General features: G+C 43.3%; 58 protein-coding genes (1 of these 58 running past the window's edge). 13 read left to right on the top strand and 45 right to left on the bottom strand.

Features of this window, described 5'->3' with window-relative positions; translation table 11 throughout:
- From ACI882_RS13295 to ACI882_RS13280, 4 genes are all read right to left on the bottom strand, one after another.
- Positions 1–658 carry the 5' portion of a quaternary amine ABC transporter ATP-binding protein gene (locus ACI882_RS13295; protein WP_411743828.1) on the bottom strand. It extends 533 nt beyond the left edge of the window, so the window shows 658 of its 1191 coding nt (coding positions 1–658); its start codon is at positions 656–658; the stop codon falls past the left edge of the window.
- Positions 651–1538 (bottom strand): ABC transporter permease, encoded by an 888-nt coding sequence (locus ACI882_RS13290; RefSeq protein WP_411743829.1) that lies wholly within the window; start codon positions 1536–1538, stop codon positions 651–653. The genes ACI882_RS13295 and ACI882_RS13290 overlap by 8 nt, the downstream gene beginning before the upstream one ends.
- A gap of 132 nt (positions 1539–1670) precedes the next feature.
- A complete protein-coding gene (locus ACI882_RS13285; RefSeq protein WP_411743830.1) occupies positions 1671–2672 on the bottom strand; it encodes a glycine betaine ABC transporter substrate-binding protein in 1002 nt (333 codons plus the stop codon).
- Positions 2673–3016: 344 nt separating this feature from the next.
- Positions 3017–3340, bottom strand: a complete 324-nt coding sequence (locus tag ACI882_RS13280; RefSeq protein WP_411743831.1) for a DUF6172 family protein — start codon at positions 3338–3340, stop codon at positions 3017–3019.
- A gap of 220 nt (positions 3341–3560) precedes the next feature.
- Between ACI882_RS13280 and ACI882_RS13275 the strand changes: the two genes are divergently transcribed.
- Together ACI882_RS13275 and ACI882_RS13270 are read left to right on the top strand one after the other, a co-directional pair.
- Positions 3561–4685, top strand: a complete 1125-nt coding sequence (locus ACI882_RS13275) for a succinylglutamate desuccinylase/aspartoacylase family protein (RefSeq protein ID WP_411743832.1) — start codon at positions 3561–3563, stop codon at positions 4683–4685.
- A gap of 119 nt (positions 4686–4804) precedes the next feature.
- A complete protein-coding gene (locus tag ACI882_RS13270) occupies positions 4805–5182 on the top strand; it encodes a GlcG/HbpS family heme-binding protein (RefSeq protein WP_411743833.1) in 378 nt (125 codons plus the stop codon).
- Here ACI882_RS13270 and ACI882_RS13265 read toward each other — a convergent pair whose 3' ends face one another.
- Positions 5183–5617 (bottom strand): GNAT family acetyltransferase, encoded by a 435-nt coding sequence (locus tag ACI882_RS13265; protein WP_411746275.1) that lies wholly within the window; start codon positions 5615–5617, stop codon positions 5183–5185. It lies immediately after the preceding gene.
- A gap of 317 nt (positions 5618–5934) precedes the next feature.
- On the opposite strand from ACI882_RS13265, the gene ACI882_RS13260 reads away from it, so the two are divergent.
- Positions 5935–6336, top strand: a complete 402-nt coding sequence (locus tag ACI882_RS13260; RefSeq protein ID WP_411746276.1) for a GreA/GreB family elongation factor — start codon at positions 5935–5937, stop codon at positions 6334–6336.
- A 223-nt stretch (positions 6337–6559) separates the two neighbouring features.
- Here the strand turns inward: ACI882_RS13260 and gdhA are convergent, their stop codons facing one another.
- The 8 genes from gdhA to ACI882_RS13220 all read right to left on the bottom strand — a co-directional run bounded on the left by gdhA (position 6560) and on the right by ACI882_RS13220 (position 16652).
- Complete coding sequence (gene gdhA, locus ACI882_RS13255; RefSeq protein ID WP_411743836.1) at positions 6560–7912, bottom strand: NADP-specific glutamate dehydrogenase; 1353 nt, start codon at positions 7910–7912, stop codon at positions 6560–6562.
- A gap of 359 nt (positions 7913–8271) precedes the next feature.
- Entirely contained in the window at positions 8272–9135 is an 864-nt protein-coding gene (locus tag ACI882_RS13250; RefSeq protein ID WP_411743837.1) for a phosphatase PAP2 family protein, read from the bottom strand.
- Between the two features lie 61 nt (positions 9136–9196).
- Positions 9197–10036 carry a TraB/GumN family protein gene (locus ACI882_RS13245; RefSeq protein ID WP_411743838.1) on the bottom strand — a complete coding sequence of 280 codons (840 nt, stop codon included), beginning with the start codon at positions 10034–10036 and terminating at the stop codon, positions 9197–9199.
- A gap of 123 nt (positions 10037–10159) precedes the next feature.
- The gene (locus ACI882_RS13240; protein ID WP_411746277.1) at positions 10160–11710 is read right to left on the bottom strand and encodes an FAD-dependent oxidoreductase; all 1551 of its coding nucleotides are present in this window, start codon (positions 11708–11710) and stop codon (positions 10160–10162) included.
- Between the two features lie 165 nt (positions 11711–11875).
- Positions 11876–12184 carry a c-type cytochrome gene (locus tag ACI882_RS13235; RefSeq protein WP_411745687.1) on the bottom strand — a complete coding sequence of 103 codons (309 nt, stop codon included), beginning with the start codon at positions 12182–12184 and terminating at the stop codon, positions 11876–11878.
- A 146-nt stretch (positions 12185–12330) separates the two neighbouring features.
- Positions 12331–13623: a mechanosensitive ion channel family protein gene (locus ACI882_RS13230; protein ID WP_411745688.1), complete on the bottom strand. Its 1293-nt coding sequence runs from the start codon at positions 13621–13623 to the stop codon at positions 12331–12333.
- A 36-nt stretch (positions 13624–13659) separates the two neighbouring features.
- Positions 13660–15246 carry a TldD/PmbA family protein gene (locus ACI882_RS13225; protein WP_411745689.1) on the bottom strand — a complete coding sequence of 529 codons (1587 nt, stop codon included), beginning with the start codon at positions 15244–15246 and terminating at the stop codon, positions 13660–13662.
- Positions 15243–16652, bottom strand: coding sequence for a metallopeptidase TldD-related protein (locus ACI882_RS13220; protein WP_411745690.1), 1410 nt, complete (start codon positions 16650–16652; stop codon positions 15243–15245). The genes ACI882_RS13225 and ACI882_RS13220 overlap by 4 nt, the downstream gene beginning before the upstream one ends.
- A 142-nt stretch (positions 16653–16794) precedes the next feature.
- Between ACI882_RS13220 and ACI882_RS13215 the strand changes: the two genes are divergently transcribed.
- The gene (locus ACI882_RS13215) at positions 16795–17625 is read left to right on the top strand and encodes a S1 RNA-binding domain-containing protein (RefSeq protein WP_411745691.1); all 831 of its coding nucleotides are present in this window, start codon (positions 16795–16797) and stop codon (positions 17623–17625) included.
- A 178-nt stretch (positions 17626–17803) separates the two neighbouring features.
- On the opposite strand, the gene ACI882_RS13210 is transcribed toward ACI882_RS13215, so the two are convergent.
- Positions 17804–18055 carry a hypothetical protein gene (locus ACI882_RS13210; RefSeq protein ID WP_411746278.1) on the bottom strand — a complete coding sequence of 84 codons (252 nt, stop codon included), beginning with the start codon at positions 18053–18055 and terminating at the stop codon, positions 17804–17806.
- A 165-nt stretch (positions 18056–18220) separates the two neighbouring features.
- Between ACI882_RS13210 and rep the strand changes: the two genes are divergently transcribed.
- Together rep and ACI882_RS13200 are read left to right on the top strand one after the other, a co-directional pair.
- Positions 18221–20248: a DNA helicase Rep gene (rep, locus tag ACI882_RS13205; RefSeq protein WP_411746080.1), complete on the top strand. Its 2028-nt coding sequence runs from the start codon at positions 18221–18223 to the stop codon at positions 20246–20248.
- Between the two features lie 192 nt (positions 20249–20440).
- Positions 20441–21994 carry an EAL domain-containing protein gene (locus ACI882_RS13200; protein WP_411746279.1) on the top strand — a complete coding sequence of 518 codons (1554 nt, stop codon included), beginning with the start codon at positions 20441–20443 and terminating at the stop codon, positions 21992–21994.
- A 32-nt stretch (positions 21995–22026) separates the two neighbouring features.
- On the opposite strand, the gene ACI882_RS13195 is transcribed toward ACI882_RS13200, so the two are convergent.
- The 5 genes from ACI882_RS13195 to ACI882_RS13175 all read right to left on the bottom strand — a co-directional run bounded on the left by ACI882_RS13195 (position 22027) and on the right by ACI882_RS13175 (position 25649).
- Positions 22027–22452: a GNAT family N-acetyltransferase gene (locus ACI882_RS13195; RefSeq protein WP_411743590.1), complete on the bottom strand. Its 426-nt coding sequence runs from the start codon at positions 22450–22452 to the stop codon at positions 22027–22029.
- A gap of 82 nt (positions 22453–22534) precedes the next feature.
- On the bottom strand, positions 22535–23476 hold the full coding sequence (locus ACI882_RS13190; protein WP_411743589.1) for an SPFH domain-containing protein: 942 nt from the start codon (positions 23474–23476) through the stop codon (positions 22535–22537).
- A gap of 11 nt (positions 23477–23487) precedes the next feature.
- Positions 23488–24396 carry an SPFH domain-containing protein gene (locus tag ACI882_RS13185; protein ID WP_411743588.1) on the bottom strand — a complete coding sequence of 303 codons (909 nt, stop codon included), beginning with the start codon at positions 24394–24396 and terminating at the stop codon, positions 23488–23490.
- 1 nt (position 24397) lies between these two features.
- Positions 24398–24844, bottom strand: coding sequence for an NfeD family protein (locus ACI882_RS13180; protein ID WP_411743587.1), 447 nt, complete (start codon positions 24842–24844; stop codon positions 24398–24400).
- 10 nt (positions 24845–24854) lie between these two features.
- On the bottom strand, positions 24855–25649 hold the full coding sequence (locus tag ACI882_RS13175; RefSeq protein ID WP_411743586.1) for a helix-turn-helix domain-containing protein: 795 nt from the start codon (positions 25647–25649) through the stop codon (positions 24855–24857).
- A 228-nt stretch (positions 25650–25877) separates the two neighbouring features.
- Here ACI882_RS13175 and ACI882_RS13170 point away from each other — a divergent pair, with 228 nt between their 5' ends.
- Positions 25878–27167, top strand: a complete 1290-nt coding sequence (locus ACI882_RS13170) for an NAD(P)/FAD-dependent oxidoreductase (protein ID WP_411743585.1) — start codon at positions 25878–25880, stop codon at positions 27165–27167.
- Positions 27168–27212: 45 nt separating this feature from the next.
- On the opposite strand, the gene ACI882_RS13165 is transcribed toward ACI882_RS13170, so the two are convergent.
- Positions 27213–27767, bottom strand: coding sequence for a cupin domain-containing protein (locus ACI882_RS13165; RefSeq protein WP_411743584.1), 555 nt, complete (start codon positions 27765–27767; stop codon positions 27213–27215).
- A 181-nt stretch (positions 27768–27948) separates the two neighbouring features.
- On the opposite strand from ACI882_RS13165, the gene ACI882_RS13160 reads away from it, so the two are divergent.
- Positions 27949–29244, top strand: coding sequence for an NAD(P)/FAD-dependent oxidoreductase (locus ACI882_RS13160; RefSeq protein ID WP_411743583.1), 1296 nt, complete (start codon positions 27949–27951; stop codon positions 29242–29244).
- A 6-nt stretch (positions 29245–29250) separates the two neighbouring features.
- On the opposite strand, the gene ACI882_RS13155 is transcribed toward ACI882_RS13160, so the two are convergent.
- The 10 genes from ACI882_RS13155 to ACI882_RS13110 all read right to left on the bottom strand — a co-directional run bounded on the left by ACI882_RS13155 (position 29251) and on the right by ACI882_RS13110 (position 37866).
- Positions 29251–29754 (bottom strand): DUF6942 family protein, encoded by a 504-nt coding sequence (locus tag ACI882_RS13155; protein WP_411743582.1) that lies wholly within the window; start codon positions 29752–29754, stop codon positions 29251–29253.
- Positions 29751–30074 carry a thioredoxin family protein gene (locus ACI882_RS13150; RefSeq protein ID WP_411743581.1) on the bottom strand — a complete coding sequence of 108 codons (324 nt, stop codon included), beginning with the start codon at positions 30072–30074 and terminating at the stop codon, positions 29751–29753. The genes ACI882_RS13155 and ACI882_RS13150 overlap by 4 nt, the downstream gene beginning before the upstream one ends.
- A gap of 59 nt (positions 30075–30133) precedes the next feature.
- A complete protein-coding gene (locus ACI882_RS13145) occupies positions 30134–30547 on the bottom strand; it encodes a GFA family protein (RefSeq protein WP_411743580.1) in 414 nt (137 codons plus the stop codon).
- A gap of 83 nt (positions 30548–30630) precedes the next feature.
- Positions 30631–31602, bottom strand: a complete 972-nt coding sequence (gene speB, locus ACI882_RS13140; RefSeq protein ID WP_411743579.1) for an agmatinase — start codon at positions 31600–31602, stop codon at positions 30631–30633.
- An 18-nt stretch (positions 31603–31620) separates the two neighbouring features.
- Positions 31621–32448, bottom strand: coding sequence for an ABC transporter permease subunit (locus ACI882_RS13135; RefSeq protein WP_411743578.1), 828 nt, complete (start codon positions 32446–32448; stop codon positions 31621–31623).
- A complete protein-coding gene (locus tag ACI882_RS13130) occupies positions 32445–33347 on the bottom strand; it encodes an ABC transporter permease subunit (protein ID WP_411743577.1) in 903 nt (300 codons plus the stop codon). The genes ACI882_RS13135 and ACI882_RS13130 overlap by 4 nt, the downstream gene beginning before the upstream one ends.
- Positions 33344–34474, bottom strand: coding sequence for an ABC transporter ATP-binding protein (locus ACI882_RS13125; RefSeq protein ID WP_411743576.1), 1131 nt, complete (start codon positions 34472–34474; stop codon positions 33344–33346). Before ACI882_RS13125 ends, ACI882_RS13130 begins: the two co-directional genes overlap by 4 nt.
- Positions 34475–34539: 65 nt before the next feature.
- Positions 34540–35631: a polyamine ABC transporter substrate-binding protein gene (locus tag ACI882_RS13120; protein WP_411743575.1), complete on the bottom strand. Its 1092-nt coding sequence runs from the start codon at positions 35629–35631 to the stop codon at positions 34540–34542.
- A gap of 112 nt (positions 35632–35743) precedes the next feature.
- Positions 35744–37096 (bottom strand): glutamine synthetase family protein, encoded by a 1353-nt coding sequence (locus ACI882_RS13115; RefSeq protein ID WP_411743574.1) that lies wholly within the window; start codon positions 37094–37096, stop codon positions 35744–35746.
- Entirely contained in the window at positions 37093–37866 is a 774-nt protein-coding gene (locus tag ACI882_RS13110) for a gamma-glutamyl-gamma-aminobutyrate hydrolase family protein (RefSeq protein WP_411743573.1), read from the bottom strand. The genes ACI882_RS13115 and ACI882_RS13110 overlap by 4 nt, the downstream gene beginning before the upstream one ends.
- A 387-nt stretch (positions 37867–38253) precedes the next feature.
- On the opposite strand from ACI882_RS13110, the gene ACI882_RS13105 reads away from it, so the two are divergent.
- Both ACI882_RS13105 and ACI882_RS13100 read left to right on the top strand, forming a co-directional pair.
- Positions 38254–39612, top strand: a complete 1359-nt coding sequence (locus tag ACI882_RS13105) for a glutamine synthetase family protein (protein WP_411743572.1) — start codon at positions 38254–38256, stop codon at positions 39610–39612.
- A 46-nt stretch (positions 39613–39658) separates the two neighbouring features.
- The gene (locus ACI882_RS13100) at positions 39659–40771 is read left to right on the top strand and encodes an extracellular solute-binding protein (protein WP_411743571.1); all 1113 of its coding nucleotides are present in this window, start codon (positions 39659–39661) and stop codon (positions 40769–40771) included.
- 78 nt (positions 40772–40849) lie between these two features.
- Here the strand turns inward: ACI882_RS13100 and ACI882_RS13095 are convergent, their stop codons facing one another.
- The 4 genes from ACI882_RS13095 to ACI882_RS13080 form a co-directional block, all read right to left on the bottom strand.
- Positions 40850–42136 (bottom strand): NAD(P)/FAD-dependent oxidoreductase, encoded by a 1287-nt coding sequence (locus ACI882_RS13095; protein WP_411743570.1) that lies wholly within the window; start codon positions 42134–42136, stop codon positions 40850–40852.
- Entirely contained in the window at positions 42133–42498 is a 366-nt protein-coding gene (locus ACI882_RS13090; protein ID WP_411743569.1) for a cupin domain-containing protein, read from the bottom strand. The genes ACI882_RS13095 and ACI882_RS13090 overlap by 4 nt, the downstream gene beginning before the upstream one ends.
- 202 nt (positions 42499–42700) lie before the next feature.
- Complete coding sequence (locus tag ACI882_RS13085) at positions 42701–44191, bottom strand: CoA-acylating methylmalonate-semialdehyde dehydrogenase (protein ID WP_411743568.1); 1491 nt, start codon at positions 44189–44191, stop codon at positions 42701–42703.
- A gap of 24 nt (positions 44192–44215) precedes the next feature.
- Positions 44216–45532 carry an aspartate aminotransferase family protein gene (locus tag ACI882_RS13080; RefSeq protein WP_411743567.1) on the bottom strand — a complete coding sequence of 439 codons (1317 nt, stop codon included), beginning with the start codon at positions 45530–45532 and terminating at the stop codon, positions 44216–44218.
- Positions 45533–45766: 234 nt separating this feature from the next.
- Between ACI882_RS13080 and ACI882_RS13075 the strand changes: the two genes are divergently transcribed.
- The 3 genes from ACI882_RS13075 to hemN all read left to right on the top strand — a co-directional run bounded on the left by ACI882_RS13075 (position 45767) and on the right by hemN (position 50041).
- Positions 45767–47263 carry an aldehyde dehydrogenase gene (locus ACI882_RS13075; protein WP_411743566.1) on the top strand — a complete coding sequence of 499 codons (1497 nt, stop codon included), beginning with the start codon at positions 45767–45769 and terminating at the stop codon, positions 47261–47263.
- A 246-nt stretch (positions 47264–47509) separates the two neighbouring features.
- Complete coding sequence (locus ACI882_RS13070; protein ID WP_411743565.1) at positions 47510–48634, top strand: NnrS family protein; 1125 nt, start codon at positions 47510–47512, stop codon at positions 48632–48634.
- Between the two features lie 27 nt (positions 48635–48661).
- Positions 48662–50041 (top strand): oxygen-independent coproporphyrinogen III oxidase, encoded by a 1380-nt coding sequence (gene hemN, locus ACI882_RS13065; RefSeq protein WP_411746280.1) that lies wholly within the window; start codon positions 48662–48664, stop codon positions 50039–50041.
- 120 nt (positions 50042–50161) lie between these two features.
- On the opposite strand, the gene ACI882_RS13060 is transcribed toward hemN, so the two are convergent.
- The 11 genes from ACI882_RS13060 to ACI882_RS13010 all read right to left on the bottom strand — a co-directional run bounded on the left by ACI882_RS13060 (position 50162) and on the right by ACI882_RS13010 (position 57426).
- A complete protein-coding gene (locus ACI882_RS13060; RefSeq protein WP_411746281.1) occupies positions 50162–51355 on the bottom strand; it encodes a hypothetical protein in 1194 nt (397 codons plus the stop codon).
- A gap of 211 nt (positions 51356–51566) precedes the next feature.
- Positions 51567–51866 carry a DUF6958 family protein gene (locus ACI882_RS13055; protein WP_411746282.1) on the bottom strand — a complete coding sequence of 100 codons (300 nt, stop codon included), beginning with the start codon at positions 51864–51866 and terminating at the stop codon, positions 51567–51569.
- A gap of 65 nt (positions 51867–51931) precedes the next feature.
- A complete protein-coding gene (locus ACI882_RS13050; protein WP_411746283.1) occupies positions 51932–52408 on the bottom strand; it encodes a hypothetical protein in 477 nt (158 codons plus the stop codon).
- Positions 52409–52462: 54 nt separating this feature from the next.
- On the bottom strand, positions 52463–52837 hold the full coding sequence (locus ACI882_RS13045; RefSeq protein WP_411746284.1) for a hypothetical protein: 375 nt from the start codon (positions 52835–52837) through the stop codon (positions 52463–52465).
- Between the two features lie 129 nt (positions 52838–52966).
- The gene (locus ACI882_RS13040; protein WP_411746285.1) at positions 52967–53968 is read right to left on the bottom strand and encodes a serine hydrolase domain-containing protein; all 1002 of its coding nucleotides are present in this window, start codon (positions 53966–53968) and stop codon (positions 52967–52969) included.
- Between the two features lie 427 nt (positions 53969–54395).
- Entirely contained in the window at positions 54396–55010 is a 615-nt protein-coding gene (locus ACI882_RS13035) for a hypothetical protein (protein WP_411746286.1), read from the bottom strand.
- A gap of 83 nt (positions 55011–55093) precedes the next feature.
- On the bottom strand, positions 55094–55477 hold the full coding sequence (locus tag ACI882_RS13030; protein WP_411746287.1) for an MAPEG family protein: 384 nt from the start codon (positions 55475–55477) through the stop codon (positions 55094–55096).
- A gap of 31 nt (positions 55478–55508) precedes the next feature.
- Positions 55509–56282, bottom strand: coding sequence for a class I SAM-dependent methyltransferase (locus tag ACI882_RS13025; protein WP_411746288.1), 774 nt, complete (start codon positions 56280–56282; stop codon positions 55509–55511).
- 76 nt (positions 56283–56358) lie between these two features.
- The gene (locus ACI882_RS13020) at positions 56359–56652 is read right to left on the bottom strand and encodes a HigA family addiction module antitoxin (protein ID WP_411746289.1); all 294 of its coding nucleotides are present in this window, start codon (positions 56650–56652) and stop codon (positions 56359–56361) included.
- Entirely contained in the window at positions 56652–56930 is a 279-nt protein-coding gene (locus ACI882_RS13015; protein WP_411746290.1) for a type II toxin-antitoxin system RelE/ParE family toxin, read from the bottom strand. Before ACI882_RS13015 ends, ACI882_RS13020 begins: the two co-directional genes overlap by 1 nt.
- A gap of 106 nt (positions 56931–57036) precedes the next feature.
- Complete coding sequence (locus ACI882_RS13010) at positions 57037–57426, bottom strand: ankyrin repeat domain-containing protein (protein WP_411746291.1); 390 nt, start codon at positions 57424–57426, stop codon at positions 57037–57039.
- Positions 57427–57671: the final 245 nt, after the last annotated feature.

The raw sequence follows: 57671 nt of genomic DNA, 5'->3' as shown, positions 1-57671 counted from the left end.
CAATTGTTTTGTGCAGTTTGTCTTGTAAGTTCACCAATTGATCTTGCATTTCTGATCGAATCAATGGGTCAAGGGCTGAGAAAGCTTCATCCATTAATAAAATTTCTGCATCGGTGCAAAGTGCTCGGGCAAGTCCAACTCGTTGTTGTTGACCTCCTGAAAGCTGTGAAGGGTACTGGTTTTCATAGCCTGACAAACCGACATCTTCTAACCAAACCATGGCTTTATCGTGGCGTGTTTTTTTATCTATACCCTGAGCTTGCAAGCCAAAGGCGATATTTTCGATAATCGTATAGTGTGGCATGAGACCAAAGCGCTGAAACACCATCGACATTTTTTGCTGGCGAAAACTACGCAGCTCTTTTTGATCGAGCTCCATAATATTTTGGCCTTCAACAATTATTTCGCCTTCGGTAGGGTCTATCAAGCGATTAAAATGCCGAATTAATGTAGATTTTCCTGAGCCCGATAGCCCCATGATGACAAATATTTCGCCTTTTTTTATATCTAAATCGATCGCTTTTAAGCCTAAGGTGTGACCCGTTTGAGCAAGTACATCAGACTTACTCGCGCCACTTTTTACTAGGTCCATGTGTTTTTCGGCTTTGTCACCAAACAGCTTATAGAGCCCTTTAATTTTAATAAGTGGTTCAGTCATGACGATTTCCTAAATGCTGCTGAGAACGTTGCGCATAAGCTTGTGAAACTCGATCAAAAATAACGGCGAGCACAACAATGGCTAAACCATTCAATAAACCTAAGGTAAAGTATTGGTTGGTGATCGATTTTAACACTGGCTGACCCAAACCTTTCACACCAATCATTGATGCAATGACAACCATGGCTAATGCCATCATGATAGTTTGGTTTATGCCCGCCATGATGTTTGGCATCGCCAATGGCAATTGCACTCGCCAAAGTTTTAACCAGGAAGAAGACCCAAAGGCATCAGCGGCTTCGAGTACTTCTTTATCGACTAATCGAATACCTAGGTTGGTTAGACGAATAACCGGTGGAATAGCATAAATTATGACAGCAATGAGGCCAGGAATTTTGCCAATACCCAGCAACATAACAACCGGAATAAGATAGACAAAGGCTGGCATGGTTTGCATAATATCTAGGATCGGGGTAACAAAAGATTGCACGCGATTAGAGCGCGACATGAGTATGCCGATAGGAATACCGATACCAATAGAAAGGAATGTACAGACGGTAATAATACTCAGCGTACGCATGGTATCTTCCCACATACCAAAGTAGCCAATAAGGAAAAGTGATACGCCGACGCCGATGGTGAGTTTAATTGAGCGCGCGGCACCATGGGTAATTGCCAGGAGTATTGCAATCATTATCCACCAAGGAGTGGCTAGGAGTAATTTTTCAAACCAAATTAGAAACGCTAATAGTGGATCAAAAAAGGATTCTATAAGTTCGCCATATTCGCGAGAAAAATCTCGATATGCGCCATCAAGACCTTTGCGGATATCTAATAACTGAGATCGAGTAAGCTGAGGAAAGTCGGTTAACCAAGACATGTCATTTCTCTGATTTATTTAAAGTAAAATAATACTGAAACTTCCTAAAACAGAAAGTGGTTTTATTCTTGTCTTCTATGTTGAAGCTCAACCGATTGTTCGGCTGAGCTTCAATAAAAAGCAGAGGCTAAATTACATTGCTGCTTTAATTTTACTGGCTACTTCTTTAGGTACCCATGTTGCCCACAATGATTCCTGAGTTTCTAGGAAGTATTCTGCCGCGTATTCGCCATCTGCTTGGTTATCTTCCATCCAAGCCAATAAACGGTTCATCACATCATTCTTAACTGAACGCTTAGTGATGTATTCATAGGCTGCTGGCGTCTTTGTCGCAAACGATTCAGTTGTGATACTGAATACTTCTGAAGGTGGATACATAGTTGGTTTAGGATCTAGGCAGTCTGCTTGAGTAATACAACCATAGAAATGCTCTTTATCTGTGCCTGAACCAAAATCAACTTTCACCATTTCGTATTTGCCCAAAATCGCTGTTGGCGCCCAGTAATAACCTAGCCAAGCTTCTTTACGCTCATAAGCTTTTGCCAATGCACCGGCAAGACCTGCACCTGAACCCGGATCAACTAGCTCAAAGCCAGCGTCTTCCATTTCAAGGGCAATGAATAAGTTTTCATTGTTTATTTGGCAACCCCAGCCTGCTGGGCAACCCATAAACATAGACATATCTGGGTCTTCTGGATGTTCAAATATTTTAGCATTGGCTTTAACGCCTTCAATGGTTGCTAATGAAGGGTCTTCATCAACAAGATACTTAGGCACCCACCAGCCTTCTTCGCCACCATCGGTTAGCGAACGACCGGCATAACGTAAACGCTTTTCTTCTACGCCCTTGTCAATTGCCGCGCTAAAGTTACCAATCCAAAATTCTGGGGCAATGTCGGGCTCGCCTTTTTCAATCATTGAGGTACCGGTTGGCATAGTATCGCCAGGTACAATTTCAACGTCGCAGCCGTAACCATTTTCTAAGATGAAAGCGTCGACATAAGCCAGCAAGGTGGCAGAGCTCCAGTTCATATCTGCGATAGATACATCGCCGCATTCATCGGCAGCGAAGCTCATGGTGCTGCTTAAGGCAATAGCAGATCCGGCAATTAAGCCTAGTGATATTTTTTTCATGATTTCTCCAGAATATTATCTGTTTTATTAATTGATAAGAATAAGGGGCTTCGGCGGGAGTTAGCGAATTTACTAAACGCTAAGCTATAAAAAAGCCCCATTGTTAAGCTTGTTAACAACGTTGATTTACATCGACAATAAAATTTCACTAATGTGTTAGTAAAATGGCCGATGTGATCGTTCAGGTCAGAGAGAACTTCAGTACCTGTCTTTATGAACACAACAATATTATCTTTTAAGATTGATTAACTGCGAATCAATCTTAAAAACTTGTCCTTACTAGTGATTAGCTTTAACTCTAGCAAAGGTCCCGTAAATGCGCAAATAGGCTAGCAAGCTGATTTTTATTCGTCTTCGTCTATTTCTTCTTCGTCTAAATCAACAGGCTTGTATGTCCTTTGCTTGCTCTTGGCGATAATTTCTAAGTAAAAAGATGGCAGTTGTGCTTTTTCTGCTTCGTCCATATAGGCATTAATTTCCGATACATGGATAGTTTTTGCTTCTTCTTCTGATGGACCGTATTTGCAATCAAAGTCCCAAAAATCATCACCCTTAGGCAATTGCTTACGCTGCTCCCGCTTCATATATTTTTTAGCATCGTGTTTAGCGGCTTCAATTATACGAGCTAGGTTCAGTTTTGGATGAGTCAGTAGGTAAGTTTTTTTCATAATATTCCCATATTTTTAATTTACGCCACTGTAATGATTTTCTGCCGTACAGCAACATATTCAACCGCTTTAATGATCTTTTAACTCTAGTTGATGTTTTTATCGATAGCTAAGGCATTGTTTCCTTAAAATTTGCACCTCTTTTCAATCAATCCCCTAGAATTACAAGATGCTCTGTAGGTACACTGCATACATCCTAACTATTTTGAGCATGATTATTATGGCCTTTGAATTACAGCCGTTAGCAACTAATACCCCTGGGCAACAATCTAATTTAGCAATTCATCGCTTCGGCCCAACTTCAGGGCAAAAAGTCTATATTCAGGCGGGGTTACACGCCGATGAACACCCTGGTCTGTTGGTAGCACAGCATTTAATTGAACGACTAGCTCAGCTAGAACAAGCCGATCAGTTAAAGGCTCATTTCGTCATCGTGCCTTTCGCTAATCCTATTGGCTTAAAACAACGCATTTTTGGTCATGTAAATGGTCGTTGTGATTTGGCCACCGGACAGAACTTTAACCGCGGTATGTCAATTGAACGAGCCCAAATTAGTGACTTGACTGAGCTTGCTTTCACTGCCGACCTACAAAGTAATGATGTTCTTTTTCGGCAATGGCTATTAACTCAAATCGAACAGCGTAAGCCTTCCTTCGAAATAGCAGCGCTTCATCAAGCTCTTCTTAGTCACTCTATAGATGCACACTACGTACTCGATCTACATTGCGATGACGTAGCATTGCCACACGTTTTTTATGGTTCCCATCAACATGAGGACGGGCAATTACTAGCCCACTGCATGTCTGCGAACGTAGCATTGGAAGAAGATGTCACCGGCACTGTGGCTTTTGATGGCAGCCACACGCAACCTTGGATTTTGATGCAAGCCCTACATTCTGAGTCACTGTTCAAGCAGCCTTGTTTTGCAGCTACCCTAGAACTTCGCGGCCAGGCAGATGTAAGTCCTGTATTGGCAGATCAGGACGCAGAAGGTATTTTGAACTTTTTTTTGCAAAAAGGTCTAATAAACAATCTAGAAATAGACGCAATGAAAGAACAGCCCTTGAAAACAATTGGTGTTGATCAAGTAAAATTGGTCAACGCAACGGCCCCTGGCATTGTGACCTACAACTGCGACTTAGGCGACTTTGTGAAAGCTGGCGATGTGATTGCGCAAATTGCCCTGCTCGACCAACCCACCGCCACTAAAATCAATATTGCGGCACCCTGCGATGGACTGGTATTCAGCCAAACTCAACATTTCTATGCCAACCCAGGCCAAACCATTGCAATGCTAGCGACGAATGAACGCCAGCAAGCAGCAGGGACTCAACTGGCGTTTTAAGCGCGATCAAAAGAAGGTAGCAGCGAAAAAACAACCGAGAATAAAGTACGAACACGGTTGTTTTTTAGGTCTCTAGTGCGCTTCAATAGAGATTCACTTTCATTAATTGAGGCTAATACATGAAGTTATCACTCGCACAAAGCATCGTGATCACTGCGTTACAACTCGCAGCTCATGATAATAAGAGCATTGCCGTCGCGGTCGTAGATGACCACGGCGAATTAATCGCCTTTAACAAAATGGATGGCTGTGCTTTTCATGCGGTTGTCTTAGCTCAAAACAAAGCCTACACCGCCGCGCGCGAAAATCAGCCAACCTCCAGCCTCGCACAATGGGCAAAGGCGACCGGAAAAGACATGGGTTATTGGACCGACCCTCGTTTCACTGGCATAGCTGGCGGCGTACCCATCGAATTAGATGGCGACATGATCGGTGCGATAGGGATTAGTGGGTTAAGCGAAGAGCAAGATGAAGCTTTAGCCATGAAAGCCATATAACTAACAGTCTTTTTCTAGCCGCTTTCCTAGGCCAATAACCCGATCGTCACCATAGCCTAGGGCGGCATAAAAATCGATTACAGCCGAATTACTCGAACGGACCTGCAAGTTTATTTTTGGACAGCCCAATTGAGCTATTTTTTCTTCCACAAATTGCATCAATTGTTTCGCCAATCCTTGTCGCTGCATGGCAGGTTTGACGGCTAAATAATTAATCCAACCTCGATGACCTTCATAGCCCCCCATTACCGTCGCAACTAATTCACCTTTCACACAACCAACTAAAAATAATTCAGGGTTTACCTTCATCTTGCGATTGATATCTTTGTTGGGATTATTTTGCTGGGTCGTCAAACTACACTCTTGCCATAAATCAATAACCGCTTTTCTATCGCACTCTTCAAACTGTCTAATTTCTAACTCACTAATTTTCACTTTGATTCCCATTTTAAAATGCCATAAACGTTTTATTCATAATAAAACCTTGCATCAAACACGACAAGTATCAGTTTTTTTCAATTATTTTCAAAAAAACTTGATTCCTATGTAAATATAATGCAGGAGCTTGCTTATAATATTTGTTCGAGTATCCTTAACTTCGTCCCTAACGATTGAACGGGTGTGAACATGAAAATAATTATTCGACTATTTAACAGGAGAGGCGCTCTCATCTTACCCTACTAGGGAGCGTTTTCTCGCTCACTTTTGTATCTCCTACTTTTTAATAATTTAATTTTTTTAGGTTAATTCATATGGATATTTTAGCCCCATCATTTTTTATGATAACGCTGAATCGCTTACGCGAATATTTATTAACAAGACCTTGGGGGGTGTTAATGAATCCTATTTCTTTGGCTCGCATATTTGAACTAGTTGATATTGAAAAAGCAACTAAAGCCAATACTATTCAGCGAGCAAAGATTGGCAGTGAGGTGAAACTTTTAGATAAGCAAACCTCTACTATTTCAAGAATTACACTGACCGAACCAGAAAACAGTAACCCCAATTTAGGAAAAATTTCCTACCTGTCTCTATTGGGCTCGGAACTGTTAGGTGTAGTGCCCGGCGAAAAAATCAGCGTCGGTATTTTAGGAAGAGCAGTTAACTTTCAGGTTCTGGGTATTAAAGACACCCAGTTAGATAGCAGGAGGTGATTATAAGTTTACATTATTGAAAGCTTTGAGTTCTTTGAATAACTGATAAGAGGATGTCAATGTGTCTAGAAATGTAAAGAAAAAACCGCAACGCACGTTAAAAGAAAAGCGTAACAAGAAAAAAGATAAACGTAAAAACGCGGATGAATAAGTATCAAAAAACAAGGTGCTTTAGGCACCTTGTTCGTTTCTATCATTTAATATCAGGCTACAATATTAAAATCTAGACAATCCCTTGCTCGATCATCGCATCAGCAACACGCTTAAACCCAGCAATGTTTGCACCGAAAACCAAATTCCCAGGCTGACCAAACTCAGTTGCTGTATTGTTGGCGGTATCGAAAATATTTTTCATAATTTCTTTTAACCGCTCATCGACCTTTTCAAAGGTCCAACTCTGCATACTTGCGTTCTGAGCCATTTCTAATTGACTGGTGGCAACACCACCCGCGTTAGCGGCTTTACCTGGCCCATAGGCAATTTTTGCTTCAATGAACACATCTACCGCTTTTGCCGTTGAAGGCATATTTGCACCTTCACTGACCACCACACAGCCGTTTGCTATCAATGCTTGAGCATCGGTTTCTGAAAGTTCGTTCTGTGTTGCACATGGGAATGCTGCTTCAGCGGTGAAGCGCCAGACCGCATTACCATCTTCTGGATAATCAGCAACTGGAACATATTTCGCATCAGAGTGAGTTTCTAAATATTTATCTAAACACTCCGAACACTCTTCTTTTAACTGCTTAAGCAATACTAAGTCGATCCCTTTTTCGTGGTAAAGCGCACCACGAGAATCTGAACAACTTACGGGCACCGCACCTAATTGGTAGAGTTTCTCGATCGCATAGATGGCGACATTACCTGCACCCGAAACGAGGCACTTTTTGCCTTTTAAGGAATCGCCTCTATCGGCCAACATGTAATCTGCAAAGTAGACCGCACCGTAGCCGGTCGCCTCTTTGCGCACCAGCGAGCCGCCCCACAATAGACTTTTACCCGTTAACACACCTTCATAGCGGCCCGTTAAGCGTTTGTATTGACCAAACATATAGCCAATCTCTCGTGCGCCAACACCAATATCACCTGCAGGCACGTCGGTTGTTGGGCCAATGTGTCGGTAAAGTTCACTCATAAAAGATTGGCAAAAGCGCATAATTTCTGCATCGCTGCGCCCTTTTGGATCAAAGTTTGCACCACCTTTGCCCCCACCAATGGCTAAGCCAGTTAAGGCATTTTTAAAAATTTGTTCAAAGCCGAGAAATTTAATAATGCTAGCGTTAACACTTGGGTGGAAGCGCAAACCGCCTTTATATGGGCCTAAGGCGGAGTTAAACTCAACTCGATAGCCTTTGTTTACTTGGATATTTCCATTGTCATCCATCCATGGGACTCGGAACATAATCTGACGTTCAGGCTCGACCATACGTTGGATAATGGCTTGCTGCTGATAACAAGCTGAGCTTTCAAGTATCGGTTCAAGGGAATCTAATACCTCTTCTACCGCTTGATAAAACTCTGCCTGTGCAGGACTGGAATGCTTTAAGTCAGAAATGGTTTTGTGAATGTACGTCATAAAGGTATTAGACCTTAAGTTAGCAAATTGGGTGTCGAATTAATTTGACCAACCATCAAATTAAGGAAATTCGGCAGGCTATTATAAGGTTTCTTGGGTATTTATTCAGCAAAATCGAGACGGCACGCGGACTTGGGAATAGTACGCAGACCACAAAGTGAAAACTGGGCGTAACTCCTTTTGCTGCCTAGCCTTGCGAGATAATTACTTAAAAATTGCAGTGCCGTTAATTAACGTTGAAACAACATGTTGCGAAATTAACACCAACCAAAGTTCCATTTTGGTGCACTAAAGCGGTCAAATTTAGTGCACCACCAATTGCCTCATAATCCTTCAAGTGGTTCAAAATGAGGAATTACTTAAGCTTTGGAGGATAAGAAATTTAGCCGCTGAAAAAGCCAAGGTGCCCCTGCAGAAACCCAAAAGCCAATACAACCATAGCGAATAAGATCACTGATCATCTCTGGAAATGGTAGCAAGGGCTTTAGCGCAGCTTTAATGACCACCAGCATAAGCAAACCTATTGCATAGCGCGTCAACTTTTGCCATAGCACGCCTTCTATCTTAAAGTTTAAGTATTTACGCTCTAACTGAATACCGGCAAGAAAACCAATGGATGCACCAAAAGAAACAACCAGTGGTTTGTTATCCGGGTAAAGAAAGTAGGCAATTGCAAAGGGGACAATCACCAACCACAAATAAGACATTTTATTTTCGCGTTCGCAGTAACTAAATAATCGGTCGATGAAAAAAACCCAGAGTAACCCGAAAAAGATGCCCGCAATTACATCCGTAAACCAATGTACGCCTAGGTAGAGTCGAGAAATGGCAACAAGGACAATCATGACGGATGCAAGTACCGCGATCCAACGACGACGAATACCCAGAGCAGCAGCAAACCAAAATGATGTAGCACTTTGCGCATGGCCGCTAGGGAACGAATAACCCGGAGCGGTTTCTAAGCGCATAGATTCAACACCAGTTACACCGATCGGGCGATCAATGGCAAAGATGTCTTTTAGGGTTGGGTTAAAAACAGTACTTGTTAAGAATGCAAAGCCAACGCGTTGCGCTAAGTATTTATTTTGACACCACATAAACCATGCTGCAACGGCAATAATAAATAACTCTTCTGCCGATATCGTAATCAGCAGAAAGAACTGATCTAACACAGGATTCTTAAAACTCTGCACCCAAGTTAGTATATTTAACTGCCACTCCATCACATGCTCCTACTTATTTTTATTTTAATTTCTTAGGTCAACGAATATCAAACTGAGGCATCTAGTTAAGCTTCGTAACTTGATAGCCATATTTTTCAAACTGTTTCAACAGACCGTGTGGCCCTGCCATGTGCAGCGCTCCAACCGCAACACACTGTGTTTGCATGGAGCTTTTTGCCAGCAGGGTTTTCATCCATTTATCATTGCGTTGATTCAATAAGATCCGCTCAACATCTGGATAGTCTTCAAAGTCAGCTTGTTGGTATAACGAAGCAATATCACCTTGCTGCCAGTAGCGCACTAGGTCTTCAACCAGCTTCTCAACATTTTCCATATCGTTAGTTGAAAACTCAATAAAGTCATCTGTATATTGGCTGCCAATTTCATCTAACATGGCCATTTGCCACATTAAAGATTCCAAGCCTTCCGTCGGTATGCCATCGCGCGCGGCCCAACCGGCTAGGTAGCCATCTAGTCCTTTTTCTATTTCAAATCCTTGCATTTGCATAATCGTAACGGTTAGAACATTAACCGCGGCCCATGGCTTAAGGCCTTGGAAGAGCACTAAGTCAAGACCCGCGAGTGCGGCTAATTCATTAAGTTTTTTATGGCTTGCTTTAGTCAACAGACTCTCAATACTTTGATCGGGAGGCAAGAGCATTAGCTTTTGCGCTTCAAGCAGTAGACTCGTATCTTCCATCTCTGCTTGGTCAACTTCTAGCCATAATTTTTGGCATTGAGAAAAAACTCGTTCATAAACGGGCGGCAAGGGGTAGGCATCTGGCTTGAGCACATGAATAGTGCCAAATAAATAAAAATCTTTTTCGCCACTAACGTGCCAAATGGAAGCAGCGTGAACAGTCGAACTTATAAGTAACAACATGGCAATCAGTAGGCGCATTGAATTCTCCTTAACCTTTCAATCTTGAATCAATGCGCGCTACTCTAGCACATACAAAATAGGCTTCTCTATGGCTTTGCGGTTACTTTAGCGTTATGAGCACAAACGCAACAAGTAAATAGGCTATTCAACTTTGGCAGAGAGCGCCTTTTCTATTTCTGGTCGGATTAACTGTGCTACGCGATCATCTAACATCGCTACACGCATACGACGGTTTAAGACATCATCTGCGGTAACAGCACCTTCGTAATTTAACGCCCAACTAATTTCAGCGCGGATGTAGGCTTCACCTTCAACAAGCCGCTCGACACTCCCTTGAGCGATAACATCAGGCGCTCGGTCGCCATAGGCTTGCCACAAATGTGTTTGGATATCTTCCGGCAAATGAGCCATGGCTTGTTTTGCAGCGCTGGCATCAGCTTTTGCGCCGACTAATTTTAAGTTATACGTATCGCAAGGCTTCGCTGCAATGCTGTTCACTTTCAACGCATGATCAACGCAATCTTCTGCCATTCTACGCCAAGTTGTCCACTTTCCACCGGTCAAACTAATAAGACCATTGTCATCGAGAACGACGTGATCGCGTGTTATTGAAGCGGTAGATTGTGCGTCTGGGTCTGATACCAAAGGACGTAGACCAGACCAAACCGACGTTATTTCGCTGCGTTTAATCGGTGTTTCTAACCAAGCATTGGCTGTTTCTAGTACATAATTTATTTCAGCTTCGCTAACGCCAGGCTCTAGCGATAATTCCGCTGGGTCATCCGTTGTACCCAGCAATGTTTTGCCCAACCAAGGTAAAATGAATAACACTCGGCCATCTGGTGTTTCTGGCACTAGGATGCCACGTCCTTCAGGGAGCATTGCTCGATCAATTAAGACATGAACACCGCTTGATACCGTCATCATTTTCTTGAAATCCGGGTTCGCCATTTCTCGCAAATGATCCGTCCATGGTCCGGTCGTATTGACCACGACTTTAGCCTTAATATCGAAACTCGATTGGCTCTGCAAATCTTTGCAGGTCACCCCAGTTACTTTGCCAGCAGTTTTTGTTAACTGAGAGACTTCAGTATAATTTAACGCGTGGCCACCCATTTCAATTCCGGTACGAATCATCGAAATACCGAATCGGGCATCATCAAACTGACCATCGTAGTAACTCACGCCACCCGTGAGTGATTTGGTCTCTAAATCAGGGCAGATTCGCTTTAGTGCAGCTTTGTTTTCAATTTTTGAAGGGCCTATTTTTTCACTGCCCGATAAGAAGTCATAAACGCCGAGTCCAATTCGAAAGTAAGGCAAGCCGATTATGCCTTTGACTGGTGTGACTAGGTTAAGCGGCCAGGCTAAATGCGGTGCCATATACAACATACGCTTACGCTCGGATAACGCTTCTTTAACCAATTGGTATTTACCAATGTTTAACTCTTTAACCGCTTGTTCTAAGTAGCGTACGCCGCCATGCACAAGCTTTGTAGAGCGACTGGAGGTACCGGCCATGTAGTCTTGCTTATCTATGATTGCAGCGCTGAGCCCCCTACTCAGGGCGTCTAAAAATACGCCTGCACCACTAGCACCTGCACCGATGATCAGCACATCAAATTCTTTATTAGCGATGCTGTTTACTTGCTCTTTTCGAGACCAGGGCTGATGGGTAGTTTGCGAGTTCATGACGGTGTCCTGATTGGGTTTTATTCAAGCTTACGCCAATGTTCGCTAGTAACAATATATTTTCGTTATATGTTCGTTATTTATAAAAGGAACATACGGAAGGCATAAAAAACCCCAAGCTTTCTGCTTAGGGCTGTTAAGAAATGCGTCGTAAAACGTTAGAGTTTATTCGCCTAAGCTTTCAAAGTAAGCTGCAATGTTTGCCATGTCAGTTTCGTTAAGTGTTGCGACCATGCCGTACATCACCGGTGCTTGACCACCAGTACGCTCTTGCGCTTTATAAGCTTTCATTGAAGACACTAAGTATGCTGCTTTTTGGCCAGCTAAGTTAGGGTAAGTCGGAATTAAAGAAATACCGTTCGCACCGTGACAGCCCGCACAAACTGCAGATTTGGCTTTACCCGCTTCGATATCTGCTGCAAAAGTGGTCGCAGTGAATAAAGTGGCAGCAACTAATAATAATACTTTTTTCATGGTTATTTCCTACTAGAAGATGGATGAATTTTTAATGGCGCTACTGTTCCAGAAAAGGTAACAAATTACAAACGATTCATACCAGTTGTTCAGGCTAACTTAAGCTAAGTCAGCCTGAATACCTATAATGGAGTAGCGTTTTTATTCTACGAACCTGTTTTTGGTTTTTCGTTAAGCAGTCGAACTTCACGCTGTGGGAATGGGAACTCGAAACCGTGCTGATTCATTAACTTCCAAATATCATAGAGCAAGTCTCCGCCGACCCTATGTTCGCCATCATCTATAGCTTCCATCCAAAACTCAATATGAAGGTCTATGCCGTTGTCACCAAAGCCAGAGATTTCAACATCGGGCTGCTCTTCAAAAGAATAGTCATCGCCGGAGAGTACTTTCGGGTGTGCACACAGAACCTCTTTAATAAGTGGGAACAACTTATCTAAATCGGAACTGTAAGCAACACTGTAATCAATTGCGTAACGTTGACGTTCGTTTTTATGAGTCCAGTTAACGAAGGTTTCGGTCGAAAACACATCATTGGGCACCACGATGTCTTTGCCATCGAAGGTTTCAAGCGTGATCGCTCGCAGGTTCAGTTCACGAATAGTGCCCGAGCGGCCATCTTCAAATTCAATGTAGTCACCTATCGAGAGGGATCGATCTAACAAGATAATTAGACCCGAGATAAAATTCGATGCAATAGATTGCAAACCAAAACCAATTCCGACACCAATAGCACCCCCAAATACCGCCAAAGTCGTTAAGTTAATGCCCAATACGTTAAGTAAAATAAGAAACATAAAGACGTAAAGCGCAACTTCAAACAATTTGGCAATCACTTCACGCGTACTGGAGTCAACACCGGCTTGATTACGAATCATCTGCTTGCCAATGCGGCTAGACTCTTTACCTAGCCAAAATAATAGCCCGCCAAAGTAAATGACCCGCAATACATCATAAAGGGAGATATGAAAGTTGCCTAAGTTAATAGCATAGGCCGCAAGTGCTGTCGTAATAGGTGTTAGCACATTGAATGCGTTGAGCAAAATCAATGGCGCCACGGTGTACATCAACAACCCAGCAAACACTTTGGCCTTAACAAAGGTTAAACTGTATTTAACAACAACAATCATTAGTATCAATGATTGGCATAGCCTCACTAATTTTACCGGTTCGCCTTTACTTTCTAAGGCATATATTAAAAATATTATAAGAAAAACCCAAGATAATAAGATGGAGGAATGGCCGATAAAATCATATACCTGTGCGATTAAGCCAGATTTATCCTTCGTATACTTTTTCAAATAACGAGAAGAGTAGGTCGCCATCAACCATGCAAAAGGCCACAGTGAAAACACCAACAAAATTTGCATTAGCTCGCTATTTTCATCCATTGCCTGAATAAAAAATTGACTAATTTGTTCTATTTGCAAGCCATCCATTTCATTATCTCTATTAACAAATTTTAAAAGTAGCGGCTATCCGCACGCTACGCTTTCCCATAATATATAGGGGCCACCGACGCCAGCATCGACTAACTCTTTATGATATTTACCACAACCGCCTAACTGAGTTGAAGGAACTTGGTGCTCTTCTTCAACTTTCGTTTTTGCAACTATTCTGTCTAAAATATCAAAAACTGAGTCAGTAATTTCTATATGGCCTCCCGCCGGCCCTAAGAATTTTTTACCCGTTAGCACGCCCTGTTTAATTTCTTCAAAATAAGCTGCGCCCACAGTTAAGCTACCGCCTTTAGGGTCCTCCATGCCGCCGTAAGGTTTTACAGCCAAAAAGCCATTTTCTACCATCGCAATCAATTGACCTAACGATTTATCACCGGGCGTAAAGTAAGTGTTGGTCTGGCGCGACATTAATGGCCGTCGCCAGCTTTCACGCTTACCGTTGGCGGTACGTGCAACATTCAGTTTTTGCGCGGAAGTTAAGTCAGTCATTGGCGTAGACAAGTAGCCTTTTTCGAGGATAGCTTGAGGTCTTGCTAACTGACCTTCGTTATCAAAATAATAGCTACCATTTGACCCTGCCGCCATACCGTCCATTTGATACATGGCGGGGTTATTCATAATGGTGGCTTGGTCGTTGCCTACTCTGACACCTTCTTCACGCAGTCGCGAGGCAATACTTCGGCCTTTCATCCAAGTATCACCTTCTTGCGTATGTCCGAAGGCCTCATGAGCGATAACTCCTGAAATACCCGGGCCGGTGATAACCTGGTAACGACCTGCGGCTAGCTTAGGTGCCTGCGACAGCTCTAATGGTGTAATGGCCAGTTCGTGTATCTTGTCTTCGTCAATCTCTATTAGTTCGAGCGTCCCCATACCACCTTCTGTGATTCGAGCCATTTGACCGGCGGCTGTCATGCCCATGGCATTCAAAATGGAGATAGGTAACAATTGCGACAAAGTTTTATTGCGATCAACAAACACATGGGTGGTGGTTTTGAAGCGCATCATAACCAGTGCGTCGGCCAAGGGTTGATAATCTGTTTCTTCTTCTACGGCTCGTGCAGAGAGATCGATCACTTGTTTACGCAAAGCTGTCGCCATTTCAACCATGGCATCTAGGGTAATATCTTCAAAGTTCTGCTGACACAAAGGTGCGAAGTGAACGACAGTGTTGGTCGTAAGTTCTGCTGGCAACTGTTGGGTAATATCGACACTCAAGCCGAGCACTTGCTCTTGCTGCCATGTACTCGGCTGATAAGCAGGTTGAGTTACTTGACTTAGGGTTTCTGCAATTTTTTTACGCAACTGTTGCGCGCAATTAAGAATCGCCTCGGCACTAATATTATTGGTCGCGCGTTCAAATTGCACACCGTCGCACATTGCCCGCAATACAATGCCTCGATCACCATCAATACTGGTACTCAAACTACGCTTAGCCTCGACCATTTTAGTTTGCTTCTCTTCATACCAAGCAAAGGCGTAAACAGACTGCTCTTGCCCTGCTTCGATGAGTGCAACGGCTTCTTGCATCGCCGGTATCAATGCCGCGACAGAATCAGCCAATTTAGGTCGGTAGGCGGGTACCATTTTTAATTTGTTCATAACGTCTCCTGATCGGTTTCACCGGCAATGGTTATGCCTTTCCACATCAACATAAAAGTTGGACCGTTATAGCCACTGGCCGCTTCGAAATAACCACCAGCCGTATTGCGTAACGTAGTTTCAGAGCTGAATTTAAAACCCGTTAAACTATCGCGAACGTTTCCCGAAACAATACCACCTTTTAAGGTTTTAACCGATTGACCCTTTTGGTACAAGCGGCCTAGTTTTATTTCACTGCTCCAAGTTAACGAAGATGGGTTCACCAATAGTGACGAAAAGTCGAGGATCTCAATCACTTCATCAACTTGGTTAAGCAGCTCGGTACGACTTGCTGTGCCCGCAGGTATCACTAGGTTGCCATAAATTCCGTTCGGCGCTTTATTAAGATAATGCGCTAGTCGGGTGTCTAATACTTGCTGCTGAACGGTATTGTTAACAATTACTTCTGCTTTTTCTGCGACCGTGCCTTCATCGGTAAACGCCGAAGTTTTTGCCATCTGTTTCAATGCTGGGTCAATGGTTAAATTGAAAACGTCAGAACGCGCATCAACCTCACCATTAGGCAATGCATCGTCCGGTTTCAGGTGAGGGCCTTGAGAATACTCCGCTGAACCATTGAGCTGACTAGCGATGGCGGCGGCTATTTTACTAATCGCATAGCTATCCACCAATATTGTTGCTTTGTTTCGTGCCGGCGGCATAAAGGCTTCTGTGGTCAGTTGGGTTTCTGCTGCCACTTCATCGAGCTTTACTTCCACGGTAGCGTCGTTAACGCCGACAAAGTGCCAATACTTTAATACTTCTTGCAGATTTGGCCCTGGTGCTAATTCCATGGCGACTTCAAAATAGAGGTCAGTGGTGATTTTTTGCGCTTCAATGCCTTTTGAGGTTTTAAGCAAGTGATGATGGACATTGGTATACAACTCGGCACTATTTACTTGAACGTTTTGCAAGTGTGTAGCATGTTGCTGAACCCGTTCAATGAGCTTTTTATGAGCTAAATTCATATCCGCAACGATAATTGGGCAATAAGATTCAACCTCCAGGTAAGGCATGTTCGGCTGCTCAGCCAATGGGTAAGCGGGATTCATTGCCAAGCTGGCATTGGCTTTTATTTGCTCAAGCTGGTGTTGTAAGTCGTCGCCTAACTGGATAGTAGCCGAAGAAGCGCCTATTTCGCGCTGATCTTCACTGCTGACATACAGGGTAACTTTGTAACTTAAATCATCAACTTCACGATCTTGATACACACTTAATTTATTGGCGTTGCCGCCGAGCAATAGACTTTGACAGGCATCGGACGCTTTACCATTAATCGCCCAGCCAGAAACAGGCTCATGAGTGTTTTTGAATTCGGTTACAGCCTGCACTATACCGGCTAAGCTTTGGTCATCATTCCAATTCATTCAAATTCTCCTAAAAGGTTGCCATCAGATTAACACAGGCACACTTTGGCAAAAACACTGCCTAGGCTTATTTACTGTTACGTCCCCGTCAATTCCGTACTACAATAGCCAGTTCAAACTCATTTTTTCGTTTAGGATCCTCATGGCCCAGATAGGCAAATACAATACCCTTCCCGTGGTCAGCAAAGCTGATTTTGGTGTTTATTTAGATGCGGGTTCTTTAGAAACTATTTTGTTGCCTAAGCGCCAAGTGCCAGAAGGTTGCCAAGTAGGTGATGAATTAGAAGTGTTCATCTATCACGATTCTGAAGATCGCCTAATCGCTACCATGGAAAAAACCAAAGCGCAGGTTGGTGAGTGTGCTTGTCTAGAGGTTAAAGATGTCACAAAGTTTGGCGCGTTTTTAGAATGGGGCTTACAAAAAGACTTATTAGTACCTACCAATCAGATGCGCAAGCCAATGGAAGCCGGTGAACGCCATGTGGTGTATTTATATTTGGATGAGTTTACAGACCGAATTGCAGCAACGGCAAAACTGAGCAACTTTTTACGTGAAGAAACCACGAACTACCAAAAGAATGATCGCGTCAGCATGATGATCGTTAACCGCACGAATATTGGTTACAAGGTCATTATTGATCAACTGTACTTAGGGGTTTTATTTAACGACGATGTTCTCAAACCGCTAAAGCCAGGCCAAACCATGGTCGGTTATATTAAAAATGTCCGCGCCGATAACAAGCTCGACGTGCAATTGCAGTTGCAAGGTCATGAAGCGCGAGTCGATATTGGTGATCGAATTTTACAACGCCTAGCCGATCAAGACGGCTGTTTGCTGCTATCCGACAAAAGCTCGCCCGATGATATTTATGCCCAATTTCAAGTTAGTAAAGGTAACTTTAAAAAGGCCATTGGCCGGCTTTACAAGCAAAAGCAAATTATCATCGAGTCCGACCGCATCCTATTGCCTTAATTCATAACGGATCAGAAGTTTATCGACTTACCACTAAACTTCTGAGCTGAGGTGCTGTAAAACTAGGGCGTTCATTGGCATGGATGCCAATGACGAGCCCCCATGGACGGGTTTACGGCGTACCTAGTTTTGCAGCACCTCAGCTCAAGCTTCACCGTGAGTCATAGTATTAGTCGCACTAAAATGAATGGTGCCGTTTGCGAACATATTTGGGTTTCGCACCTGATTTAAAGCGTTGCGTCATCAACACTGCCCGTTCTCGTGCGGTCAAATGTCTGAACTGATAACGCAAATAGATGATGTAGGCGGCTGTCGACAGTAAAAGTGCAACCGGTAACACCACAATAAAGTGATCAGCGACTGCGAGAGCTATGATTGACCCAACAACATAGACGCCGGGTAATAATTCATAAACTGGCTTTGGTATCATGTTGAACTCCTTCTCCTTGGTACCCTTTGAAAATAGCTCAAAATTTCATCCGCATTGGTAAATTCACGTTTATTTTTGTAATCCAGTAACTTTACATATGAACACTTGGGCTAACTGACTGGGGCTGTTAAAATCGCCCGCCCTAGGTTAAAGACATCAATTTTCATGGCAAACCGCTTAAACCCTCGTCAAAAAGAGTCTGTAGATTACATCAGTGGTCCACTGCTCGTTCTCGCGGGGGCGGGTTCTGGCAAAACATCCGTTATTACCTCGAAAATCGCCTATTTAATCGAAGAATGCGGTTATCAGGGTCGAAATATCGCTGCGGTGACTTTTACTAATAAAGCCGCTCGCGAAATGAAAGCACGGGTTATGAAGCTCGTTAGCGGTAAAAAAGCCCACGGTCTCATTGTTTCAACCTTTCATAACCTAGGCTTGAACATTCTGCGCAAAGAAGCTGAACACATTGGTCTGAAAAGCAGCTTCACCCTATTTGATGATCATGACTCAAAAGCACTCATTAAAGACATTATTTTACGCACAGCCCCTAACTCAGTTGATGAGGCAGACTACTTTCGCAATACCATTAGCCTGTGGAAAAATGACCTCATTGAAGCCAATGAATTGCGCGGTAAAGTTGATGATCCTCGTGAGGTGCTAGCGATTCAAATTTACGAAGAATATAACCGAATGCTCAGCGCCTACAACGCGGTCGACTTCGATGATCTCATCCGCTTACCAACCCTGTTGTTTTTAAATCACCCTGAAGTACTAGCGAAATGGCAGCGCCGTATTCGTTACTTATTGGTCGACGAGTATCAGGACACCAACATCTCTCAGTACCTACTAGTAAAGCTGATTGTAGGCGACCAGCCTCGCTTCACCGTCGTTGGCGATGATGACCAATCCATTTACAGCTGGCGTGGCGCTAGGCCTGAAAACCTCGTTAAGCTGCAAGAAGATTTCCCGAATTTAAAAATGGTCAAGTTAGAGCAAAATTACCGCTCCACCGGCCTTATTCTAAAAGCAGCTAATACGGTAATTGATAACAACCCCCATGTATTTAAGAAAACCTTATGGAGTGAGATGGGTTTTGGCGACCCTATTCGCATTGTCCGCTGCCCATCAGATGAGGCCGAAGCCGAACGCGTTGCCAATGAAATACTGCACAAGCATCTAGTCACAAAAGGCAGCTATAAAGACTTCGCGGTTTTATACCGAGGCAACCATCAAGCTCGCATCATGGAACTTAAGCTCCAACAAAACCGTATTCCGTACAAAATTAACGGCGGCACCTCCTTTTTCGCAAAAGCAGAAATTAAAGATATCATGAGTTACCTTCGCCTGCTCATAAACTCGGACGACGACGCCGCATTTTTACGCATCATTAATACGCCACGCCGTGAGATTGGCGCAGCCACATTAGAAAAACTAAACGACTATGCAGCGGTTCGCGGCATTAGCTTATCTTCTGCTTGTAGTGAACTGGGCCTACGACAGCATTTATCGCCGAAAGCCGGTGAACGCCTAGAGCGTTTCACGGGTTGGTTAAATCGCACCATCAAAAAGTTACATACTGACGAAAACCCAGTCATGGTCATTCGCGAACTGGTCACAGACATTAACTACGAAGCCTGGTTACGCCAAGACAGTCAAAGCGATCGGCAAGCTGAAAAGCGTTTAGCGAACGTGCACATCCTGATTGATGGCCTACAGTCGATGCTAGAACGTGGTAATGAAGAGGAGGATTCTGATTTAGCCATTGGCGAGGCCATCGGTAAGCTTGTGCTACGAGACCTTATGGATCGCCAAGAGGAAGAAGACGAAGATGACGCCGTACAATTAATGACCCTGCACGCCTCTAAAGGGCTAGAATTTCCTTACGTGTATATACTTGGCCTAGAAGAAGAACTTTTGCCACATCGCAATTCTATAGAGAATGACGACATAGAAGAAGAACGCCGCCTAATGTACGTCGGCATCACCCGGGCCAAGAAAAACCTCACCCTAACCTTCGCCGCTAAGCGTAAACAATTTGGTGAACTAATCGACTGCACACCAAGCCGTTTCTTAGATGAGCTACCCGACGAAGATATCACCTGGATCGGTGGCAAAGATGATAACGGCGCACCCGTCAGCAAAGAGCAGAATGCGCAAACGCTGTCTGATTTACGGGCCTTATTAAGTAGTTAGGGATTGTTTTGGGCTACGGGCTGCTAGTTGCGGGTTAGTTCAAGACAATTTCGTTTGGTAGTATTTTATCCTTTAACTCGTGGTTCGCAGCACGCTGGTACCCGAAGGGCTCCGTTCCAATATCCCATTGACAAATCGCCAATATGGTCTTTATTTAGTTAACTATTCCTAACTTTACAAAGCATTTGACATATGAGCTTGAGAACTCCCACATGGATGCGCACTATTGCTGCAGTCATTGCCTTAGTCGGCTTTATGTTAGGTTTTGGTTTAGCAACCTATGTTTTGCTGTCGACATTTAAAAATGTACATGATGAGTACGCTGATAATTTAATGACAGAAGCTGAAGGCGTCGTAGTAGAAATCGCAACCATTCTCAAGCAATTAAACGAACTTAATATTGCTCAATGTAACCAAGAAAACATGTTGGCAATGCGTCGATCTTTGTTCCTTTCAAATCACGTAAGAGAGATTGGTTACCTGAATAACAATAATAAGCTCATTTGCACGACAGGATTAGGCGTGCTAGACGAGCCTTTTTCATCTGATGGCTCAGACTTTTTCACTGAGAATGGTTTTGAGATATGGATAGCACAACCGCTAAAAATGTTTAATCAGGAGTATAAAGCCCTCATCGCCAAGTCTGGTAATTACAATGCGGTATATGACCTTAACAGAATTAAAAGTATTGGCTTAGATGGATTTGATTGGCAATTGATATATCGCCAAGGCGAGATGACTAGCCCCATTACCGGAAGCAAAGAGACCTTTAGACATCTATTTCAAGAAGATGGCCATGATTTCTCTTTGCTGGAGCAATACAGTGAATATTGTATGATATCAAACCCCCGCTATTGCATTGCAATTGAGTCACGTTATCCAGTGTTTTTTGAACACTACCGCAGCCTAATTTTTGTTGTATTAATTTTGCTGCTAAGCCTTACTTTTATCAATTTCTCAGTGGCACTAGTATTACTTAAACGTTTTTATTCATTAAATTCCCTCGTAAAACGAGGCATACGCAGAGATCAATTCTTTAGTTTGTATCAGCCTATTGTTAAATTAATAACAGGGGAGATCGTTGGCTGTGAAGCTCTCGCAAGATACAAGGGCCGGAAATCGGAGTTATTCCCTGATCAATTTATTCCCGTCATCCGAAGCTTAAAATTAACTTGGCTATTTACTGAAAAAATAATTCGAAAAGCGCTGTTAGATCTCGAGTCCAATGCAGACTTACCGGATGGTTTTCATGTGAATTTTAATATATTTCCAAGTGATATATCGAGTGGTCGAATTCAAAAACTGATGAATATTCATGAGGTACGTAATACTCGATTCCACTTAGTTTTTGAGGTCACTGAAGATGAAGAGTTAGAAGAAAAAGAGTCAAAATCACAATTAGAATGGCTTAATAAGCAGGGGTTTAGCATTGCCGTAGATGACTTTGGCACTGGTTACTCAAGTTTGAACCAGGTCAAAAATATGCATTGTCAAATATTAAAAATTGATCGCAGCTTTGTAATGGATATGGAAGAAGGCAGCATTAAATCTTCACTCATTCCTCATATTGTAAAAATCGCTTCAGATTTAAACCTAAAAGTTGTCGCTGAAGGTATTGAGAATCAAATGCAAGAAAATGAATTACGTGAATTAGGCGTTGAGTTTGGCCAAGGCTGGAGGTTTGGTAAACCGATGAAAGTAAAAAACTTAGCCAGTCTAATTGAATCTAAAAGACATGAAAATTAGGCTCAGATATCGTAAATAGCAATTTCAAATAATTAGCTAGCTGCTAGCTTCTTTTGGAAATATATTTGATCGACTCCCTTGCATGGAAAATCCGTAAACCTTCCGACTTCGCGATAACCATACTTAGCATAGAATTTAGGAGCTTGAAATGAATAGGTGTCTAAACATAAGTTGTTAACACCCAATTCTATTGCTTCAATTTCAAGACGCTTTAAGAGCTTTTCACCTAAACCAATTCCTCGTACCGATTCCGATAGCCATAAAAACTTAACGAAAATGGAAGTGAACGTCATATCGCCCATTAAACCACCGATAACATTGTTATCTACATCTCTGATAAATATCCCAAACGCTTTAGTATCTCGATTCGGAAAAGCTGGTGCATTAAATTTTCGTAAGCCATCAAGCAGCACTGCAACATCTTGATCTGAAGGTGATAATGTGAAATCTATATTCATGTAATCTCTACAGTCGATTATTTATAAAATATTTCTTAACTACAACTAAAAAAAGGACGCCTAAGTGGCGTCCATTTGCTAGCTATTTACTTTCAGGTAGCATTTCTAAATCGGTCATTTTCAACCAACCTTGGAAATCAGCAACGTTCGCTGGCAGTACCACTCTGGTGCTTGCGTCACCCAAGGTGCCAACCTTTGAGAATAGTTTTTCAGCAAGCTGCAAGCGTATTGATTCTTCACCACCTTTTTCGTTGATGGCTTTACCAATTTTCTGAATCGACTCAGCCGTTGCTTTTGCAATGGTAAGAATCTCTTGTGCCTTACCTTCCGCCTCGTTCATCAACTGTTGCTTGTCACCTTCTGAAACGTTAATCGTTTCGGTCATAACACCTTCAGAGATATTAATGCGTGACTGCTTATCACCTAAGCTTTTCGCCAAAATTGCTCGGCGAGTACGTTCGGCAGTCACTTGGCGTTCCATCGCTTCATTTACGCTCACCGGCGGTAGAATATTTTTGATTTCAAACCGGTGCACTCGAATACCCCAAGCCTGGCCAGCGCTATTAAGCACTTCTACAACCTTTGAACTGACGATATCACGTTCTTCGAAGGTACGCTCTAGGTCGAGTGTGCCAATCACTGAACGTGTCGTAGTGCGCGCGAGCTGAACAGCTGCATCGTGATAATCAACAATGCCATACGAAGCTTTGCTTGCATCATCGACCGACATATAGATAACCCCATCGACCTGCAAATTAATTTCATCTTTCGAGAAACAATATTGCGGTGGTACATCTATGGTCATTTCTTTTAGGTTAATTCTATCGGCTACTTTGTCGATAAACGGAACGATCGCATGGAAGCCTGGTTCAAGTGTTCGCAAATATTTACCGAAACGCTCAACAATATAAGCATTTTTGGTTGGAACAAAAAACAGTGAACGCAGTAACTGGAAAATGACAATGATAAAGACAATTGACCAGACACCAATGTTAAATATGTCGCTTATTGAGTTAATATCCATTTAGCTTCTCCTTACCCTTTAAACTGTTTAGTGACTTGGTCTAAGCCTTCGAAGATGCCCTTAACGCGAGCCATTTCACTTGGTAGTACTGAAATATCCGCACCTTCGAGAATAGTGCCTAGTTCAGTAACAAACTGATCAACCAAACGCATTTTGATGGCCTTGTTACCACCTGGCATGTTGATGGCTTCTGCAACCATAGCAATACCTTCTGCTTGAGCTTGCGCCAGCAATGAAATTTCTGTTGCTCGACCTTCAGCAATGTTAATTCGTCTCTGCCTTTCACCCACTGAATGGTTAATCGCTTCTTGGCGCTCACCTTCAGACATGTTGATTTTAGCTTCTTTTTCGGCGGTGGCTAAAGTGATGTCTGCACGACGATCTCGTTCGGCAACCATCTGCTTTTCTAATGTGGTGACAACATGAGTTGACGGGCTAATATTCGCGACTTCATAGCGATATACCTTAATACCCCAACTTTTAGAGGCTTTATCAATTTCTCGGACTATTGTCTCATTGAGCGTTTCACGTTCAGAAAATATTTCACCTAATGAAAGCTTACCCACTTCAGAACGCATCGTCGTTTGAGCCATGTTGATCGCCGCATTGCGATAGTCGCCAATGCCATAACTGGCTAACTGAGGATCCATGACTTTTAGATACACTAAGCCATCAATTTCGACTTGAATGTTATCCTTGGTTATACAGTGCTGTGCCGGAATATCAAAAACCTGCTCACGAATTTCATGCCGATAAGCAACTTTATCGATAATCGGAATCAACAAATGCAAACCCGGTTGGAATACCGCGCGAAATTTTCCTAAACGCTCCACAACAAATGATTCACGCATTGGCACTATGACCAACAGTATTTTTAATATGATCAAGGTGGCTAGCACCAAGAGTGTAATTAACGTCATCTTAACTTCCTTCTATTGATTTAACGATCCAGCAATTTCCATCGCGACCTGAAATAATCGCCTGGTCTCCAACTACGAACTCAGCTTCGGCTTGTGCCTCCCAATCTGTATCCAAGTATTTTATACGTCCTCGTTTAAATGGCGTTATGTTTTGCGTAACTGTCACAATTCGTCCAATGGCATCTTGAGTTTCATCGGTATTATCCACAACAGAGTTGTCAGGAAAAAACTTCAATAAAGTGGACCTTAGGACAAGTATAAAGACAAAGGAGAGAACGAAGAACGTCATCATTATGTTTAACAGGCCGGAAATCAGATCAAAATGTATCAACCCTCCGGTAACAATAGCAGCCGCACCGATGAAACCAAATACGGCTCCTGGGATCAACAGCTCTAACACGACCAAAATAACACCAATGGTGATCCAAACTAGGGGTAACATGTCCATACGGTTCTCCTTAAATCGTATCTTGATAGGCCAAGGCAACTTGCGCTTCAATAAATCGCAACGAACTAACGGGTAATTGAATATGCTCTGCCACCTGGGTTATATAATCTGAAGTGCCAAAGTACACTTTACCATCAATACGAGAGACTAAATGCAGTGTCCAAATCAAAAAGTGTTTATAGCCTTCTCGGGGCAAACTTTTGGCCATCGACTTACCAAAAAAAGGCTTTCGAAATGCACGAGCAATGCTTTGCTTTTCACTATCAGTTAACTCAATTTGTGCTTGGGCAACCAATATATCGCGCAATTTCAGTTCTGAATCTCTAATCTCCCCATCACTGCTGATGACAGAGTTTATATAGCGATAGAGGTCAAGAACAAAGTGCTGCTTTTGAACCGGAGTCAGTTTTGCCAGCAATAAGGTCATTATAGGTTTCTTACCTAACTCACCTACGCCGACTTCGGCTACGATCACTGGATCTTGAGCTATATATTCCGCTAACGGGTGAAAGGCACCGCTAACCACGCCAAGCGATTCTAACGGAGATGCATTTTGCACAATTTTATCCTCCTGTTTAGCTGTGTCGGTCTGTTCTTCATCGCCTAACAGCTGGCCGATTTGAATATGATAAAGCTCTGATAATTGCGCAGCCATAACAAAAGGCAGTTTTAACCGACCCTTTTCAATGTCGTATAGTGTATTGGCACGCAATTCAAGGCTGGCCTCTACTTGCTTTTGTGACAAGCCAGCCTGCTTTCGATACCTAACTAGGTTATCTAATACCTTTAGCTCTAGTTCTTGCATGGCTGCTCCTTAATTTGAAGGCACAACATACCGCTAAAAACAGTTATATAAAACTGTTTATTTTCATAATCGGTGAGATTATTACTTTAGTCATAACGACTTGTTTTGATCATTGTGTGACTAGTTAGATAAAAATTAGTTTTTATTGCAGAGACTTCTAGCTTTTATATCTCCATTTTTCGTGTAATATTGAACGTATGTAAAAAATAACAAACAACTGGATATACCATGTCAGAACCGAGATGCGGCGCTTACTACACTGCCACGATAAACACTGAAAGTGACTACCCTCAATTAATCGATGATATTCGTGTTGATGTTGCCATCATCGGCGGTGGATTTACCGGCATTAATACAGCCCTTGAGCTAGCCGAGCGCGGCCTATCGGTTGCCGTCATTGAAGCAAATAAAATAGCTTGGGGAGCCAGTGGCCGTAACGGTGGGCAGGTAACTGGTAGCTTGTCAGGTGATGGTGCTATGCGCAAAGAATTGCGTAAAAGCCTCGGGGATGACGCCGATAAATTCGTCTGGAATTTACGCTGGCGTGGTCACGATATTATTAAGAATCGAATTGAAAAATATGATATTCAATGTGATTTGAAATATGGCCATTTGCACACCGCCTTCAAACCCAGTCACATGACAGAGCTCAATGCCAATTACGAGCAAGCTATTGCTCATGGCATGGAATCTCATGTTGAATTACTCGATAAAAAACAGGTGCAGAGTTTCCTAGAGTCCGACTTATATCATGGTGCAATTTACAACAAAAAGAACATGCATTTGCATTCACTCAACCTATGTTTAGGCGAAGCCAAAGCGGCAGCCGATTTGGGTGTAAGAATTTTTGAGCGTTCAGAAGTTATCCGTATTGAACACGGTGATACGCCAAAAGTTGTCACAGGAAAAGGCTCCGTAACCGCTAACTCTGTCATGATTGCTGGCAACGCATATCATCGCTTAGAACGTAAGAAAATGAGTGGTAAAATATTTCCAGCAGCCGGCGGTATTATTACAACCGCTCCGTTGGGCGACGACATTGCTAACGCGATCAACCCGAAAGATGTCGCCGTTTACGACTGCCGTTTCGTATTAGATTACTACCGTTTAACTGCCGATAAACGACTGTTGTTTGGTGGTGGAGCCCACTACAGTGGCAAACCAAGCCGAGATATTGAAGCTGAGCTAAGACCCGCATTAGAGCGCACCTTTCCGCGTTTAAAGGGGGTGAAAATTGATTATCAATGGAGTGGCATGATGGGCGTGGTGATTAACCGAATCCCACAGCTGGGCAAGCTCTCAAAAAACGTTTTTTACGCTCAAGGTTATTCTGGTCACGGCATTGCAACTTCACACATTATTGGTGAAATAATGGCGAATGCACTAACGGGTCACTTATCTGAATTTGATGTCTTTGCAAAATGCCCCCACATACGCGTTCCTGGCAGTGAGTGGCTTGGAAATCAGTTTTTGGCGATGGGAATGTGGTACTACTTACTTCTGGAAAAGCTGCGTTAACCTAGTAAATAAACATGCCCATCGGCTCTAATATGGGCATGTTACTTACAAGTTAGACGCTGTTGTCGCTGAGACTACTTGGCAAGGTTCGTCAAAAGGGTTACGGAACCGGTGCGGTCGCTTAGACTCAAAATAGTAGCCTTCGCCAGACTCCAGCACATATGTTTGGTCATCAACCAAAAGCTCTATTTTGCCAGACACAACATAACCAGCTTCTTCACCTTCGTGGCTATAAGCTTCATCGCCGGTATCTGAACCGGTCGTATAGTTTTCAACCATAAAGGTTAATTGCCGATCAGGAAAAAATTTACCAATAAGCCCCCAACGAATACCTTCATCGCCAGCAACTTCCCGAAAGTCTTCTTTTTTATACACGACAGGAACATCTGCTGTTTCGAAATCCTCGGTATTAAAAAACTCCAACAAAGACATGGGTAAACCAGAAAGCACCTTTTTTAGAGAGCTGATGCTAGGGCTTACGCTGTTTTTCTCAATCATCGATATTGTTGAGTTGGTCACGCCAGCACGTTTAGCAAGCTCACGTTGAGATATGCCCACCTGCTTGCGGACAGCTTTCAGGCGTTTGCCAATATCTTCCACTCGGTTATTCCCTATAATGATAGTTTTGAACAGCACATAGTATACGACTTACTTGAACTGAATGAAAAGGTTGAACACTTGTGTACTATTTTTAACACTGAGCTTTTTTATATTTCGCTGCTCTGCTAGTATCGTGCAATATTAACAACGCTTATTTAAATTATATCAAACAGGCGCCCTTATGCTAAACCGTAAAACACATTCTGCCGACTATCCAGATTCTTACTATGTTGCAACACGCAGCTATCATAAAGATTACCCTAGGTTATCAGAGTCAATCGATACGCAGGTGTGCGTTATTGGCGGTGGTTTAAGCGGCGTCAATACCGCTCTGGAGCTCGCTGAGCGTGGCTTTAAGGTTGTATTACTAGAAGCCTTTAAGATTGGCTGGGGAGCCTCTGGTCGCAATGGCGGACAGCTAATTCGCGGCATTGGCCACGGTACAGAGCAGTTTAGCAACTCAATCGGCCAGGATGGGGTGAAAGCACTCGATCTAATGGGGCTAGAAGCGGTCGATATCGTTCGTGAGCGGGTCAAAAAGTACGACATTCAATGCGATCTGAAAATGGGTTATTCAGATTTGGCTCACAAACCACGCCACATGCAAGAGCTTGAAGCCGATAAAGCCTGGCTCGACAGTGTTGGCTATGGCTATGAAACGCGTCTGCTGCAAAAAGATGACATGCACGAAGTGGTTGGCTCCGACAATTACATCGGCGGTTTAATTGACATGGGCAGCGGCCATGTTCACCCGTTAAACCTAACCTTAGGGGAAGCAGAAGCGGCCGATTCTCTTGGCGTACGTATTTACGAAAGCTCAGAAGTGATTGATATTCAATATGGCGAGCGACCTGTTATAAAAACCGCGCATGGCCAAGTAACGGCCGATAAATTGGTTATTTGCGGCAACGCTTATGTCGCAGGCTTAGACGATGACCTAGAAGCCAAAGTATTACCTGCTGGCAGCTATGTGATTGCCACCGAACCCTTGCCAGATGAAGTTTGGCAACGAGTACTGCCACAAGATATGGCGGTCTGCGATTTACGTGTTGCTCTAGATTACTATCGCTTAAGTGCCGATAAACGCCTTTTGTTTGGCGGCCTTTGCAACTACTCCGGTCGTGACCCAAAGTCGATTATTGGCACACTAAAGCCTCACATGGATGATGTTTTCCCCTATTTGAAAGACGTGAAAATTGATTACCAATGGGGAGGCATGATTGGTATTGGTGCAAACCGTATGCCCCAAGTCGGGCGTTTACACTCGAACGTTTATTATGCTCAGGCTTATTCAGGGCATGGCGTCAACGCGACCCACATGAGCGCCAAAGTCATTGCGGAACACATTACAGGTGAAACTGCGCGCATGGAAATTTTTGAAAAAATTCATCACATGCGCTTTCCAGGTGGCCGAGCACTACGCTCACCCATGCTCGCCGCTGGGATGATTTTTCATCGAATTAAAGATATTTTTTAATCGTGATTACAAAGATTTAATCAGTTGCGCTAAGTAACTAAGCTTAACGTTTGATAACTGCCGATAGTCAAAATACGGGGTAACGAAAAGGCGCGCATGAGGGTGCTTGTATATGCCATATTCCATTTCAAAACACTGCTCTAATAAGCCAAGCTCTTGAGCATAAACTTTACCTGAGATGAGAACCACGCTGTTTCTTTGGTTAATTAATTCTTTCGGATCAGAAAACAGCAAGCCCGTTTTACCGCCTGCCTGAAGTAACATTGCTTCCCGATACTCCTGCCAAGTGGCATAGCCTTCGGAGTTAAGCTCAAACATTAATTTGGCATAAATATTAAAAATTTTACGCCAATGGTTCCCCGTTTGCGAAGCGATGTTAGCAATCTCACCGGTCTGTAGCGGACGAAGGTGAGCGAGTGATTCAAATTCTTGTAGTGGCGGTCGATTACCAATGCAAACCAGAACATGACATGGTAACTCACCGAGTCCGATGTAAGCTGGTTCTGTCATTTGAAAGCGTCTAACATCTTCAGTAGCTCGTCGGTGCTCGCTGGCCGAATGACTCGTGCCACTTCCTTGCCGTTGTGCAACGCAATCAAGGTTGGCCAAAGTTTGACTTGAAATGCTCGGCCCAACCGCTTGCCTTTACCATCATAAACTTTGATGTGTTCTAAATCTAAACGACCCGTTAATGATGCTTCGACGAACGACGTTGACGCTTGGCAAAACTCACACCATGGTGCGCCAAATTCGAGCACGGCAAAACCAGCGAGGTTTTCAATGCTTTCTATACTCGGCTCTTCTTCGGTATATTCAGGATTAAAGGACATTAGCGCCTCCTTTGTTAATGTTTAGCTATGCTTCGCAATGTATCAAAGACATTACCGCTTCAAGGTTGTTTATCAAAAACCTTAATACCTTCAGGCACGTCATACCAACTTAGTTTTTCACTCACCCATAAATGCGCTTTAGGTTCAAAAACTTCGTCACCTGCCTCGTTCTTGGACTTTAATTTGAGCTTAATAGTAGAAGGATCATCAGGATTATAATGGTAAACACGATTGCCGCAGGTTGGGCAAAATTTTGCGCAGTTAGTATTGCCACTTTCTGCAACTCGGCACCATTGTTTCATCTCGCCAGTAAATTCTATGGCTTCCGCTGCAACAATGGCAGTCACACTATAGGGGCTGGTCGCAAGCTTTTGACATTCGGTACAATGGCAGGCGACAACTTTTAACGGTGCGGTATGAAGCTTATAGCTTACCTGGCCGCATTGACATGAACCTTCGACGGGATATTTCATTGGCTGAAGCCTTTTATGGATTATTATTAGACCAGCAGAATTGCATAACTACTCATTCATTTCCATAACTTTTGCGAAGCGCTCTACTTATTAGAGCGCTCTTTAGCTGCAGCCATTAAACACACTAGATTAGTTGCCATGGTTGCCCCCGCCAATGCGGTAATTTCAGCATGGTCGTATGCTGGCGCCACCTCAACTACATCAGCACCAATCAAATTAAGGTTTTGCAAACCATGTAACAGCTTTATTGCGGTAATGGTGTCGAACCCGCCACAAACCGGCGTTCCCGTTCCTGGGGCGCAAGCAGGGTCTAGGAAATCAATATCAAAAGTAATGTAGGTCGGGTTATCCGCTACCTTTTCTTGAATAATTTTCAAGGCCGCCTCTACACCATGATCGTGCAACCACAGGGCATCTAACACGGTATAGCCTAAATCTAAATCGTTTACTGTTCGCATACCAACTTGTACAGAATGCGAGGCATCGACAATACCTTCATTGGCGGCATGATAAAACATCGTGCCGTGATCAACTCGACCTTTTTTATCGGCCCACGTATCACAATGAGCATCGAAATGAATCAATGAAATAGGCCCATGCTTTGCAGCCAACGACTTTAAAATTGGATAAGTAACAAAGTGATCACCACCCAAAGTTAAAGGGATAACATCTTGTGCGATAATTTTGTCGTACCATTGCTGTACCGATGCAACGATGGTATCGGGCTGACCCGGGTCAAACACACAGTCACCGAAATCGACAACGTTTAATGTTTCAAATGGATCTTTTGTCCAAGGCCAAGGGCGAGCCCAGCTAAGCTGAGTTGAGGCTGCGCGAATTGCTCTAGGCCCAAACCGTGCTCCCGGTCTATTCGACGTTGCAAGATCAAAGGGAACGCCGATAATGGCTACATCAACATTGGTTAAATCTCGGCTGTAACGACGGCGCATAAAGCTGGTTGCGCCGGAATACATTGCTTCTATTTCTGTGCCATATGGCGATCGACGAGTGAAGGCTAAATCCCCTTTTTCGTACTGATCAAAATCTTCACTCATCGAACAACCTTTTTAGATTTATTGAGCCGTTAATTGTGCACTAACTCGACGATTAAGGCGCTGTGTCATAAACCAAGCGAATATCGCAACCAGTGATACAGCAGCAATAATCAAGGTTGCAAGTGCATTAATTTTGGGTGATACACCCAACCGTACCGAACTCAGAACTTCAATTGGTAGGGTGGTGGCACCGGGTCCGGTTACAAAACTGGCTATCACAACATCATCTAACGACAGTGTAAAAGACAGCAACCAAGCTGATATCACTGCTGGCGATATTATCGGCAAAGTGATTAACAGAAAAGACTTTAATTGGCTGGCACCAAGATCTAACGCAGCTTCCTCCAAAGAATGATCCATCTCTGTTAATCGAGATGAAATTACGACGGTCGAATACGCCATGCCAAAGGTAGTATGCGCAATCCAAATTGTCAGCATTCCGCGTGATTCAGGCCAACCTAGGCTTTGGCTCATGGCAACAAACAACAACAACATTGATAGACCAATGATGACATCGGGCATCACCAATGGCGCTGTTATCAATCCCGAAAAGGCGGTTCTACCACGAAACTTTTTCATTCGTACCATCACTACCGATGCAAAAATCGCTAGAAATACGGCGGCTGTCGCTGAGTAGAAAGCAATTTCTAACGAGCGCCCAACCGCTGTCATTAATTGTTGGTCTTTAAAGAGTTCAAAGTACCACTTAGTTGAAAACCCTGCCCAAACTGTCACTAGTCGGCTTTCATTAAAAGAATAAAAAATCAGAACAACCATTGGCAAATAGAGAAACGAAATACCGACCCAAAACATGAAATTCGAGAAACGGAAGTTAGAAAGCTTCATACGTCCACCTCCTTATTCTGGTATCGATGGAATAGCATTATTGGCACAATAAGAATGACCACCATTATAAGCGCCAGTGCCGAAGCCACAGGCCAATCACGGTTGTTAAAGAATTCTTGCCACAGTACCTTACCGATCATGATCGTATTGCTTCCACCGAGGAGTTCAGGAATAACATACTCACCAACGGCGGGAATGAAAACCAGCATTGACCCTGCAACGATGCCATTAAATGACAACGGTAACGTTATTCGAAAAAACTGCGTAATCTTACTGGCACCTAGATCAGACGCTGCCTCTAACAATGCATTATCATGCTTAACCAGATTGGCATAAAGTGGCAGGACCATAAATGGTAAATAGGAATAAACGATACCGACATAGACCGCAAAGTTAGTATTAATCATTTGGATAGGTTCATCGATGATACCAAGCCAAATTAACAGACCATTTATAAGCCCGTTGTTTTTCAACAAACCCATCCATGCATAGACTCGAATCAAAAAGGAAGTCCAACTAGGCAGCAACACTAGCAACAACCAGATAGGACGTTTATTTAGCGGAGCATTCGCAATGGCATAAGCCATCGGATAGCCCAGTAGAAGACAGAAAATGGTAGACCAAAATGCCATCTTAATAGAGTTCCAATACGCTAGAACGTAAATGGGGTCTTCGATCAGCCAAGCAAAGTTACTGAAGCTAAAACGAATATTGAGTACACCTTCTAGCCAATCGAACATAGGTGTGTACGGGGGTATTGCGAGCTCGGCCTCGGCAACCGATATTTTGGCCACAAAAACAAACGGCAAGAAAAAGAAAACCAACAACCATAGGTAGGGCGTACCTATTAAAAAGTGGCGTCCCTTAGGGAGCCTTTGCTTTATATTAAATGCTTTCATGATCGCATAACCATACCGGCATCGTCGGCCCAATATACATAAACGGCCTCTTCCCAATCGGGACGTTCAATACGACGCTCGGTATTGGCTAAGAAGCACTGAATAATCTTTCCATCGGGTAATTTAACGTAGTAGACGGTATGGCCACCGAGATAAGCAATATCATCAACAATACCTGAGGCGTAATTATATTTCTGATCAGGCTTTTCTACTGATAAGAAGGTTTTCTCTGGTCTAATGGCGAAAAGCATATTGCGATCGTCAATACCTGAAGAAACACCGCGGCCAACATAAATATCATGATCAAGACTTGCACTGCGTAGCACCATGAAATTTTCTTCATCTTCGATAATTTCAGATTCGAAAATATTCACCGAGCCAATAAATTCTGCAACCATTCGGTTCATCGGGCTTTCGTATACATCAACGGGGGAGCCTACTTGTTGAATATAACCTTCGTCCATAATGGCAATACGATCGGCCATGGTCATGGCTTCTTCTTGATCGTGCGTTACCATAACGCAAGTAACCCCGACACGCTCAATAATATCGACAACCTCTAATTGCATTTCAGTTCGAAGTTTTTTGTCTAAAGCACCCATCGGTTCATCTAACAAGAGTAGTTTTGGGTGTTTTGCTAACGACCGCGCAAGAGCCACACGCTGACGTTGTCCGCCAGATAACTGATGTGGTTTGCGTTGAGCATACTTCTCCATATGAACTAGACGCAGCATTTCGGCGACTCGCTCTTGGATTTGATCTTTTGGCATCTTGTCTTGCTTTAAACCAAATGCAATATTACGTTCAATCGACATATGAGGAAAAAGGGCATAAGACTGGAACATCATATTAAACGGGCGTTCGTTTGGTGGTAGCTTAGTAATATCTTCATCACCAATGTATATTTTACCTGATGAAGGTTTTTCAAAACCCGCCAAAATACGCAACAATGTAGATTTACCAGAGCCAGATGCTCCTAACAGCGCAAAAATCTCACCTTTGCGAATGTCTAAACTGACATCATCAACCGCCACTGCATCGTCAAAGTATTTAAAGATATGTTGAATGCTCAACAAAATTTTATCTTCCGCACGAGAAGTCTTACGCGTAATTTCCGAAGAGGTCATAAGATACACTTTTTATAAAGTAAACGGGAAATAGCCCGAGCGGAAAGCTACTCGGGCTAATTGCTTTACATGCCAGTCTTAATTGAAGTCCAAGTACGGGTCATTACTCGTTTAACCTTATTTGGCAAGACTTCAAAAGAAAACAGATCCGTACCTTCTGGAGGGTAGATGCCTGGGTCTTCTAGAATTTCAGCATCAATAAATTCAGTAGATGCTTGGTTAGGGCTGCCATACCAAACATAGTTGGTAATATCGGCACCAATTTGCGCATCCAAAATGAAGTTAATAAACTCATGCGCTTCTGCTACGTTTTTAGAATCTTTAGGAATGGCCAACATATCTGACCACAAAGCGGTGCCTTCGGTCGGAATGTAATAGCCGATTTCAACGCCGTTATCCGCTTCTTCTGCTCGCGCCATTGCCTGGAATACATCACCGCTATAACCTACGGTTAAACAGATATCGCCATTGGCAAGATCTGAAATATAACGTGAGCTATGGAAGTAAGTAATATAAGGACGAATTTCAGCCATCTTTGCAGCAACGGCTTCATAGTCTTTCGTTACTCTTGAGTTTGGATCAAGATTTAGGTAATGCAGAACAAGAGGCAAAACCTCACCACCAGAATCTAGCACGGCGATTCCACACTGTGATAACTTCGACGCGTATTTGGCGTCAAACAGTAGATCCCAGCTGTCGGTTGGTGCGTCTTCACCCAGAATTTCTTCGACTTTTGTAATATTGTAGCCAATGCCAGTTGTACCCCATTGATACGGTACACCATATTCATTACCTGGGTCATATACTGATAATGTTTTTAATAGACTTTTATCTAGGTTTTTCCAATTTGGAATTTGTGACTTATCTAATTTTTGATAAGCACCCGCCATAATATGTCGTGCTAGGTAATCTGATGTTGGTACAACAATATCATAGCCAGATTGGCCAGAAAGCACCTTAGCTTCGAGTACATCGTTAGAATCAAAAACATCATAGGTCACTTTTATACCCGTTTTTGCTTCAAACTTTTCAATAGTGTCTTCAGCGATGTAGTCGGACCAATTATAAACTCGTACAACTCTATCGTCCGCTAAGGCAGATGCCGTTACGGTTAAGGCTATTGCCGCTCCTAAGAGCGTCTTTGCAGTTGATTTCATAGCTTCTCTCACCTTTGTTAGGTTTTATTATTACCAATTAAATTGCTTGGTTATTTTTTCTTAGTTTTCTATCGGCATCCTTGCCAGTAATACTTTTATATTATGTGATTTTTTAGACGGTAGATAATAAATACTGACGTTCCCACGAACTAATCACCCGCTTAAAGCCTTCATACTCTGCCCAACGCGTTGCAACGAAGCCATCAACGAAGTCAGAGCCTAGTACTTCTCTAATTTCTTCAGACGCTGACATCATTTCAAGCGCCGCTTCTAAATTCCATGGCACTGTTTCATCCGCTTCTTCTTCGGCACGCCCTTGGACAGGCATGCGCGGTTTTAAATCATTAACCATACCTAAATAACCACAGATGAGATTACCCGCTAAAGTTAAATAGGGGTTGGTATCTGAACCTGATAATCGGTTTTCAACACGTCTTGCTGACGGTGGAGCCTGAGGAACACGCAGGCCAACGGTTCGGTTCTCTTCACCCCATTCAATATTTACCGGTGCGTTACCATCTGCACCCGGCAAATAGCGTCGGTAGCTGTTCACGTTAGGCGCAAATATCGGCATCATGTGCGGGATATACGTTTGTAAACCAGCAATATAGTTATAGAACAACGCAGAGGCGGAGCCGTCTTCATTCGAGAAAAGGTTCACGCCCGTCTTTGCATCGGTTAAAGATTGATGTATGTGCATTGAACTGCCTGGCTCTCCTGAAATTGGCTTGGCCATAAACGTTGCATTAATATTATGTTTTAGCGCCGCTTCACGAACGGTTCGTTTAAAAATAAATACCTGATCAGCTAATTTTAACGCTTCACCATGACGGAAGTTAAACTCTAACTGAGCGGCGCCTTCTTCATGGATTAACGTATCAATATCTAAGTGCATCTCTTCACACCAATCATAGATATCTTCAATAATAGGATCGAACTCGTTCGCTGCATCAATGCTAAAACTTTGACGGCCACTTTCTTGGCGACCTGAACGGCCAATAGGCGGCTCTAACGGAAGATCTGGATCGGTACAGCTTTTCGTTAAATAAAATTCAACTTCTGGTGCAACAATTGGCTTCCAGCCTTTGGCTTCATACAAAGCCAAGACTTTTTTTAGCACGGCACGTGAGGACATGCCCATTAAGTTGCCCATGGAGTCGTAACAGTCATGAATAATTTGCGCTGAAGGTTCAGCAGCCCAGGGGACTGTAAACACAGCCGACTCATCTGGGCGTAATATCATATCGATGTCTTTTGGATCTAATAGACTGTAATAGGTTTCGTCGTCAGGGTAATCCCCTGTTGTCGTTTGCAATAAAACACTCTCGGGCAGCCGTATACCTTTTTCTGCGATAAACTTATCGGTCGGCATAATTTTACCGCGCGCGATGCCCGTTTGATCAGGCATGATGCATTCGATTTCGGTTATTTTATTGTCTTCTAACCACTTTGTTAGTTTTTTCATTTTGTTCCTGCTAGCTGTCGCGCTCTACACGCATCGCCGAAGGCCTCGAATAGTAGTTTTTGTGTTTTATTTTCTGTTACTTTCCATTCCGGATGCCATTGAACTGCGAGACCAAACGTCATAGATTCGACTCGGACTGCCTCAACTAGGCCGTCTTCAGCTTGCGCTTCAACAACTAACCCATTTCCTACAGTGTTAATCCCCTGTGAGTGTAATGAGTTAACCTGAATATGTTCTGAACCATAAATACTATGCAATTTGCCTGCCGCTGTTAGTTGCACAGAATGTGCTGGTGCATATTGCATTGCTAAGGTAGCACTTTTATCTTCCCGGTGGTCATTCAAGCTTGGCTGCTCTTGAACCGCTTGATGCAATGACCCTCCTAAGGCAACGTTAATATCTTGCAAACCACGACAAACACCTAATAGAGGTATATCGCTTTCAATAGCACTATGAATTGTTGCAAAAGCCGTTTTGTCGCGTCGTGCGTCATATTCATAGGCTTTATCGGCTTTTTCTTCTTTATAGTGCGCTGGGTCTATCATTGAATAAGCGCCAGTAAGAAAAATACCGTCTAATCGAGATAGCCACTGCTGAATATCTTGATCATCTAATAAAGCTGGAATCAATACAGGAATGACATCTGCGCTTTGACTCAAGGCTCTCAAGTACTTATCACCCGCGGCGTGGAAATCATGTGGAGCGATATGCTGAACATCACAAACAACACCGACAAGTGGCTTTAGACTTTCTTTTATTATTTTGTTCATGTTTGCACTCAAATTTTGAACAGTTTCAGTTTACACGACCATAAATTATTTTAAACACCTTGGCCAACATTATTTACATTGGAATTAAACTAGTGCATAACACAGCTATACTGCACTGTTTGGGGTCAACGTGAAACTCTCAGTTCTCATTTATATAAAATACCTTGTTAATTTGGTTTGTATCAAATATAAAAAAAATATACATTAGTGTTCAATATATAAATCACTCGTGGCCGCAATACTCATTGATTCTGTACCGGTTTCTGGCAAAGGAATTCAATGTTCAACCAATTAGCCGATCTAGGTGCTATTTGGCATTAAAACCCACAGTAAACTCAACAGTTATTTAGTTTTGGCAGCAATAAAGTTGTTAAAAGGCGACAAAGAATGAGTAAAACCGAAGTTAGCGAATTTTTGCAACAAAACCCAAACGTCACCACGATCGAACTTCTCATTAGTGATCTAAATGGCGTTGTACGGGGCAAGCGGATAGAAAGAGACCTATTAGAGAAGGTATTCACCAAGGGTTTCTATCTGCCTGGCTCTGTTATGGCACTAGATGCAACGGGGACAACGGTTGAAGAATCAGGCATTGGCATGGATGTTGGCGATCGTGATCGCTTATGTAAACCTATTCCAGGCACGCTAACGCTAGTTCCATGGCATGCAGAGGGCGATCGTGCACAAGCGTTGTGTACCATGTTCAAAAATAAGAACACAGGTTTTTTTGCAGACCCAAGACAGGTACTTGTAAACGCCATCAAAAAGTTTTCGGCATTAGGCTATGACTGCGGCTTTGCAGTTGAGCTCGAATTTTACCTAATAGATAAGCTACGCGACGCTAAGGGCGACATTCAGCCACCCATTGCACAAGGCAGTGAACGGCGCATGAACTCCTCACAAGTCTATTCAATGGATGATTTAGACCAATACGACTTCTTTATACGCGACGTGATCAGCACCGCCCGTGAACAAAACGTGCCTGCCGACACAGTAATTGCCGAATATGCTCCTGGCCAGTTCGAAGTAAACTTGGATTATGGCACTGATATCTTAAAAGCCGTTGATCAATCTATTCTGTTGAAACGAGTGATCCGCAGTGTGGCTAATAAATATGGTATGGATGCCAGCTTCATGGCAAAACCTTACATTGAACAATCGGGTAGTGGCTTACACCTGCATTTAAGCTTACTCAAAGATGGCGAAAACGCTTTTGCAGCGGAAGACCCAACCCAGAATCAATTACTAAGAAACGCCATTGGTGGTTTACTGAGCATGGCTGATAGCACTCAGGCCTTTTTAGCACCAACGATCAACAGCTACCGTCGCCTTTCTCCTGAAAACTTCGCACCCACCAGTAAGACTTGGGGTTACGACAACCGCACGGTGGCAATGCGTATTCCATCAGGAGGTTCGTCTTCGACCCGTATCGAGCATCGTATGTCAGGCGCTGATACCAACCCCTATTTAGCAACTGCTGTTTTATTAGCAGGCGTCACAGAAGGTATTTTAAATAAAATTGAGCCACCTGAAGCCGTAACGGGCAATGCTTATGAGCAAGACCACGATCAAGTTGCTGACAACCAACGCGACGCACTTCGAAAAATGCTAGATGATCCTCGAGTCGTTGAATGGTTTGGCGCCGAGTTCGTAGAGCTTTACCAAACTTGTAAATGGTCAGAGTTACGCATGTTCGAACAACAGGTCACGCCTTTAGAATACGACTTACTATTACCTTATATATAACAAAGTTATACAAAAAACGCTCACTTTTTAAAAAATTGGCCATGAAATGAAAATCAAAATATTTGCAGTATTAGTTTGTCTGTTTTATTCAGGGTTAAGCACAGCAGAAACACTCCGAGTGCTTAATTGGTCCGATTATGTTGATGAAGAGTTGCTCGATACCTTTGCGCAATCTCGAAATGTTGATATTGATTACCAGATGTTCGATAACGAAGACGAGTTTATCGAAATGTTTTTTGGTGACGATCAAGCTTGGGATGTCATTGTACCTTCAGATAACCTATTGGTATTTTTAATCAGTCGAAAATTGCTCGCACCAATAAACCCAAACACCATTACAGAGTTTGACAACCTAGACCCCATGGTTATGAATCAACTGACCGCAAAAGATCCGGGCAATAGATATTCAATCCCCTATTTGTGGGGTACCACCGGCATTGGTATTAATCACAGCGTCGCACCCGCAAATGCGCAAGCTTTGGTTGAGCAACATGGCTGGGGGGTTGTTTTCGAAGCTGAACATAGAGCATTGTTTAAAGACTGCGGCATTGCTGCCATTTATGAACGCGATGAAATATTTGCCACTGCGCTCAGCTACTTAGGCTATAGCATAAATACCATAAACGAAGATGAGTTATCGCAAGCCTCTGACATTGTCGCTGGATTGGCCGCCGATGTAAAATACCTACATGCAGCTCGCTACATCGATGATATTGCGGCCGGCACTATTTGCTTAGCCATTGGTTATTCTGGTGATATTATTTTTGCAAGCTATGAAACTGAAGAGGAAGGAACCGTTACCTATCATATTCCTTCACAGGGAACATCTGTTTGGTTTGATGTGTTCGCCATACCAGCCAACTCTAAAAACAAAACACGCGCTTTAGATTTTATTAACTTTTTTACCGAAGCTGAAAATTCGGCAGCAAATTCAAATTACAACGCCTACCCAACTCCGTTGCTGAGTAGTCTTGAATTTATTGATGAAGAAATTTTAGCTGATCCAGGTATTTACCCAACGCAAGAGACAATGAAAAACTTAGAAGCATTTGAAGTTGCTACTAGTAAGTCTCGTCGTTTAAAGAAAAAATATTGGGTACAAGCTACCTGCGCTGGCAGTGGCTTATGCGAAGTGCCTATCGATATTGTTGGCTACTAAAATCCATTCATTTTAGTAAAAATATCCACGCAAAAAAAAACCTGTCAATTGACAGGTTTTTTTATTGGCTAGATAAAACTAAATTCCTAGTTTATCTCTCAACCCATAGTAGGTAGCACCGATCGCCGTGTAAGGAACTCGCAATAAACGCCCACCAGGGAATGGAAAGTGCTTTAACTGACCAAAGGCATCAAAACGTTCTGCATGACCTTTCATGGCCTCTGCGATAAGCCGACCGGCTAAATGCGTTGTTGTAACACCATGGCCACTGTAGCCCTGTGCGTAATAAATATTAGGTGTCAGCTGACCAAATTGCGGCAACCGACTCATGGTTAATAGAAAGTCGCCACCCCAAGCAAAATCAAACTTAACACCTTTTAGTTGCGGGAAGTTCTTTTCTAACCTGCCCCGAATAAAGGCTTGGATTGAAGCTGGATCACCACCGCCATAAGTTACACCGCCGCCGTAGAGTAAGCGGTTATCACCTGTTACCCGGTAGTAGTCGAGCTTGTAATTACAGTCTTCAACACAATAGCCATTAGGAATAAGTGCTTTCGCCACTGACTCATCAAGCACTTCTGTGGTCACAATTTGCGTGCCACACGGCATCGACTTAGCGGCTAATTCTGGTATTAAACCAGCCATATAAGCATTACCCGCCATTAACACATATTTAGCTGTTACTTGACCGTGTTCAGTTTTTACGACGGGTGTTTCGCTACGAACCACTTCGATCACCTTGGAGTCTTCATAAATAACACCGCCCAAACTTTCAAAGGCTGCGGCTTCACCAAGCAGGAGATTCAAAGGATGAATGTGACCACCGGTGTGATCTAGTAAACCACCTATATAGGCACCAGAATTAATTTGCTCTTTGATTGAGTTTTCATCGAGCAGCTCTAAACCGGTATGGCCATAGCGCTCCCACAATGCTTTTTGTTCTGTCAGGTCATGCATCTGTTTTTTATTAAACGCAGCAAAAATTCCGCCCGGCTTGTAATCACAATCGATATTATATTTTTCGATACGCTCACGAATAATGTTACCACCTTCAAAGGCCATATCACCCAATGTTTTACCGATAGACATACCGTAGTTTTTTTCTATCGTATCAATATCACGGCTATAGCTGTTAACTAACTGGCCGCCGTTACGACCACTGGCACCAAAGCCAATACGTGCAGCTTCAAGCACAACAACCTTAAAGCCCGCCTCGGCTAAGTGCAAAGCACTCGACATTCCGGTAAAACCACCACCAACAATACAGACGTCGGCTTCAATGTGCTCTTTTAGTATTGGACGATCAACCGTATCGTTGCGAGTACTCGCATAGTACGAATCGGTGTGCGGAGTGCGTTGGGTCATGCAGTTGCCTCATAAATGACATAGATTTTTTTACAGTAGCTTGGAACATGCCAAGTGCCACTGAAACCCGCGGGTATCACAAACTGATCGCCAGCTTTTACTGTTTTGCTATTGCCTTGCACATCGGTGATGACGGATTCACCGGATACGATAAAACAGAATTCATCTTCGGTATAGGAAATTTTCCATTCCCCGGCTTGGGAATCCCAAATGCCGGTATGAAACTTATTATCTGGCGATGAAAAGCTGTTCCAGACGTTTTGTTTCGGCTCGCCGCGAATGATTTTTTCATCAGCCGGCAAGTAACTTTCTACCTCTACAGAATCTGTAGTAACGCTCACAATATCTTGAACAGTTTTCATCAATTAAACTCTCTTATTTTTTATTTTACTTCATTGCTGCCCCAGACATATCTCTCCGTTTACGCAGGGTTCAGCGGCCCATCGCTTGAAATTTCGGTCGCCGTAAACCCTTCCATGGGGGCTTGATTGAAACATCCGTGTTTCAAACACCCGAATTCCAACCAATGGGCCGCTTCTAAGCTATGAGACAGCCGTGATTTTGTTACTTCATCGTGGGCATAACAAACTCGGCACCGCCGATATCACCTTCAGGCCAGCGAGCTGTCACCGCTTTACGCTTAGTATAAAAACGCACACCCTCAGGTCCGTGCATGTGGTTGGCACCGAACAAGCTGCGCTTCCAGCCACCAAAGCTATGAAACGCCATTGGTACAGGAATGGGCACGTTAATACCCACCATGCCGACTTGAATATCATGGCTAAACTTACGCGCCGCCGCACCGCTACGAGTAAAGATTGATGTGCCGTTGCCGTATTCATGATCATTGATCATTTTTGCCGCCGCTGCATAATCGTCAACGCGAACCACACAAAGAACAGGACCAAATATTTCATCGGTATATATCGTCATGTCGGTTGTTACGTGATCGAACAAGGTGCCGCCTAAGAAGTAGCCATTTTCACAACCGGTTACCGATAGCTCACGACCATCAACAACCAAGGTTGCACCTTCTTTCACGCCGGCATCAATATAGCCTTTAACTTTTGCGTGGTGTTCTTTGCTAATGAGTGGGCCCATATCTAGGCCTAAGTTTTCACCATTACCAATTTTTAAGTTCTCAGCTTTTTCTTTAAGCTTTGCGACTAATTCATCGGCGATATCACCAACAGCCACCGCAACTGAAATGGCCATGCATCGCTCGCCGGCAGAACCGAAAGCCGCACCTGTTAAGGCATTTACCGCTGCGCTAATATCGGCATCTGGCATAACAACCATGTGATTCTTAGCGCCACCTAATGCTTGTACTCGCTTACCATGGTTACTGGCCGTGCTGTAAATATATTCAGCGATGGGAGTAGAACCGACAAAACTTACGGCTTGGATATCTTTATGGGTCAGCAAAACATCAACGGCTTCTTTGTCGCCATTCACTACGTTAAACACACCATCAGGTAAACCACACTCTTTTAGCCACTCGCCAATCATCATTGATGCAGTTGGGTTCTTTTCTGATGGCTTTAAAATAAAGGTATTTCCGCAAGCGATGGCAACTGGCCACATCCACATAGGTACCATGGCCGGGAAGTTAAACGGCGTGATCCCTGCTACCACACCCAACGACTGGCTTAATGACCAAGCATCGACACCGGTTCCCACTTGCTCAGTAATTTCACCTTTAAGCATTTGTGGAATACCACAAGCAAATTCAACGACTTCAATACCACGAATAATTTCGCCTTTGGCATCTTCAAACACTTTGCCGTGCTCGATGGTAATGGCACGAGCAAGGTCATCAATACGTTCATCTAATAACATTTTAAATTTGAATAAAATGCGTGAACGATTTAACGGGCTCATAGCAGACCAAGCTGGGAAGGCCGCTTGCGCATGAGCAATCGCCGCTTCCACTTCTGCAACAGATGCCAACGAAACTTCAGCAACCGCTTTGCCCAATGCGGGGTTATAAACTTGGGCAGAACGCGCACTCGCCGAGGACAGGGTACCGTTTATAAAATGTGTAATTTGTGTCATAAAAAACCTTTAGTCGTTGAGCGGTTAATACAATGTTTTAATAGCGGCACGTAACGAGCCAACCAATTCATCAATGTGTGATTTTTCTAAAATAAGGGGTGGCGACACCGCAATGGTATCGGCCGTACAACGCACCAAGGCGTTACTTTGCCAGAAGCAATGTTCAAATACTTTGTAGCCACGCTCACCAAACTTGTCGGTTGACTTAAATTCAATAGCACCTACCAGCCCGTAGTTGCGAATGTCTTTTAGCACATCAAACTCTCTTAAGCTGTGCAACTGCTCTTCAAAGTAACCACCCAGTTCTTTGGCTTTATTAAAAAGGCCTTCTTGTTCATAAATATCTAATGTGGCTATAGCCGCTGCCGCTGCCACTGGGTGGCCTGAATAAGTATAGCCATGGAACAATTCAATGACTTCTTCTGGACCGGTCATAAATGCATGATGAATATCATCACTGACAAACACGGCACCCATTGGGATAGCACCGTTAGTCAAACCTTTAGCGGTAGTGATGATGTCGGGCGTTACATTAAAGTGACAAGAAGCAAACGCATCGCCTACTCGGCCGTAGCCGGTAATCACTTCATCTAAAATTAAAAAAATGCCATATTTTTTGGTAATTTCGCGTAACCGTTGCAAGTAACCCACCGGCGGCATCCAAACACCACCGGAACCCGCGATAGGCTCAACAATAACGGCGGCAATGGTTTCAGCGCCGTGTAACGCAACCATGGTTTCTAATTCATCGGCAAGGTTCGCACCTTCAGTTGGTAAGCCTTTGGTGAATTCTGTGCCTGGCGTCCAAGCGTGCTTTAAGTGATCTACACCGCTTAATAACGGGCCAAAACCACGACGGTTATTACCTAAGCCACCAACTGAAATGCCACCAAAGCCGGTGCCGTGATAACCTTTCTCACGTCCAATTAAACGAGTACGAGACGATTCTCCACGTGCTTTATGGTACGCCAAGGCTATTTTTAAAGCGGTATCGACTGACTCAGAGCCCGAGTTCGTAAAAAACACCTTATTAATACCATCAGGCGTGTGTTTTATTAAACGATTGGCCAATTCAAACACTTGCGGATGACCCATTTGAAAAGTCGGCGCAAAATCAAGTTCATGAATTTGAGTGCTCACCGCTTGGGTGATCTTTGTTCGTGAGTGACCTGCGTTTGTACACCAGAGGCCAGCAGTACCATCTAAAATGGTTCGACCGTCTTCAGTTTTATAATACATGCCTTCGGCAGACACGAGCATTCGCGGCTTAGACTTAAATTGACGATTCGCCGTAAACGGCATCCAAAAAGCATCTAAATTCGCAGGGGTTGATTGCGTCATAACTCGCACCTTAGTGTATTTTATATTGAACAGATAGAACCGAGTTTATGTCAAATAAATAAAACATCAAGAGCTAAGCATGGAAATATAAGAAATTATCTCTCACCGCCCGCCATTACTGGAAAAATCTATTAAAAAGACGTAAATATTAAACTATTTGTGTTCGAAATATTGATACAGATGGGTAAAATGAAGTATGTTCATCAAACTTAAACTACGCCAAGCGGAGACGATATGGCCAACTTACACGACTTAGGTTTTTGGCAAGCAGCAGCAAAGTCATTATCAATAGAATCTCGTGCTTTTATTAACGGTGCCTATGTCAATTCGGCAGATGGCGCTACTTTTGAATGTCGCTCGCCAATAGACCAGCGCCTTCTAGCAAACGTTGCAGCCTGCGATAAAGCCGACGCCGACGCCGCTGTTAAAGCCGCAAGAGCCGCTTTTGAATCGGGGGCCTGGTCTGAATTGCCACCGGCGGTTCGTAAAAAAGTGTTATTAAAATTCTCCGCGCTTATAGAAGCAAATGCAGATGAGTTGGCGCTACTTGAAACCCTAGATATGGGTAAGCCCATCGCAGACTCTCGTACGGTTGATATTAGCGGGACCGCCCGAGCCGTTAGCTGGACCGCCGAAGCGATTGACAAAATATACGATGAAATAGCGCCAACTTCGCCCAATGAGTTAGGCCTTGTTACCCGCCAAGCAATGGGCGTAGTAGCAGCCATAGTGCCATGGAACTTCCCCATGATAATGGCCTCTTGGAAATTCGCGCCTGCCTTAGCCATGGGTAACTCATTTATTCTTAAGCCTTCAGAGAAGTCACCTTTAACTGCTATTCGCTTAGCCGCACTCGCCAAAGAAGCCGGTATTCCCGATGGCGTATTCAACGTGTTGCCTGGTTACGGCCATACCGCCGGTAAAGCCCTCGCCCTGCACATGGATGTTGATACGCTAGTGTTCACCGGTTCAACGGGCGTTGCAAAACAGCTCATGATTTACGCGGGTGAATCAAATATGAAACGCGTATGGATGGAAGCAGGCGGTAAATCCGCTAACGTAGTGTTCGCTGACGCACCCGATTTAGACAAAGCCGCAGAAGAAGCCGCCGGTGCCATTTGCTTTAACTCAGGCGAAGTCTGCACCGCCGGTTCACGTTTATTGGTTGAAGAAAGCATTGCCGATGCATTTACGGAAAAAGTACGCGCAGCCATGAAAAAATGGCGTCCAGGCAACCCACTAGACCCGAATACCAATGTAGGTGCCATAGTAGATGATGCTCAATTGCAACGCGTATTAGGCTATGTTGAAAAAGGCCAAGCCGAAGGCGCTAAACTCACCCAAGGAGGCAGCCAAGTAGCTCCGGTTGAAGGCGGCCTATTTGTTGAACCGGCTATTTTCGAGCACGTGCAAAATGACATGAGCATCGCCGCTGAAGAAATTTTTGGCCCAGTACTCTCAGTCATTCGCTTTAAAGATGAAGAGGAAGCCTTACGCATTGCCAATGATTCTATCTACGGCCTAGCCGCTGGGGTTTGGACCAGCAACTTAAGCCGAGCACATCGCTTTGCACGCAAACTACAAGCCGGTTCGGTTTGGGTAAACCAATACGACGGAGGCGACATGACTGCACCTTTCGGCGGTTTTAAACAAAGTGGTAATGGTCGTGATAAGTCATTGCATGCGTTTGATAAATACAGCGAGCTTAAGGCGACTTGGATTAAGTTGTGAAAAATAGCTGCGGGTTTTGGGCTGCGAGCTGCGGGTAACATATAAAACATAGCGTGCCGCCTAGGTTAGCTTGGGAGCCAAGTTGCCCTTGATCGGGAATCTGAGGCATGGATGCCGAAGTTTAGCGCGCATGGAGGCGCTTGCAGCGACCGATCTAGGGTGACTTGGTGCCCAAGCGAAGGAAGTTTGCTTTTATTGCTTAAAGATGCATAATAAATACATCTTTAAGCAAGCGTTGTTTTCTCTATGCCGATGTCACTCTCCACTAAGATTAATGCCAGTCGAGTTTTTTTCCCTGCGGCGGCGCTTCAAGCTGCGTTTGCGGTTTTATTTACCCTGGCGGCCCGTTACGGGGTTGGTGGGCCAGCGACGGGTTTAATTGGGATAGGTCATGCGCATGAAATGCTCTTCGGTTTCGCCTTGGCACTCATTGCAGGCTATACCCTCGGCATTATGCCAGCGTATAAGTTATGGCCATTGTTCGGTTTATGGTTGGTGGCGCGGGTTGGCTTTATGGGCTTTCCAGATAGTGCTATCGCGCAAATTCTCAGCCCCATGTTTGCTTTGTATTTAGCGTTGCAGGTTTACCCGCGATTTCGCGCCGCAAAAAAGTGGCGCAACAAAATGATCAGCCCGCTCATTGTATCAATCTGCAGCTTTCCGCTACTGTGGTTAATCTTAAAACTTCACAACTGGCCCATCAGTCACAGTTCCGTTTATATTTCCTCTGTTTTAATGCTGTGCTTGCTCATGTCCTTTATGGCTGGCCGGATGATTGCACCAGCCGCCGCCGGAGAATGCTACAAACAAGGTTACGAACTTAAGGCACGCGTTCAACCCAAATTAGAAGGATTGCTGATTCTCCTATTGCCCATCACCGCTATGCTTACCCTGCTCAACACCTCACCCGTATTGACCGGTGCAATGGTCATTGTGGTCGCCGCGGTTAACTTAATTAGACTCTACCGATGGCAACTCTGGCGCTGCCGCGCACGGCTTGACATTATTGGCTTAGGTGTCGGATACGCTTGGCTCAGCCTAGGCTTGTTCATCATCGGCGTCGCCCTAGTTTTTGGCAAACCCACTACCGGTGCGGTACACATTATTACCATCGGTGCCATTGGCAGCCTTTCAATCAGCGTCATGGCGCGCTTGCACTACCAAAAAGAAGTGCGCACACCGCCGCCAAATTCTTTATTACTGCTCACGCTCAGCCTTATCTCGGTATCAGCATTAACACGATACGCTAGCGAAATTTTTTGGGCTTATTCAAGCCCCTTGCTTTGGATATCAGCCACTACCTGGGCCGTTGCTTTATTCTGGCTCACCAGCCATCTGCTCAGAAAGCCAACGACCACTCATTGCAAGTAACCGCACTCTTATTTTTAGGATACCGCCATGAACATAAACTTTGATGCCTCGTTAATTAAAAAATACGATACCTTTGGGCCACGCTATACTTCGTATCCCACAGCCTTGAGCTTTAACCCCAGTTTTAAAGAACTAGATTATCGAGATGAGCTCGCCTTAAGTAATCAAACCAATAAGCCAATCTCATTGTATTTTCACATCCCATTTTGTAAGTCACTTTGCTATTACTGTGCCTGTGCCAAAATCATTACCCATAAAAACGAACGGACGATTCCCTACTTAGAACACCTAACCAGCGAAATAAAACAGCAAGCCAAACTGGTTGGCTCAAAAAGAACCGTCACCCAACTTCATTTAGGGGGTGGCACACCCACCTACTTGAGCGATGACCAGTTAGCTTCGCTAATGCAATCGGTATACGATAATTTTAATGTAGCCGATGCCAATACGAGAGAGTTTTCGATAGAAGTCGATCCACGTGCCGTTCGGCCGACAACCATACCACTACTCCATGAGCTTGGTTTTAACCGAATCAGTTTAGGTGTTCAAGATTTTGATCCCAAAGTACAGCAGGCAGTTAACCGCATTCAAACTATTGAGCAAACTTTTGACGTTTTAGATGCCGCCAGAGAGATGGGTTATCGCTCATCTAATATCGACCTAATTTACGGGCTGCCTTTTCAAAGCGTCGACAGTTTTGCGAAAACACTCGACATTGTTTTAGGAAAAAGACCAGAACGCCTCGCCATTTATAACTACGCGCACATGCCCAACAAGGTGAAGGCGCAACAGCTCATTATTACCGCCGACCTGCCCTCTGCAAAGACAAAATTGGCGATATTGGAAATGACCATAAAGAAACTCCAAGCAGCCGGATACGTTTACCTAGGTATGGACCACTTTGCATTACCGACAGATGAACTCGCCATTGCAAAAAAAGAAGGCTCCTTACAACGCAATTTTCAAGGCTATTCCACTCACGCCGACAGCGACCTAATTGGCATGGGCATGACGTCAATAAGTAAAATTGGTAACTGTTTCGCACAGAACAGCCGTGAAGAAAAAAGTTATTTTGAACTGATTAAGAGTGGTCATTTAGCGACGAATAAAGGTTACCGGCTAACCATAGACGACCAAATTAGACGCGACGTGATTCAGTCACTCATGTGTCAAACAGAAGTTAACTATCAAGATATCAACCAAATACATCAAATTAACTTTGCCGACTACTTCCAGTCGGAAATAGCAGCACTGGCAGAAATGGCAAATGATGGTTTGCTCAGCATTGACCCAGACAAAATAATCGTAAACCCTACAGGGCAATTATTATTGCGCAACATCGCCATGATTTTCGATGCTTACCTAAAACCGAGTGAAAGTATCATTCAGTTTTCTAAGGTTATTTAGCCGTAGTATCAGCATTTGGCTATACAACTTTTATAGGTCGCTCATTTGGAACTGATAGTTTGCTTAAAATGGCAAGCAGACTATCAGGATAATTTTCACGAATAGAAATCGGAAAACCCGTTAATTCACAACCTCTTTAGAGAGTTCTTTTGAGTGCATATCGGTGATTTTCAATTCACCTTCAATCAATTTCCAGGTGAAAACTTCAAGGTTTGCAGTTTTTATTAACACCTTTTGCTCGGGATCGACGTATTGTACGACCGATTCAATACGTGTGGTGATGGCGTTTTCTTCGATGCTGGCAATTTCCCATTGGTTGCTGAGTTGTTTCATCTGCATTTTGGGTTTGACCATCATATTGACACCCATTTTATACATTGCATAAGAGGAAGGCAGTGTCAGTGTTTGATCATCTTCGATCATTTCGATTTGCCCTGTAAGTTTAGGTGAAACAAATTTCAAAATAGTTGGCGCATCGAGTTGATCGAAACCTGCAAGGTATTCAGACTGGGCCTGCGATACCGTATCCTTATCAAGTTGATTGTACCCGGAAGATGTCTCAGTTTCGGAACTAGTTGATTGGCCACCAAATATAGACCCAAAAATATCACCCAACGCGCCGAGTGCCTCCTTCACGTCGTCTCCAGAAATAGGTGACTCTAACCCTTGAGCGACCTGATCATCAGGGGCACTTTTACGGGCGTGTCCACGTAAATGGCTCACCCAGTTTTGATATTCTGCTTCGGTCATCGGTTCCGAGTCTGACTCATCTTCATCCTCGAAATCTTCTTCGTCTTCTTCATCATCTTCATCGTTGTTTAAAAAACCTTCGAGGAATTCTTCTGGAAGGCCTTCGTGCCACCAACGATAAATGGTGTCTTTAATCCTTTGGTCATCACCTTCATAGGGCTGATCATCTTTTCGAATCACACGCTCTGCATCCCACTTGAACCAGAACTCCCATGGGTCATCGTCCCCACAACCCCATCCTAAAGATTCACAGGAAGGATCTAGATCTGCAAATAATTTTACCAGCGCGCCAGTAAGGTAATCCCCTGAAGATCCGCTCACTAGGTGCATGGCGTGATAGCCCTGAGTGGCCCAAACGGACTCAGGATAAATTTCACCATATTCTTTCGCTGCGGATTCTAAGAAGGTAGTCATGATGCCTTGACCATCATCAACATTGATTTGTTCAGCAATATCAACAAGTAGCTCAGGGCTTTGCCCTAATGCGCTGAACAGTTGCTGGAACAGTGCATGTATTTTTGGATCGGCGTGTTTGACATACAGGTTGCTGTGAAGCTCGGCCATTTGGGAATCCTTTCTGCTAAGTAAAGTTTCATTCGATGTTTAAATATTAAACGTCGGAATAGCTTACGTCCATAGCCGAGAGTATGACTTGCCCTTCATCAATAAAGCCATTACTCGGTACTTAATTATATTGAGCTTACTTGCTTGGCCTTTTACTGCATGCTCTAGAATGGAATTAAACTCAAAACTACTTTTTAGATTGTCTCTATTTCTAGGGCCTCAACCATCGAAGCGGTTTTGACTTGGGATCACGAATTAAAAGCCCTTTAGCTTCTAAATCAAGTTGAACAGATTTTTGCCACCACCCGATCTTTTCGCCGTTTGGCCATAATTCATCTGGCACAATTGATACGAGCTTTTCTTTGATTTCTTTTGCTGTTAACCCCGGAGCATTCGATGGAATGGACTTTAACATAGCCTTTCTCATTTCTTCGTACTTAACACGATCAACCCGCTCGGTTCTACCAGGCGTGTTAATATTCTCGATTTCAATTTTCTCTGATTTAGCCATAACCTATCCTATAAGACTTAACGTCCATGCCTTGCAACGTGTTTACCACTAAAATGGTGGCCTGCTCAAATTAGCATAGAACCCAATGCAGCTAAAACAAGAGCGATTGCACCAAAAAAATGGGCTCTGAACATTAATGGATTTTTTTCACGCTGATAAACTTCATTCCTACCGAGCGCAAAACCCGACCTATAAATGGTTAATGCATAGTAGCTGACTAAAGGCACCGTAACGGGTCCTAACCAAGAAAAAATTCCTTCAATGACAAAATTTAGAGCCAGTAGTATTAGAACAACTAAAACAAGTAACGATTGAGCCGCCTTCACCGGTTTGGCTTCTAAAGGCAGCTCATCTGTTGAGAACAATGTTGTTTCTTTGCGAATAGTTTCAGTTTTAGATTCGGGCGTAGATTGCGAGCTTTGACTCGACTTCATCATTAAAAGCCAGTCGGCATAGTCCTTACCACAATGGGCACAATTCCAGTTATGGGACTGCCTGAAATCTGAACGTTCAAACTTACAGAATGGGCAAGATTCACTCATGTTATTCCCTCAATTTTCTATTGTTAGATCTGGTTTGCCACAAACTGGCGTACATCAAACGTCTTGCTCTTTATTTTTGACCCAGCCAATACTTAGAACATACCTGCATCCTTTAGTCACTTTGCTTACAGCATGCTCTGATACATCTGAGCGAAAATACTTTACTCTCGAATTTTCGTAGATGGGGTTAGTACAGATGAAATCACCACCGGATTTAGCTGCCATTAATATAATATTTAATCTGTAATGTTCACCAGATTTAACTTGATCCACGTGTGGCGGTATTCCCTGACCCTCATTGAAACGAAGAATGTACATATCAAATGGATTAGGCCACAAGCCACCGCCGATGAGCATTTTATCGTATCCAGTATTCTGACGGCCTTTTTGCCAGCGAAATAGCTTAGACAGGTATGCTTTTCTGTTCAATGCGATAATCTCAATTTAAACACAACGCTTGGTTCACTTAGTAAATTTTTGATAACGGAGACTCCACCTGTATAATCGCTTGTTACACATCAAGTTCTGCCACCATTACCAGTAATCGATGCCCTAATTTTAGACTGCCACTGTTCTTTCCGCGATTTTTTCTTCAAGTAACCAAGGATCACTAGAAGTACTATTCGTAAGGACTGTAATTCCAATTCCATGCTCTGGGTATAGCATGAACATATTCATGAAGCCTGGCAATGCACCTTCATGTCCTACTGACTTTATTCCGTTCTTTTCATAAATTCTTAAGCCGAACCCATAATCGACCACTTCGCCCGAGGCCAAAATCGACTTTTTACACATTTCCTTAAACATTTCAGCACCAACTACTTTGTTATTTAAGATTGCTTCACTCCATAAATGCATATCTCGAATAGTAGAGCAGATTGCTCCTGCAGAAAAAGGAGGGTTCATACTAATGTATTCACAGTTTAATAAACCAGTTTCGATCGTATTTCCAACTTCAGAGTCATAGCCCGTGACTCGATTTTTTATTATTTGTCTATCGTAAGCATAGCAAGTTTCTATCATTCCAAGCGGTATAAAGAATTCAGTTTTCAAGAAATCTTCAAAGGAAGCTCCTGACAGCTGTTCAATTATCAAGCCTAGAAGATAGTATCCAGAATTACTGTACTCGTGACCTTCGCCGGGGTTGAATAAAAGAGGCTCTTCAGAGAATACGCTCAACATTTGGTCATGGCTTGCCTCAATACATTCAAATGGAGCAAACTGCTCAGGCAATTCAGTATAACTGGGTATTCCAGACGTATGATTCAGTAGGTGTCTGACGGTAATTCTTTTGTCGATTTTAGGTAACTGTAATAAATTTGATACCACAGAATTAAAATATAGCAATCCATTTTCTATTAAGCGAACTATTGCGAATGCAGTAAATTGCTTAGTAACTGAGGCAAGTTTAAAAACACTTTCGAGTTCAACACCAATATTATTTTCAACGTCTGCTAGCCCATATACTGCATGATTCATATTTCCGTCAGCAGTTGATATGCAAACCGCAACTCCTGGTGCTTTTATATTGGAAGCTAACGCCTCCAGAAATTCTTTCACTTTGTTTCCTTAAAAGTAACGACTGTAGCACTTGCACTACGGCGTCTATTCCTTGCACTTGTTATGCGTTAGGACCAATCCTTCGAAGTGGCCATCTCAATGCTAAAAGTACCCAAACTATAGAAAAAACAATAGGGAATGTAAAAACCTGTAGGTATTCAATTTCATAGATTCGAAGCTCAGCTGTAACTACCCCAGCCAAAAACCCTGCAATCATCGGCGGCCAATGGCTATTTGTATAACGTACACCACAATTTGGACAGGCAATTGAGACCCTCCTTATTAAGGGGAACATTAGCCACTTTGATGTTTCAAATTCTTCTAAGCATTTTGTACATTTCATGTCAGACACTTAACGCCAATATTCGCAATTAAAATTGTAGCGCGCAGCGGCGCAATTTTTTCCGCCACATGTTTTTATTAGAACCTAGTCCCCACCACAACTGCTTCCACAGCCGCTACCACAACCACTACCACCAGAGCCGCTATTAGATGAAAGCCATTTCAACACTCTATAACCAATATAAATTCCTAGTCCCCATTTCAATGTGGTCATGAAATCTTCTTTAGAAGAAAGGCTACAGGCAGTTAAAAAGGTAACTGTAAAGAAAGGGAACACTAGATACTTCAATCGATTAAATGTTCGTTTTGAAAAATCAGGCCAAAATTCAGCGGGAGGAAATACCCCGAACTCAGCCTCATACAGTCTTAAAGTATTTTTATAACCAATCCTATCTAGCTCTTCAGATCTACTGTTTTTAGAGGAAGGTATATGATGAAGCTCATAATTAAGAACATCCGTACAGAGGTCATGCCAATACGACTTGGTGAAAGTCATATGTAAATGCCAAACCCTATCGATTGCTTTTGAAGGCACAACCCTACTTCTGCTATTTTTTGCCAACCATACGAATTTTTTGTATTCCGAAAACACTTCCTTCGCGTAAGATAGAGACCACCCATTTTCTGAAGTTAGCTTACTCCAAAATAAATCTAAGTCTCCGTTGCTAGACACTTTAAAGTTTTTTAGTTTTTCATCCATAAGTAAAACGTACCTAGATTATTGTGTTCTAACGCCACAGCTAAGCGGGCGGGTGCTATTCCCTCTCCGATTTGAGCGACTTGCTATACAATTCCTGTTAGTAGTAAATATAAGGAACTTATTGCAAGTACAGATATATTCATTATCATTCCCAGTATTCTAAATTGTAATTTTTCATTAATATTACTTACACCATAAGCATGTAGAAACCTTGCTATCAGCAACAAACTACACAAAATATGTAACACTATTGAATTGGCATTTTGTATTTCAAGAAAATAGATGAGTAATAACGTGAAAGGCACATATTCAGAAAAGTTCGCATGAACTCTTATGGCGCGGCTTAATTTTTCATTGCCACCATCACCAATTGAAACTTTAGCAATTCTTCGAATACCAATAACTCTAAAGGTTAGGTATACATACAACAGAGCAAGAATTGCAGCGTAGTAAATTGTGATTAACATCACATCCCCCTAATTTGGTTATATAACGTTTTCAGCAGTTACGCGTGATTTTTTTCGCGTCGACTGCCTGTGTAGTGAATTGGTACAAATCATATGAATAGTTGTAACGAAATTCTGTGCTTAACTCGAAGTCTTGAAGCATAGCCTCAATCTCTTTTTCAATCTCGCTGTATGTCAAACCCGCCTTAACCGCGTTTTCAACGTTAGATTGCGTAGTTAAATATTTAGTTAACTCATGTTTGTCTACGAACTTAATGGGCAGCACCCCTTTACCGCTTGCCAAACACTTCATTCCTTCAGCCTTCTCGAAATCTGCGACTTCTCCATTACGAGCTGGAGATGGAAACTTTTTAAGGTAAGTTGAAACAAACCAATCATTAAACTCATCCGAGTTTTCACTACCACCAAACGAAAAATTATAAATCAGCCAAATGGCATTGTCTGACGAAGCCTGCTTATAGGCTTTCAACGCTTCATCGAAACCAAACCAGTGGAATGCCATACAGGTAGTGATTAGGTCAAACTTCCCCAGTTCATAAGCTTTTTCATATCCAAGCTGCTTTACTGACAAGCCTTTTACCTCAGCTCGTTCAATCATACTTTTAGACAAATCAATACCGATAACATTGTCACTTAATTCAATCAATGGAAGCGTCGAATCTCCCGTACCACATGCTACATCCAGAGAATTTTTAAACTTATGAGTAACTCCTGCGTCTTGCAGCCATTTCGATACAATACTATGGACTTTAGGACGATAGGCATCATATCTTTCAGCTGCTTCCGTAAGTGAAAAATAGCTCATAAATTTCCTTAAAATTTACGCTTGGCTTTGCGGCGTGCCAGAGCGCAGCGTAGGCGCGTCCGGCAACAGCCACTGGTTAAGCTGCTTCGAAGTCCAAAGGATGAATACCATCCAAATTAACTGTCCGACGAGCCACACCTAGATCATACATGTCTTGCATCGACAACCAGCTCTCGGGAGTGCGCCCGAGAACCTTGGATAGCCGCAGAGACATTTCCGGGCTAATACCACTATCCCCTTTGAGCAACCGAGACAAAGTGGAAGGAGAAACGCCCAGACTGGTAGCCAGTTGACGGGAACTGATGCCAAAAGGCTCCAAGTATACCTCCCGAATGAACTCACCAGGATGCGGCGGATTGTGCATAGTCATCAGTGATAATCCTCATAATTAAGAATGTAGGCGTTGCCATCCCGAAACTCGAACGTCATACGCCAATTTCCGTTGACCCAAATCGACCACCGATCTTTGTCTTTTCCCTTCAGTGGATGAAGCCGAAAGCCAGGGATAGCCATGTCTTCAACTGATGCGGCGGTATCCAGAGCAGCAAGCTGCATACGTAGCTTCTTGGCATGGTCAGGCAATACACCAGCAGTGCTGCCAGTTGAGTAGAACCGTTTCAGTCCTTTGTGACGGAATGTTTTAATCATAAGGAGACTATAGCACGATGCGCACCGCGCAACAATGGAGTTTAACTATTTTCGCTGCAGCCACTAGCTGCTGGCGGATTTTTGTTTCAAAAAAGTGTGACAGTTGCTAGTGGTCTGTCAGCCGATTTTTGTTAAATTTCTGTTCGATAAGTTCAATTATTACAGAGCTCCCGCTTAGTAACGCTAGGTCAAGTTGCGTATTGCCATCATAATCTCTAATTAAAGAGGGATCATATTTTAACAAGAGCTTTATGACATCTAATTGTTCATGTTCAATTGCATAATGAAGAGGTGTAAAACCAAATTCACCAACAGCATTAATATCCGCAGAATTGGCCAATAAAACTTTTGCCCATTCACTATGTCCACCCACGCAAACTATGTGCAATGGAGTATCACCATATCCATTTCGTGATTCAACTGAGTCAACATTAATCAATGCAAAGTCTGGCACTGATTTGACATAAGAAAATACCTTTCGCAGCTCTGGATCCATGACACCCCAAAATATTGCTTTAGAAATTTAACGCCGCTCTTCAGCGGACAAAACAAGTTGGCGTGGCTTTTGCGCCAGCAAAAGGCATGACAGCATGTTTTGTTCCGACTGCAAGGCCTTGTATGATCCATTTATTAGTTATTCACACACATTCATACATTCGATAAAGTAAAGCCCAAACCTGCCCACCAGGTTTTCAGTTCAGTAGATCGGTGCAGCGTTGGTGCCGTTTTTACGAGCCCGTT

Origin of the sequence: Reinekea sp. (genome assembly GCF_046710285.1) — a bacterium.
Lineage (GTDB): Bacteria > Pseudomonadota > Gammaproteobacteria > Pseudomonadales > Natronospirillaceae > Reinekea.
The sequence above is the reverse complement of the archived record's forward strand: the minus strand, read 5'-3'. Positions and strand labels throughout refer to the sequence as shown.

Coding starts and splice junctions, on each gene's coding strand:
- ACI882_RS13290 (WP_411743829.1), bottom strand. CDS start 1,538: ATGTCTTGGTTAACCGACTTTCCTCAGCTTACTCGATCTCAGTTATTA.
- ACI882_RS13285 (WP_411743830.1), bottom strand. CDS start 2,672: ATGAAAAAAATATCACTAGGCTTAATTGCCGGATCTGCTATTGCCTTA.
- ACI882_RS13280 (WP_411743831.1), bottom strand. CDS start 3,340: ATGAAAAAAACTTACCTACTGACTCATCCAAAACTGAACCTAGCTCGT.
- ACI882_RS13275 (WP_411743832.1), top strand. CDS start 3,561: ATGGCCTTTGAATTACAGCCGTTAGCAACTAATACCCCTGGGCAACAA.
- ACI882_RS13270 (WP_411743833.1), top strand. CDS start 4,805: ATGAAGTTATCACTCGCACAAAGCATCGTGATCACTGCGTTACAACTC.
- ACI882_RS13260 (WP_411746276.1), top strand. CDS start 5,935: ATGGATATTTTAGCCCCATCATTTTTTATGATAACGCTGAATCGCTTA.
- gdhA (WP_411743836.1), bottom strand. CDS start 7,912: ATGACGTACATTCACAAAACCATTTCTGACTTAAAGCATTCCAGTCCT.
- ACI882_RS13250 (WP_411743837.1), bottom strand. CDS start 9,135: ATGGAGTGGCAGTTAAATATACTAACTTGGGTGCAGAGTTTTAAGAAT.
- ACI882_RS13245 (WP_411743838.1), bottom strand. CDS start 10,036: ATGCGCCTACTGATTGCCATGTTGTTACTTATAAGTTCGACTGTTCAC.
- ACI882_RS13240 (WP_411746277.1), bottom strand. CDS start 11,710: ATGAACTCGCAAACTACCCATCAGCCCTGGTCTCGAAAAGAGCAAGTA.
- ACI882_RS13235 (WP_411745687.1), bottom strand. CDS start 12,184: ATGAAAAAAGTATTATTATTAGTTGCTGCCACTTTATTCACTGCGACC.
- ACI882_RS13230 (WP_411745688.1), bottom strand. CDS start 13,623: ATGGATGGCTTGCAAATAGAACAAATTAGTCAATTTTTTATTCAGGCA.
- ACI882_RS13225 (WP_411745689.1), bottom strand. CDS start 15,246: ATGAACAAATTAAAAATGGTACCCGCCTACCGACCTAAATTGGCTGAT.
- ACI882_RS13220 (WP_411745690.1), bottom strand. CDS start 16,652: ATGAATTGGAATGATGACCAAAGCTTAGCCGGTATAGTGCAGGCTGTA.
- ACI882_RS13215 (WP_411745691.1), top strand. CDS start 16,795: ATGGCCCAGATAGGCAAATACAATACCCTTCCCGTGGTCAGCAAAGCT.
- ACI882_RS13210 (WP_411746278.1), bottom strand. CDS start 18,055: ATGATACCAAAGCCAGTTTATGAATTATTACCCGGCGTCTATGTTGTT.
- rep (WP_411746080.1), top strand. CDS start 18,221: ATGGCAAACCGCTTAAACCCTCGTCAAAAAGAGTCTGTAGATTACATC.
- ACI882_RS13200 (WP_411746279.1), top strand. CDS start 20,441: ATGAGCTTGAGAACTCCCACATGGATGCGCACTATTGCTGCAGTCATT.
- ACI882_RS13195 (WP_411743590.1), bottom strand. CDS start 22,452: ATGAATATAGATTTCACATTATCACCTTCAGATCAAGATGTTGCAGTG.
- ACI882_RS13190 (WP_411743589.1), bottom strand. CDS start 23,476: ATGGATATTAACTCAATAAGCGACATATTTAACATTGGTGTCTGGTCA.
- ACI882_RS13185 (WP_411743588.1), bottom strand. CDS start 24,396: ATGACGTTAATTACACTCTTGGTGCTAGCCACCTTGATCATATTAAAA.
- ACI882_RS13180 (WP_411743587.1), bottom strand. CDS start 24,844: ATGGACATGTTACCCCTAGTTTGGATCACCATTGGTGTTATTTTGGTC.
- ACI882_RS13175 (WP_411743586.1), bottom strand. CDS start 25,649: ATGCAAGAACTAGAGCTAAAGGTATTAGATAACCTAGTTAGGTATCGA.
- ACI882_RS13170 (WP_411743585.1), top strand. CDS start 25,878: ATGTCAGAACCGAGATGCGGCGCTTACTACACTGCCACGATAAACACT.
- ACI882_RS13160 (WP_411743583.1), top strand. CDS start 27,949: ATGCTAAACCGTAAAACACATTCTGCCGACTATCCAGATTCTTACTAT.
- ACI882_RS13155 (WP_411743582.1), bottom strand. CDS start 29,754: ATGACAGAACCAGCTTACATCGGACTCGGTGAGTTACCATGTCATGTT.
- ACI882_RS13150 (WP_411743581.1), bottom strand. CDS start 30,074: ATGTCCTTTAATCCTGAATATACCGAAGAAGAGCCGAGTATAGAAAGC.
- ACI882_RS13145 (WP_411743580.1), bottom strand. CDS start 30,547: ATGAAATATCCCGTCGAAGGTTCATGTCAATGCGGCCAGGTAAGCTAT.
- speB (WP_411743579.1), bottom strand. CDS start 31,602: ATGAGTGAAGATTTTGATCAGTACGAAAAAGGGGATTTAGCCTTCACT.
- ACI882_RS13135 (WP_411743578.1), bottom strand. CDS start 32,448: ATGAAGCTTTCTAACTTCCGTTTCTCGAATTTCATGTTTTGGGTCGGT.
- ACI882_RS13130 (WP_411743577.1), bottom strand. CDS start 33,347: ATGAAAGCATTTAATATAAAGCAAAGGCTCCCTAAGGGACGCCACTTT.
- ACI882_RS13125 (WP_411743576.1), bottom strand. CDS start 34,474: ATGACCTCTTCGGAAATTACGCGTAAGACTTCTCGTGCGGAAGATAAA.
- ACI882_RS13120 (WP_411743575.1), bottom strand. CDS start 35,631: ATGAAATCAACTGCAAAGACGCTCTTAGGAGCGGCAATAGCCTTAACC.
- ACI882_RS13115 (WP_411743574.1), bottom strand. CDS start 37,096: ATGAAAAAACTAACAAAGTGGTTAGAAGACAATAAAATAACCGAAATC.
- ACI882_RS13110 (WP_411743573.1), bottom strand. CDS start 37,866: ATGAACAAAATAATAAAAGAAAGTCTAAAGCCACTTGTCGGTGTTGTT.
- ACI882_RS13105 (WP_411743572.1), top strand. CDS start 38,254: ATGAGTAAAACCGAAGTTAGCGAATTTTTGCAACAAAACCCAAACGTC.
- ACI882_RS13100 (WP_411743571.1), top strand. CDS start 39,659: ATGAAAATCAAAATATTTGCAGTATTAGTTTGTCTGTTTTATTCAGGG.
- ACI882_RS13095 (WP_411743570.1), bottom strand. CDS start 42,136: ATGACCCAACGCACTCCGCACACCGATTCGTACTATGCGAGTACTCGC.
- ACI882_RS13090 (WP_411743569.1), bottom strand. CDS start 42,498: ATGAAAACTGTTCAAGATATTGTGAGCGTTACTACAGATTCTGTAGAG.
- ACI882_RS13085 (WP_411743568.1), bottom strand. CDS start 44,191: ATGACACAAATTACACATTTTATAAACGGTACCCTGTCCTCGGCGAGT.
- ACI882_RS13080 (WP_411743567.1), bottom strand. CDS start 45,532: ATGACGCAATCAACCCCTGCGAATTTAGATGCTTTTTGGATGCCGTTT.
- ACI882_RS13075 (WP_411743566.1), top strand. CDS start 45,767: ATGGCCAACTTACACGACTTAGGTTTTTGGCAAGCAGCAGCAAAGTCA.
- ACI882_RS13070 (WP_411743565.1), top strand. CDS start 47,510: ATGCCGATGTCACTCTCCACTAAGATTAATGCCAGTCGAGTTTTTTTC.
- hemN (WP_411746280.1), top strand. CDS start 48,662: ATGAACATAAACTTTGATGCCTCGTTAATTAAAAAATACGATACCTTT.
- ACI882_RS13060 (WP_411746281.1), bottom strand. CDS start 51,355: ATGGCCGAGCTTCACAGCAACCTGTATGTCAAACACGCCGATCCAAAA.
- ACI882_RS13055 (WP_411746282.1), bottom strand. CDS start 51,866: ATGGCTAAATCAGAGAAAATTGAAATCGAGAATATTAACACGCCTGGT.
- ACI882_RS13050 (WP_411746283.1), bottom strand. CDS start 52,408: ATGAGTGAATCTTGCCCATTCTGTAAGTTTGAACGTTCAGATTTCAGG.
- ACI882_RS13035 (WP_411746286.1), bottom strand. CDS start 55,010: ATGGATGAAAAACTAAAAAACTTTAAAGTGTCTAGCAACGGAGACTTA.
- ACI882_RS13030 (WP_411746287.1), bottom strand. CDS start 55,477: ATGTTAATCACAATTTACTACGCTGCAATTCTTGCTCTGTTGTATGTA.
- ACI882_RS13025 (WP_411746288.1), bottom strand. CDS start 56,282: ATGAGCTATTTTTCACTTACGGAAGCAGCTGAAAGATATGATGCCTAT.
- ACI882_RS13020 (WP_411746289.1), bottom strand. CDS start 56,652: ATGACTATGCACAATCCGCCGCATCCTGGTGAGTTCATTCGGGAGGTA.
- ACI882_RS13015 (WP_411746290.1), bottom strand. CDS start 56,930: ATGATTAAAACATTCCGTCACAAAGGACTGAAACGGTTCTACTCAACT.
- ACI882_RS13010 (WP_411746291.1), bottom strand. CDS start 57,426: ATGGATCCAGAGCTGCGAAAGGTATTTTCTTATGTCAAATCAGTGCCA.